The following is a 52634-nucleotide window of genomic DNA, read 5'->3' on the forward strand; positions in this document are numbered from 1 at the left end:
CCCCGGCCCGCCCCTCCCACCCCTCCCCGCTCGCTCAGCCCTGCGGCGGGTCAGGCGGCGGCTGCGGCGCGCCCGGCAGGCTGATCGATGCCTCGGTGCCGCCACCCGGTGCGGGGCGCAGATCGATCGTGCCGCCGGCCTGCTGGACCGTACGCGCGACGATCGACAGGCCCAGGCCGGAGCCGGGGAGCTGACGGGCGGACGGGGAGCGCCAGAAGCGTTCGAAGACGTGGGGGAGTTCGTCGGCGGGGATGCCGGGGCCGTGGTCGCGGACCGTCAGCTCGCCCCGGTGCAGGACCACGTCGATCGTGCCGCCGGCCGGGCTGAACTTCACCGCGTTGTCCAGGACGTTGACGACCGCCCGCTCCAGGGCCGCCGGTTCGGCGCGTACGTACCAGGGGGCCAGCTCCGCCGTGATGGTCAGCTCCGGGCCGCGCAGCCGGGCCCGTTGCAGGGCGGTACGGGTGATGTCGTGCAGGGCGACCACCTGGAGCGGTCCGGGCTGGGCGGCGTCCGGGCGCGCCAGCTCCTGGAGGTCGCCGATGAGCGCGGCCAGCTCGGTCATCTGGGCCTTGACCGAGGACATCAGCGCCTTGCGGTCGTCCGGCGGGATCGCCCTGCCCGTCTCGTCGCTGCGGACGAGGAGCTCCACGTTGGTGCGCAGGGATGTCAGCGGGGTGCGCAGCTCGTGGCCGGCGTCCGCGATCAGCTGGGCCTGGCGGTCCCGGGAGGTGGCGAGCGAGGCCGTCATCGAGTTGAAGGAGCGCGAGAGGCGCGCGATCTCGTCCTCGCCGTCGACCGGGATGCGGACGGTGAGGTCCTCGGTGCGGGCGACGTGTTCGACGGCCTCGGTCAGTTCGTCGACGGGACGCAGGCCGGAGCGGGCGACCCAGAGGCCGGCGGCGCCCGCGCCGATGACGCCGATGCCCGAGACGAGGACGAGGACCCAGGCCAGGGTGGAGAGGGGCTTGTCGATTTCGCTCAGGGGGCGGGCGATGGAGACGCCGAGGTTGGTGACCGCCTGGCCGGGCCCGCGTGACGCCGTCACCGGGTAGGTGACGACGCGCATCTTCACGCCGTCGGCAGCGGTCACCGAGTGCGGTGCGCCGGGCCGCTCGTTGTCGACCACCGCGAGGTCGGCCGAGGTCACGGGGAGCTCGGACGAGTCGGGGGCGATGCACACCGTCCCTGCGTCGTCGATGAGCTGGACGGTGAGGCCCGTGTAGGGCCGGGGCTGCAACTTGCCGGTGCCGTTGCAGTACCGGTAGAGGTTGGACAGGTATTCGTTGTCGACCTTGGAGGCGCGCAACGTCGAGTCGAGCTGGTTCTCCAGCTGCGCCCGCGTGACGAACCAGCACGCCGCGGCAACGGCCGCCACCGCCACCGCCACCGCGGTCGCGACCAGCAGTGCCAGCCGGGACCGGAGCGGCAGGGCGCGGATGCGTTGCAGGGGTCCCGTCATCCGTCCCCACCCCCGGACCGCAGCGCGTACCCCACGCCCCGGACCGTGTGGACCAGGCGCGGTTCGCCGCCCGCCTCGGTCTTGCGGCGCAGGTACATCACGTACACGTCCAGGGAGTTGGAGCTCGGTTCGAAGTCGAAGCCCCATACCGCCTTGAGGATCTGCTCGCGGGTCAGCACCTGGCGCGGGTGCGCGAGGAACATCTCCAGCAGGGTGAACTCGGTGCGGGTCAGTTCCACGCGCCGGTTGCCGCGGGTGACCTCGCGGGTGGCGAGGTCCATCTTCAGGTCGGCGAACGAGAGCACGTTGTCGTCGGGGACGGGGCCGCCCGCCGCGGCCGCGTACGAGCTGCGGCGGAGCAGGGCGCGGATGCGGGCGAACAGCTCGTCCAGTTCGAAGGGCTTGACCAGGTAGTCGTCGGCGCCCGCGTCGAGTCCGGTGACGCGGTCGCCGACGGTGTCGCGGGCGGTGAGCATCAGGATCGGCGTGGTGCTGCCGGTGGAACGGATGCGGCGGGCGGCGGTCAGTCCGTCCATCCGCGGCATCTGGATGTCGAGGACGATGAGGTCGGGGGCGTACGACTCCGCCTTGGTGAGGGCGTCGAGACCGTCGACGGCGACCTCGGTGCCGTATCCCTCGAACGCGAGGCTGCGTTGCAGGGCCTCGCGTACGGCGGGCTCGTCGTCGACGATCAGGATGCGCTGCGGATCGTCTTCGGCGGGGCTCATCGCTGCTTCGTCCTCTTCTCGTTCCGTGCGGGGGAGGGAGCGGTGCTCCCGCCCTCAGCCTCGCACGGCCGTGGCGCGGCGTCGCGCGGCACGGCGTCCGCGGTTGCCGCCGGTGCGGAGCTCCGTGGCGCGCGGCTGCCCGCCGGTGTTCTGCTCGGTGTCCTGGTCCGCGGAGCGCTCGGTGAGGAACGCTACGAGCGCGAGCGGCAGGGCCAGCCCCGCGGGTCCCGCGGGGCTGTCGTCCGGGTGGTGCATGGGTGTCTCCTCAGGAGCTGTTGCCGGCCCGCAGGGTGTCGAGGTCGGCCTTGAGGGTGTTCACCGGGATGGCGAAGCCGAGGCCGACGCTGCCCGCGCTGGAGCTGTTGGAGCTGCTGGCCGAACTGGCCGAGTACATCGCGGAGTTGATGCCGATGATCTCGCCGTTCATGTTGATCAGGGCGCCGCCGGAGTTACCCGGGTTGAGCGAGGCGTCGGTCTGGAGGGCCTTGTACGTGGTGGTGGACTCGCCGGTGTCGCCGTTGAACTGCTGACCGCCGAACTCGAACGGCCACTGCTCCCCGCCGCCCTGGCTCCCCTGCCCCTGCCCCTGCCCCTGGCTCTGTCCCTGGCCCTGGCTCTGGCTGTCGCCGTCTTCCTTGGCGACCGTGACGTCCCGGTCGAGCGCGGACACGATGCCGCTGGTGACGGTGCCGGTCAGGCCCTCGGGCGAGCCGATCGCGACGACCTCGTCGCCGACGGCGACCTTGGAGGAGTCGCCGAGCGTGGCCGTCTTCAGCCCGCTCGCGCCCTGGAGCTTGATCAGGGCGAGGTCCTTGTCGGGGTCGGTGCCGACCACATCGGCCGTGTACGTCTTGCCGGTGCTGAGCGTCACCTTGACCGATGAGGCGCCCGCGACGACGTGGTTGTTGGTGACGATCTCGCCGTCGGACGTGATGACCACGCCGGAACCGGTGGAGTCGCCCGCGGTCGAGGTCGCGCTGATCTCGACGATCGTCGGCGACAGGGCGGCGGCCACACCGGAGACGGTGCCCTTGCTGCTCTGCGAGACGGTCGTGCCGGGGATGACGCTGCTGCCGGTGCCGGCGGTGCCCTGGTCGGTGAGCTGCCCGATCACCGTGGCCGTGCCGCCGCCGACGATGGCCGCCGCGATGGCCACCGCCGCGAGGAGCGCGACGGGGCGGCGGACCCGGCGCCGGGACGCGGGCGGCTCGGGGGCCGGCTGCGGCAGTCCGGGACCCTGGTGCCCGTCACCGCCGCCGTGGCCCTCGCCGCCGGTGTACCCGTCGGTGGTGCCGGGGCCGGGCCACACGGTGGTTCCGTGGCCCGCGCCGACCGGCTGCGCGGGCTGGTATGACGGCGGCGGCGGGTAGGCCGCGTCGCCGTTGCCGTACGAGGGGTACATCGGGTACTCGCCGCTCGGGCGCTGGCTCTCTGTCATGTGTAAGAGCATGTCCAGTCAAGATGAGAGCAACGTGAGTACGCCCTGAGAAGCCCGGCAGAACCGCGTATGCCCGATATAAGGGCCCCTAGTGGGGGCGCGGCCCCCAGCCCCGTCACTCGTGGGGGCGCGGCCCCCGGCCCGGTGCCGGAAGCGGCTCGGGGCCCGCTTACTTGCCGGTGCCGGTGTGGTAGCCGATCGGGTCGACGAAGACGTCGGGGGAGCCGGCGGATGCCGGGACGGTGATCGTCAGGTCGTCGAGGTTCGCGATGGCCGAGATCTTCTCGTTGGGCGGGGTGACGGAGAGCCGGGTGTAGGTCTTGCCGGAGCCGTCGGTGGCCGGGATGTAGCGCAGCAGGAACTGGGTCTCCTCGCCGGTCCCGATGGTGACGGTGGACGCCTTGGAGTCGGTGCGGGCGGCGTCGGGACCGGTGTCGCCGAGGCCGTCGGGGCCCACGAGCTGGACACCCGGGAAGCCGTGCATGCTGCACTTGCCGGAGCCGGTGTTCTTCAGGTTGACGACCAGCTCGTTCTTGACGCCCGCGGCGGCGGTGCTGAGGGCGAGATCGTCGGTCCGGCACATCGCGGCCGAGTTCGGGGTCCCGCTCTTGGCGCTGAGGCCGCTGCCCTTGCCGGAGCCGGTGGAGGCGGCGCCGGACTTGGACGAGGACGATCCCGCGGCCGAGGCCGAGCTCTGCTCCCCGGTGGAGTTGCCCGCGTCGCCGGAGCCGGCGTCCTGGCCGCCGCTGGAGCCGCTCGCCGAGGTGGACGTGCTGGTGTCGGCGGATGCGCTCGATCCGTCGCTGCCGCCGCACGCGGTCAGCGAGAGGCCGGCGGCGACGACCAGGGCGAGAGCGGAGATCTTCTTGACGCGCATCGTGACTCCTGAGAAGCAGTGGGGGGAACGCCCGTTCCGGCTGGGCGGACGTTGTTGCTTCATAGGACATCTATCTTCCGGCGAGGCGTTGCGGCCGGAGTTGGATCAAGACGCCGCTGTGACATACGGGTAGAGGCCCCGTTACGTGAAAGCGGAGGTAGCGGGCCAGACCGCGCCCGCCACCTGGGCTTTCTCAGCCGCGCCGGGCCGCCGGGGGCTCCCCGCAGCCGCAGGAGCGCCGCACCACGAGCGCCGAGGGGAACTGCTTCAGCCGCTCCCGTCGCGAGCCCGACACCCGGAGCGAGTCATCGAGCACCAGGTCCACGGCGGCTCGCGCCATGGCCGGGCGGTCCGAGAAGACCGTCGTGAGCGGTGGGTCGGTCAGCCCGGCTTCCTTCACGTCGTCGAAGCCCGCCACCGCGAGCTCACCCGGCACATCGATCCGCAGCTCGCGCGCTGCCCGCAGTACGCCGATCGCCTGGTCGTCCGTCGCGCAGAAGATGGCCGGGGGCCTGTCCGGGCCCGCGAGGAGCTCCAGCGCCACCCGGTAGGCGTCGTAACGGTTGTACGGGGCCTGGAAGAGCCGGCCCTCGGTCGAGCGCCCCGACTCGTGCATTGCCCGGCGCCAGCCCTCGACGTGGTCGGCCACCGGGTCGCCGACCGCCGGGGTCGACTCCACGCCGCCGAGGCACGCCACGTACTCGTTGCCGTGCTCCAGCAGGTGACGGGTGGCGAGCTGGGCGCCGCCGACGTCATCGGTGACGACAGCGACGTCGTCGATCGCCTCGGGCCGCTCGTGCAGCAGCACGACACGGGCGTCCCACGCCTCAATCTCGGCCGCGGCCCGCTCGCTGGGGCCCTGGCTCACCAGGATCAGCCCGGAGACCCGCATGCCGAGGAAGGCCCGCAGGTAGTGGACCTCGCGCTCGTCCCGGTAGTCCGAGTTGCCGACGAGCACCATTTTTCCGCGTTCGGCCGCGGCCTGTTCGACCGCGTGCGCCATCTCCGCGAAGAACGGCTGCCGCGCGTCCGGCACGATCATCCCTATGAGATCGGTCCGCCGGGACGCCATCGCCTGCGCGACCCGGTCGGGCCGGTAGCCCAGCTCCTTGATCGCGGCGAGCACCCGCTCGCGCGTGGCCGGGGCGACCGGCCTGGGTCCGTTGTTGATGACGTAACTGACCACTGCGGTCGACGTCCCCGCCAGTCTCGCCACATCGTCCCGCGTCACCTTGGCCACGCGCGGCAGTCTACGCGGATATACCTACCTCTTGGCAGGCCGGACCGGGGCTTCTTCCGCCACCTCGGCAACCTTCGGCTGCTCCGAACGGGTGAGGGTTTCGGCCGCGGCCTTCGCTGCGGCGGCCTTGGCCTCCTCGGCGGCGGCCCGCTCGACCTTCTCCGGCGCGACGAAGCGGTAGCCCACGTTGCGGACGGTGCCGATGAGCGACTCGTGCTCGGGGCCGAGCTTGGCGCGCAGCCGCCGGACGTGTACGTCGACCGTCCGAGTGCCGCCGAAGTAGTCGTAGCCCCAGACCTCCTGGAGCAGCTGGGCGCGGGTGAAGACCCGGCCCGGGTGCTGCGCCAGATATTTGAGGAGTTCGAATTCCTTGAAGGTCAGGTCCAGGACCCGGCCCTTGAGCTTGGCGCTGTACGTCGCCTCGTCGACCGACAGATCGCCGTTGCGGATCTCCATCGGGGAGTCGTCGGAGGTGATCTGCTGCCGGCCGGTGGCCAGTCGCAGCCGCGCCTCGACCTCGGCGGGACCCGCCGTGTCCAGCAGCACGTCGTCGATCCCCCAGTCCGCGGTGACGGCCGCGAGGCCGCCCTCCGTGACGACGAGGATCAGCGGACAGCCGGGTCCTGTGGACCGCAGCAGCTGACAGAGGGAGCGCACCTGGGGCAGGTCGCGCCGTCCGTCGATGAGGATGACATCGGCACCGGGGGTGTCGACGAGAGCGGGGCCTTCGGCAGGCGCCACCCGCACGCTGTGCAGCAGGAGGCCGAGGGCGGGGAGCACCTCCGTCGACGGTTGGAGGGCGTTCGTCAGGAGCAGCAGTGAACTCATCGCCGTCCACCTGCCTGGGTCGTCGGTCGATGATCGTGCACGGTTGGCTCGCCCATTACGTCGGTCCTCCTCGTTCCCTGCGAGAGGGGCACTCCCGGGCGGGGCCCGGGGGAGTATGCGGCACTGCTTCGTACGCTTATTGGTGTTGTTCCGTACGACGTTTCGTCATACGGGTTTTACCGGTGCGGCCCCGCGCCCAGGGCTGCTGAGCTTGTCGAAACGTCGTCGTAACAACGTGCGGAAAGCACAAAAGGACCCGGGGGCTGCATTGCCCGGATCCTCTTCCCAGCAGAATAGCCCACATGAGTTCTGTGTCCGAGGGGCGATTTCCGAGTTCCTCTGTTCCCTTGATCACGCGCGCGCCGCTCCGGACCGCATTGCGGGCCGATGACGGGGTCCTGATCGAGGCGGTGTACGACCCGTGTACGGCAGATGACGGTGCCGGCGCGGAAGGCGGCGACGCCGGTACGGCGATCGTCGTCGCGCACGGTTTCACCGGTTCGGCGGACCGCCCGGCGGTGCGGCGCGCCGTGGAGGTGTTCTCCCAGCGTGCGGCGGTGATCACGTTCTCCTTCCGGGGGCACGGTGGCTCCGGCGGGCGGTCCACGGTGGGGGACCGCGAGGTGCTGGACCTGGCGGCCGCGGTGGCCTGGGCGCGGTCGCTCGGGCACCGGCGCGTCGTTACGGTCGGGTTCTCGATGGGGGGTTCCGTGGTGCTCCGGCACGGGGCGCTGTATACGGATCCCGCGACGGAGGGCCGGGGCACCGGACCCGTACCGGCGCGCGAGGGGCGCACAGAAGCGCACAAGGAGGCGCACGCGGACGCGGTGGTGTCCGTGAGCGCTCCGGCGCGTTGGTACTACCGGGGGACGGCCCCGATGCGTCGTCTGCACTGGGTGGTCACCCGCCCCACCGGCCGGCTCGTCGGGCGGTACGGCTTCCGGACCAGGATCGACCGCAACGACTGGAACCCGGTCCCGCTCTCCCCGGTCGCGGCGGTTCCGTCGATCGCCCCGGCGCCGCTGCTGATCGTGCACGGCGACCGCGACCCGTACTTCCCGCTCGACCACCCGCGGATGCTGGCCGAGGCGGCGGACGGCGCCGCCGAGCTGTGGCTGGAGCGCGGCATGGGGCACGCGGAGAACGCGGCGGACGCCCCCCTGCTCGCCCGCATCGCCGACTGGGCGACGGGCCGGTGACGCGGTGAACGATGATGGACAGCCGATGTGTGTGAGCCGACGAGGGACGAGAGGAGCGCCGCGAATGCCAGCGGTAACGATCCGCTACTGGGCGGCAGCCAAGGCCGCTGCCGGGACGGCGGAGGAGCCGTACACGGCTGCGACGCTCAAGGACGCGCTCGACGCGGTGCGCGAGCAGCACCCCGGTGAGCTGGCCCGAGTGCTTCAGAGGTGCTCGTTCCTCATCGACGGTGACCCCGTCGGGACCCGGAGCCATGAGACCGTACGCCTTGCCGAGGGCGGCACGGTCGAGGTGCTCCCGCCGTTCGCAGGAGGGTGAACCGCAGAACATGAGCAGCAGCGATCAGCAGCAGCCGTACGGCCAGGAGCCGCAGCAGCAGCCGTACAGGCAGGAGCCGCAGCCGCAGCAGCCGTACGGGCAGCAGCAGGCTTACGGGGACCAGGCCCACGCGGACCGGAGCCGGCCCGATCCCGCCTCCCGGCAGCAGGACCACGAGGGCTCGCGGTACGGCGAACCGTCCTACGGGCAGCAGACGCCGTACGCGGGCGACCCGGCCCCGTACGCCCAGCAGCAGCCGCAGGCCGCGTACGACCCGCGGCAGGCGGCCCAGCAGCCGTACCAGCCCGCCCAGCAGTCGTACGAGCCCCAGCGGTCGTACGAGCCTCAGCAGCCGTACGAGCCCCAGCAGTCGTACGAGCCCCAGCAACCCCAGCCGACCCACCACGCTGTGCAGCCGCAGTCCGGGGGCGACTGGCCGGCCGGGGAGCAGGTCGTCGCGCAGACCTGGGAGGGCCAGACCTGGGACACCCAGTACCAGCCCACCATCCAGCGGAGGCAGCCGGTGCAGGCCGCGCACGCCGCGCACGCCGCGCAGCCCGCCGAACCCGCGCAGCCGGCCGCCGGCACCGCCTACCCGTCCCCGCAGCTGCCGCCGCAGGGCGCCTCCGGTGCGTACCCACTGCCCCCCGAGGCGCCGTCGGCTCCCGCCGGGCCCGCCGCTGCGGGCGCTTCCGCGGAGGCCGTTCAGGACGACAGCGGGTACAGCGCGCCCACCACCCTGGGCAACAGCCGGATCACCGACGCCCAGCGCGCCCGCGCCGAGGGCCGTTCGCCGATCATCGCGCCCGGGATGCAGCCCGCCGCGATCACCGCCGGGCTCGGGCTGCTGCTCGCGCTCGGGGCGGCCATCGGGTCCTACGCCCTCGTGGTCCCGCTGGTGCTGCTCCAGGCCGTGACCGCGGCCGGGTGGTTCCGGCTGAACGGCATGTGGCCGGCCCGGCAGGGCATCGCGCTCGCGTTCGCCGGTGGCCTCGTCGCCGATGTGGTGCTGCTGGCCACGGGCCGGGAGAACGGTCCGGCCGCGATCCTCGGCACGCTCGGCGTCTGGGTGCTGCTCACCGTCGTCCTCCAGCTGCGCAGCCGGGCGGGCGCCGACGAGCGGATGCAGGGGCTGATGGCCACCGTCGCCTCGGCCGCGCTCGCGGTTCTGGCCGCAGGCCACCTCGCGGCGGTCCCGGACGCGGTGACGGTCGGCGGAGTCGCCGTCGCCCTCGCGGTGCTCGCACGGGCGCTGCCGCTGCCCGGACCGGTCTCGGTCGTCGCGGCGCTGATCGTCGCCGCGGGCGCCGGTGCCGTTGCGGGTGCCGTGACCGATCTGGGCGCGAAGGGCGCGCTGCTCGGTCTCGCGGCCGGTGTCTGTGCGCTGATCGGGCTGCGGGTGGCGAGCTACGACTACCCGTCCCGCTTCGTGCACATGACGGCCGGAGTGGCGCTGCCGCTCACCGCGGCCGCCCCTGCCGTGTATCTGATCGGCCGCGCGATCTCGTAACCCGTCGCACCGCCGTCGCCGCCTCCCTCGCACCTCCCGCCCCGCGGGTCACAGCAGGACGAAGCCCCCCACCGGGAACCGATGGGGGGCTTCCGCTCGTCGATCACCCGGGGGGCGACGTGCGGCCGCGGGTAGGCTCACGGGCGCCAGGGGTCCGAACGGACGTGGTGGGGGAGGACAGGCATGCGTGCACTACGAATACTGCTGGTCATCGTGGTGGTTCTGGCCGGCGTGTTCATCGCCGTCGATCGGGCTGCGGTGTATTTCGCCGAGTCACAGGCCGCGGACCGGGTGAAGGTCTCCGGCGCGGACATCGGTTCGACGGACGTCTCCATCAAGGGCTTCCCGTTCCTGACCCAGGTCGCCGGATCGGAGCTCGACGAGATCGACGTGAAGATCTCCGGGATCGAGACCAGCGCGGGCGGACGCAAGCTCCGGATCAGCAGGATGAACGCCGAACTGCACCAGGTGCGGCTCACCAACGGCTTCTCCGGCGCCACCGCCGAGCGGGCGACCGGCACGGCGCTCGTCTCCTACGCGGACCTCACCAAGGCGGCCAGCGAGGACATCGCCGTCGAGTACGGCGGCAACGGCAAGGTGAAGGTGACCGGCTCGGTCGACATCCTGGGCCGCACGGTCACGCGCAGCGTCCTGTCCACCGTCACCCTGGTCGACGGCCACACGGTCCGGGTGCACGCCGACAAGGTGCCCGGCGAGGGAATCCCCGGCCTGGAGAAGCTGGTGCGTGAGAAGACCGACTTCGACCGCGAGATCGGCGGACTGCCGAACGGCCTGAAGCTGCAGAAGATCCAGCCGACCGCCGCGGGCCTGGAGATCTCGGTGACCGGTACCGAGGTCTCGCTCGCCGGATAACTCCCGTTCCGAACGGGTAGTGGCTCGTCACGCACGGCACGGCGCCCGCGCTTTCCGTCCCCCGCGCCACATACTGAGACGGTCGAGTCCGTTCCGTAGATGACCGACGGGCGCCACGCCCCGGCGGCGGCGCCGGACGCGGGCCGGGTCCGCATCGAATCCCGAATGCTGGACGATCGCGTCTCAGTATGCGACACGGCGGTGACATGTCCGCCCGTACGTCCCTACGATCGGTCCCATGCAGTGCTCTATTAGCGGTCTCCCACAGCGGGGACGGGCGGATCTCACGAAGCGGCGGGCAGTGGACCTGTGCCGCGTCGCCGCCATGCTCTGTCGCACTGTCTGAGCGGGAAGCGTCGATTTCCCGCATTCCCGGCCCTTCGACCGTTCGTCGGGGCCATCCCGATGCCTCTGTGCACGCGCCGAACCTCGCGCCCCGCACCCGCATCCCGCACCATCTCGCATCATCTCGCCGCAGACTGCCCCGGAGGAGAACAGAATGAGCCGCAGTGACGTCCTGGTAGACGCCGACTGGGTCGAGGCCCACATCGACGACCCGAAGGTTGCCATCGTCGAGGTCGACGAGGACACCTCCGCGTACGAGAAGAACCACATCAAGAACGCGATCCGGATCGACTGGACCAAGGATCTCCAGGACCCGGTCCGCCGCGACTTCATCGACCAGGCCGGATTCGAGGAGCTGCTGTCCGGCAAGGGCATCGGCAACGACACGACGGTCGTCCTGTACGGCGGCAACAACAACTGGTTCGCGTCCTACGCGTTCTGGTACTTCAAGCTCTACGGCCACCAGGACGTCCGCCTGCTCGACGGCGGCCGCAAGAAGTGGGAGCTCGACTCCCGCGACCTGGTCGACGGCGACCAGATCCCGTCCCGCCCGGCCACCCAGTACAAGGCCAAGCCGCAGGACGAGTCGATCCGCGCCTACCGCGACGACGTCGTGCAGGCGATCGGCAACCAGAACCTGGTCGACGTGCGCTCGCCCGACGAGTTCAGCGGCAAGCTGCTCGCCCCGGCCCACCTCCCGCAGGAGCAGTCGCAGCGCCCCGGCCACGTGCCGAGCGCCCGCAACATCCCGTGGTCGAAGAACGCCAACGACGACGGCACCTTCAAGTCGGACGACGAGCTCAAGGCCCTCTACGAGGACGAGCAGGTCGACCTGGCGAAGGACACCATCGCCTACTGCCGCATCGGTGAGCGCTCCGCGCTCACCTGGTTCGTGCTGCACCAGCTGCTCGGCCAGGAGAACGTCAAGAACTACGACGGCTCGTGGACCGAGTACGGCTCCCTCGTGGGCGTGCCGATCGAGCTGGGCGCCAACAAGTAGCTCCGCACCACCTGGACCAGCACGACCCCCGACCAGAAGGACAGAACACCATGTGTGGAGCAAAGGCCGGCGGCCCCGACGCTTCGACGATCAAGCCCGGTGAGACCACCATCCAGGGCAGCGTGACCCGTGACGGCGAGCCCGTCACCGGCTACGTGCGTCTGCTGGACTCGACCGGTGAGTTCACCGCCGAGGTCCCGACCTCGGCGACCGGACAGTTCCGCTTCTACGCGGCCGAGGGCACCTGGACGCTGCGCGCCCTCGTCCCCGGCGGCAGCGCCGACCGCACGGTCGTGGCACAGACGGGTGGCCTCTCCGAGGTGGCCATCGCCGTCCAGTAGCTGCCACCTGCTCCGCCGACGACGGCGCGAAGGGCCGTATCCCAGGGGGTTGGACGCCTTCTGAACCGGGGTACGGCCCTTCGCGCCGTCCGGACGGGAAGCGGTACGGCCCTTCGTCCTGCCCGGACGGGAAGCGGTACGGCCCGGGGCTCGGCGGGACGGGAAGCGGTACGGCCCGGGACCGGCCGGACGGGACGGAAGGGCGGTGCGGCCCAGGACCGGCCGGACGGCTCGATCGGGCCTACGCTGGATGCATGTACCGCCGACGCCGGCGCGCCTACTTCCTGATGATGGGCGTATGCCTCGTCCTCTTCGTCTCGGCCTGGGCCTTCGTGAGGCTCTGGTCGGTTCCGGCAGCCATCGCGATGTGCGTGCTCGCGATGGTGATCCCGCCCGTGGCGGCGATAGTCGCCAACCGGAAAGGGCCGGAGGACCGCTGGTGGGACGACCCCGCCCCGCCGCCGGCCAGACCCCAGGCCCCGCCGCGGACACCGCCCCGCGCCCCTCCCCGGACCCGGTCCCGGTCCCGGTCCGGCAAGGACGGACCGACGGGCGATCCCGAGTCCGACGAGTGGTGGGAGGAGCTCGACGGCAGGAAGCGCCGGCCGTGACGAGCGAGCGGCCCGGTCCGGCCGGCGGACGGGACCGGGCGCGTCAGTAGACGTCGCCGACTGACATCAGTAGACGCCGGCAGGGTCAGTAGACGTCGGCAGACGTCAGTAGACGAGTGCCTGGACGCCGTCGGCCATGATCTCGCTGACGAAGACCTGGGCCCCGGCGATCCGTACGCCCTCCAGGACGTCCTGCTCGGTGATGTCGCGACGGGCCGCGCACTGGGTGCAGAGAGTGATCCGGCCGCCAGCCTGGACCGACTCGATCAGATCCGGCAGCGGCGCCGAATGCGGCAGTTCGAACTCGGCGGCCCGCCCCGGCAGGGCGAACCAGGCGGATTCCCCGGTCAGCCAGAGCGAGACCTCCACCCCACTGGCGACGGCCACCGCCGCCACCGTGAACGCCTGCGAGCAGCGCTCGGCGGAATCGGCGCCTGCGGTCACCTTGATCACGAGCTTCTTCGGCATGTTCCGAACTGTAATCCTCGCCGCCGGGGGACGCCCCGGCCCTCTTCCACCGGACGGTGATCCCGCGGAACCGCCCGCCGGGCCGACCCGCTCCGCGGCAAACCCCGGACCGGCGGGCCGGGGCTCCACCCATTAGGCTGGGGCCCGGCCCGTACTGCTGCCATACCGCTCGTTCAAGGAGCTCCCGTGCTTGAGGCATTCTTCACCACCCTGCTGGTCCTGGTCTGTGTCGGCACCCTCGCCTTCGCCGGCGTGACCGTGAAGAAGCTCTACCAGGGCCAGCGCTGACCTTCCGCGCCCCTCGCTTCCCCCGTCCCCCCGCCTCACAGATCGTCTGAGCCGCTCATGATCGAGATTCCGTCCGACCTCCACCCGGACCTCGTCCCGCTGGCCTTCCTCCTGGGAAACTGGGCGGGCGCGGGTGTGTCCGACTTCCCCGGAGCCGAGAAGTGCAACTTCGGCCAGGAGGTCTCCTTCAGCCACGACGGCCGGGACTTCCTGGAGTACGTCTCGCGCTCCTGGGTGCTCGACGCCGAGGGCGAGAAGGTCCGGCCGCTGGAGTCCGAGTCCGGGTACTGGCGCATCGACAAGGACCGCAAGGTCGAGGTCGTGATGGTCCGCGACCAGGGCGTCATCGAGATCTGGTACGGCGAGCTGGCCCACCAGAAGCCGCAGATCGACCTGGTCACCGACGCGGTGGCCCGGACGGCGGCCTCCGGCCCGTACAACGGTGGCAAGCGGCTCTACGGCTATGTGAACAGCGACCTGATGTGGGTCGGCGAGAAGTCCACGCCCGATGTGGAGCTGCGGCCGTACATGTCGGCGCACCTGAAGAAGGTCGTCACCCCCGAAGAGGTCGAGGCGATGGCGAAGAGCCTCGGCGACCTGCCGGACGACGGGATCGCGTTCTTCAAGTAGGCGGGCTCCGGCGGCGGACCCGGACCTACACTGGGGCCTGTGGTGAGCACCGACTGGAAGACCGATCTTCGGCAGCGCGGCTACCGGCTGACGCCGCAGCGGCAGCTTGTCCTGGAAGCCGTCGACACGCTGGAACACGCGACGCCCGACGACATCCTCTCCGAGGTGCGCCGGACCGCGTCCGGTGTGAACATCTCGACCGTCTACCGGACGCTGGAGCTCCTGGAGGAGCTCGAGCTGGTCAGCCACGCCCATCTGGGGCACGGGGCCCCGACGTACCACCTGGCCGACCGCCACCACCACATCCATCTGGTCTGCCGGGACTGCACGAACGTCATCGAGGCCGATGTCGGTGTCGTCGCCGAATTCACCGAGAAGCTGCGCGGCACCTTCGGCTTCGAGACGGACATGAAGCACTTCGCGATCTTCGGCCGCTGCGCCGACTGCGCCGCGAAGGCGTCCGCGACCGCCGCCGACCCGGCTCCCGGGCCCGAGGCCTAGGCCGAGTCGTACGCTGGTCGCATGAAGAGCCCCCTGCTGTCCCTGCCCGGCGCCGTCCCCGCCGAGGGCCGCGACGAAGGCGTCGCCGCGCACTACGGTGACCTGTTCCGCGAGCAGCGTGCCCTCGCCGACGGTTCCGGCCTCGTCGACCTCTCGCACCGCGGCGTCGTCACCGTCACCGGGAGCGACCGGCTGGCGTGGCTGCACCTCCTGATCACCCAGCACGTCAGCGACCTCGCGCCGGGACAGGCCACCGAATCCCTGATCCTCACCGCGAACGGGCACATCGAGCACGCCCTGTACCTCGTGGACGACGGCGAGACCGTGTGGATGCACGTCGAGCCGGACACCCAGGGCGAGCTGATCGCCTATCTGGAGTCGATGAAGTTCTTCTACCGGGTCGAAGTCGCCGACCGCACCGAGGACTTCGCCGTCGTGTACCTGCCGGCCGGTTCCATCGCCGGAGTGCCGGAGGGCGTCGCCGTACGGGAGACGCCGTACGGCCGCGACCTGTTCCTGCCGCGCGCCGGCCTGGAGGCGTACGCGGCGGAGAACGGCCCGGCCGTCGGGGTGCTGGCCTACGAGGCGCTGCGCGTCGAGGGGCACCGTCCCCGCCTCGGTTTCGAGACCGACCACCGCACCATTCCGCACGAGCTGGGCTGGATCGGCACGGCCGTGCACCTCCAGAAGGGCTGCTACCGGGGCCAGGAGACCGTGGCCCGGGTGCAGAACCTGGGCAAGCCGCCCCGGCGCCTGGTCTTCCTGCACCTGGACGGCAGCGAGGTGCTGCTGCCCGGTCACGGCACACCGGTCCGGCTCGCCGCCGACGGGGCCGAGGGCCGTCAGCTGGGCTTCATCACCAGTTCGGCCCGCCACCACGAGCTGGGGCCGATCGCCCTGGCGCTGGTGAAGCGGAACGTGGCGGTGGACGCGGAGCTGATGGCGGGGGACACGGCGGCGGCCCAGGAGACGGTCGTCGAGCCCTGAGGGCTCGGGCCCGGGCCGGGCCTGGGCGAGGGCCCAGGCCCGGATCAGGCCTGGGCGTCCGGTCCGGAACCCGGCCCCCCGACCCCCGGGTCAGACCTCGACGATGACGGTGAACGGGCCGTGGTTCGTGAGCGAGACGCGCATGTCCGCGCCGAACCGGCCCGTCTCCACCTGCGCCCCCAGCGCCCGCAGCTGGGCGACGACCTCGTCGACCAGCGGCTCCGCGATCTCCCCGGGCGCGGCGGCGTTCCAGGTGGGCCGGCGGCCCTTGCGGGCGTCCCCGTAGAGAGTGAACTGCGAAATCACCAGAAGCGGTGCATTCACATCGGAGCAGGACTTCTCGCCCTCCAGGATGCGGACCGACCAGAGCTTGCGGGCGAGCTGCGCCGCCTTCTCCGAGGTGTCCCCGTGGGTGACTCCCACCAGCACACACAGGCCCTCGCCGATGATTTCGCCGACCACGGCGGCTCGGCCGCCCTCGCCTCCGGCGTCGGCCACCGTGACGCTCGCACCGTCCACCCTCTGTATCACTGCACGCATACAGACCAACCTATCTTGGGCTGAACGGGTACAGAGCACCTCCACCGGCACCCTCGGAGTGGCACCATGCTCGGGAGGCGGTGCGCCGACGCACCGGTCGAGGGGATGGACACAAGCATGAGCACCCATGGAACCGGGCATTCCCCGGGCACCGTGCCGGTCACGCGTGCCGGCGTCAACAGCAGTGCGGGTACGAGCACGAGCACCATGCGCCCACCCGTGCAGCGGACCGGACACGGCGCGGACGACGGTCCTGCCGCGCCCCTGCCCGAACTGGGCGCCCTGCGCCTGCCGGAGCTGCGCGCACTGCGCCGCGACTCGCAGAGCGACGAGGCCGATCTCAGCTATGTGCGGCGGCTTGTGCAGGGGCGCATCGACATTCTGCGGGCCGAGCTGGCCCGGCGGCGGGACCCCGAGTCACCGGTGGTGGACCGGCTCTCGGAGATCCTCGCCGACACCCCGTCGCTGCACCGCTCCTCCGCCCGGCACGTCACGCTGAGCACCCCGCGCAGCGACGAGTACCGGCAGCTGGCGGCCGAGACGCTCGCCGAGGTCGAACTCTCCGACCTCGACGCCCGTACGGACGAAGAGCTGCACACGGCGATGGGGCGCCTGGTCCGCTACGAGCAGCAGGTCTCCCGGCGCCGTCACCGGCTCCAGCGCACGGCGGACGACTGCAGTGCGGAGATCGCCTGCAGGTACCGTGACGGGGAAGCACAAGTAGACGACCTGCTCGCCTGAGGCAAACCTTCCGGGGGCGGGTCCCGCCCGTCCCCGGAAGGCCACCATGACCTCCAGCGCAGCCCCGTCCGCCATATCCGATCCGGTGCCCGCCGCCCCGCCCGTGCTGGCCGAGGTCGTACGGTCCGGTTTCGTCGAGGGCCACCATCGGGGGTCGCTGGTCGTCCTGGCCGCCGACGGCAGTGTCGAACTGGCCCTGGGCGATCCGGCGGCGCCGGTCTTCCCGCGGTCCTCGAACAAGCCGATGCAGGCGGCTGCCGTGCTGCGGGCCGGGCTCGACCTGTCCGGGGAGCGGCTGGCGCTGGCCGCCGCGAGCCACTCGGGCGAGGGCTTCCACCTCGATCTCGTACGCAGGATGCTCTCGGAGCACGGGCTGTCTCCCGACGATCTGCAGACCCCGCCGGACCTTCCGCTCGACCCGGTCGAGGCGGAGACGTATCTCGCCGCGGGCCACGTCCGGGAGCGGATCACGATGAACTGCTCGGGCAAGCACACGGCGATGCTCGCGGTGTGCGGGCTCAACGGCTGGGACCCGGCCGGCTATCTCGACCCGGCGCACCCGCTCCAGCGACTGGTTCAGCAGGTGGTCGAGGAGGCGGCGGGCGAACCGGTCGCAGCCGTCGGTACCGACGGCTGCGGAGCGCCGCTGATGGCCCTCTCGCTGGTGGGTCTCGCGCGGGCGTTCCGTACGTTCGTCACGGCGGCGCCGGGCACGGCGGAGCGCCGGGTGGCGGACGCGATGCGCGCACACCCCGAGTACGTGGCGGGGACCCGCCGCCCGGACACCTGGCTGATGAGCGAGGTGCCCGGGACGCTCTCCAAGATGGGTGCGGAGGCGGTCCAGGCGGTGGCGCTCGCGGACGGCAGGGCGCTGGCCTTCAAGATCGACGACGGTGCGACCAGGGCGCTCGGCCCGGTCCTGGCCCGAGTGCTCGGCCTGCTCGGCGTCGACGCACCGGTGGTGTCGCGGATCGGCAGGGCGCCGCTGCTGGGTGGCGGCGCGGAGGTGGGGGAGATCCGCGCGGCGTTCTGACCCGCGCGGGGCAAGCCCCCCCGTTCTCTCTCCGGCCGACGGTCGGCTGCCACTCCCCTCCCCGCCTGCGGGAAATGCGGGCGACATCCCCGACCCGCCGTGTCTAGCGTGGAGCGCATGAACAGCCTTGAGGCCCGTACCGTCACCGAGTCCGAGTTCGCCGACTGGCTGCGCGCCTTGAACACCGGCTTCCTGCGCGCGCCGACCCCGTCGGACGACGAGGTGGCGGGACGGTTGCCCCTGGTGGATCTGAACCGCACCCAGGGGGTGTTCGACGCCGGGCGGTGCGTGGCGACGTTCCGTTCGTTCGCGCAGGAGCTGACGGTGGTCGGCGGGGCGACGGTGCCGGCGGACGCGGTCACCAACGTCACGGTGTCGCCCACGCATCGCCGCCGCGGGCTGCTCACCCGGCTGATGGCCGGGGACCTGGCGGCGGCCAGGGAGCGCGGCGATGTGGCGGCCACGCTGATCGCCGCCGAGTACCCGATCTACGGGCGGTACGGGTTCGGCCCCGCGGCCTGGACCACGGAGTGGGAGATCGACGTCCCCCGGGCGGGCCTCGACCCCCGGCTGTCCGGGACGGCGGCCGAGGACGGCGGCCGGATCGACCTGGTGGACGCGCCGGAGGTGCGCAAGCTGGGCCCGGCGCTCCACGACCGGCTGCGGGCCCGGCAGCACGGCGTGGTGAGCCGCAACGACCGCTGGTGGGACCTGGCGACGGGCCGGTCCCTGTTCGCGCACGACCACTGGACGGAGCCGTTCTACGCCGTCCACCGCGCTGCCGACGGCACCGTCGACGGCCTCCTCGTCTACCGGGCCGACGACCACTGGGGCGACACCAAGCAGCCCCTGAACCGGGCGACGGTGCACAGCATGATCGCGACGACCCCGGCGGCGGAACGGGCGCTGTGGCGCTTCCTCTGCTCGGTCGACTGGGTCACCACCGTCCGCACCGGCAACCGCGCCCCCGACGACCTGCTCCCCCTCCTCCTCCCGGACCCGCGCGCGGCCCGGGTGGTGACGCACGCGGACTTCATGTGGCTGCGCGTCCTGGATGTCGTACGCGCCCTGGAGGCCCGCACCTACGCGGTCCCGGGCTCGCTGGTCCTGGACATCCACGACGCCACGGGCCTCACCACCGGCCGCTTCCACCTGGACGCCTCGCCGGCCGGCGCCACCTGCGCCCCGACGACACGTTCGGCCGATCTGGCCATGGACGTACGCGAGTTGGGGACCCTGTACCTCGGTGACGAGTCGGCCCTGCGGCTGGCCGCCCTGGACCGGGTCGAGGAGTTGACCCCGGGCGCGGCGGCCCGGGCGGACGTGGTGTTCCGGGCGGGGCGGCGGGCCTGGTGCCCGGACGTGTTCTGAGGGGGCGGCCGGGGCCTCAGTGGTGGCCACCGGAGCCGAGGATCAGCGCGAGGCCGGTGCAGCCGATGATCATGCACTTGGTGTTGCCCAGCTTGTAGCCGGCGGCCATGAGTGACGCGCTCACTCCGCCCGCCAGGCCGAACTTCCATTGGACGACTTGTTCGAAGGCAAGGGTGGTCCAGGGCATGGCGGTCCCTCCTCAGGAGGTGGGGGAGCGAGGACGCTCGGGAAATCTGCCGATGCGCGAGCAACACCCGTACGACGGTGGACGGGCGAGCGGGAAGTGCGAGTGCTGGTACGGGGGTCGTATCCGTACAAGGTTGCGACCAACTACCTGAGTTGTTCCCAGTTGGTGCCATCTCATAAACAACTCTTCAACAACTCCCGTAGAATGGTGAGAAGTTGTAGCGTTCTGTTGTGACTCCTGAGCGCACAGCGATGAACGGCGACCGCAAGCCCTCGCCCGAGCACCTGGCCGAGGCGCTGCGGGCGCGTATCCGCACCGGCGAGCTCAAGCCCGGTGACCCACTGCCCACCCAGGCGGTGCTGGCAGGGGAGTTCGGCGTCGACCGGGGCGTCGTCCGGCTGGCGCTGCAACGGCTCCAGGGGGACGGTCTGCTGACCGCGATCACCCGCGGGGCGCCGCCCAGGGTCGCGAGCCTGCCGGACACCGAGGTGCCCCAGCAGACGGCGGCGGTGCTCGGGCACCGGGTGCTGCGCGCCTTCGAGAACGACGAGGTGCGCATCGACGCGCTCTGTCTGACGGCGGAGTCGTTCGTCCCCGCGCTCTCCGAGTCCCTGACGCGCATCAGGGCGGGTGAGCTCAAGCCGCGTTCGGTGAAGGTGCGGGTGCTGCTGCCCGCCCGTGACATCGCGCTGGCCTTTCCCCGGCGCGCCGAACTCCTGGACGGGGACGAGTCGGTGCACGAGCGCTGGCTGAAACTGCGCAACCTCCAGGGGCAGGTGCTGCGGCAGAACCTCGAATCACTGCGCAGCACCAGCGAGCTGGGCACCGAGGTGATCATGAGGGCGCTTCCGTTCACCCCTCCCGTGAAGCTGTACGTGCTGAACGGCTCGGAGGCGTTGTTCGCGTACTACACGGTGGAGGAGCGCGAGGAGCCGATCGAGGGCGTTCCGACACGGCTCTTCGACGTCCTGGGCAGCCGCTCGACGCTCTTCCGTTTCGAGAGTTCCGCCGGGGTGCGGGACCGGCTCTTCGTGACGGAGTCCGCGGAGTGGTTCGAGAGCCTGTGGAACACCATCGCGACCCCGGTGGATCTGGATGCCTGACGCTCTGCCCCAATTGTCTTGACACGTAAGGCGATTGACGGTCCCGGGCCTCTGTGGTCCGCCCCGCCCGAAGGCAGTATGGAGGGTGGAATTCTCCGGCGACTGCCGAACTCCCGACGGACGGAGCGATGTGACCCACCCGCACCCGAGGGAGTTGCAGGCCCTCTTCGCGTCCGCGAAATGCGTGTTCTTCGACTTCGACGGACCCGTTTGCGATCTCTTCTCCGACCACACGTCCGTCCTGATCGCGGGAGTGCTGGCCGGTGAGCTGGCGGCGCACGGGGGCGATCCCGCTCTGGTGCGCGCGCACGAGGGCGGGCGCGACCCGCTGGCCATGCTGAAGGCGGTCGCCGACGCCGGTGCGGGCCGCGCGCTGGTCGCCAGGCTCGAGCGCCGGCTCACGGACGAGGAGGTCAGGGCGGCGGGAAGCGCCGATCCCACACCGGACGCGGACCAGTTGATACGGCTGCTGCACGAGGAGGGATACGGGCTGGCGGTGACGACCAACAACTCGGCCGACGCGGTGGCGCGCTACCTCGGCAGACAGGGCACGGCGGACTGCTTTGGCAGGCACATACATGGCCGGGCGCCCGATCCCCGGCTGCTGAAACCGGATCCGCACTGCCTGGGCCGCGCACTGGAATCGACCGGATCGGCTGCCGCCGACGCGCTGATGATCGGGGATTCACCGGCCGACCTGCTGGCGGCCCGGGCGCTCGGAGTGCCCTTCATCGGATATGCCAAGAACGATCACAAGAGGGGCCAACTGGGCTCCGGGCGGGCCGTGGTCGTGCGGCGGCTGCGCTCGCTGGTGGAGGTGGTGCAGGGCGCTGCCGCCGAGCAGCGCTGAACGAGGCCCGGGGCCGTCCGCCACCTTTGGTACGGGCGGATGACTTCACTGTGAAAAGTGCCCGCGCCCCCGACGGCGCGAGTAACTTTCCCTCAGCACTCCGTACCACCGAAGGCACCGATACATGGAGGCCGGGCTGTCCGCCGCCGACCCTTCGATCGAGGGCCCGCTCAAGGGTCACCACCACGAGACGTACGTCGTCGCGCCACCCGGCAGCCGCACCCGAGTCAAGCTCCGGGAGCCCCGCAAGGGTCTGCTCTGGTTCGACCGGCGGTGCTTCGCGTCGGAGGAGGAGCTGCTCCGTACGCTGCGCGGCCGGGTGACCCGCGTTCCCGAGATCATCGAGATCGACGGAGGCGTGCTGCTGCAGGGCTTCATCGAGGGCCGCACGCTCGGCCAGGGCGTACTGCCCAGCAAGGCCCTGTCGGCGAGGCACCGGACGCAACTCGGGACCCTCTTCGCCGAACTCACCTCCTTCGACGTGCGCGCCATCGACGCCCAGCGGCTCTGTGACGGCGCGGACCGTCCCCACGACGGGGACTCCCGCGGGTTCCTCAACCGGCTGCTGCACTTCACCGAGCAGCGGGTGTACCGGGAGCACGGCGCCCCCTACCGTTCCCTGTTCGACGATCTCGGAGTGCGGGAAGGGGCCCTGGACGGGCTCGCGCGGCAGGCCGAGTCGCTGACCCCCCGCGCCTTCGCCCTCGTCCACGGCGATCTGCACCGGCGCAACTTCATCATCGACGCCCCGGGGGACCTGTGGACCATCGACTGGGAGCTGGCCATGATCGGTGACCCGCTCTACGACCTCGCCACGCATCTGCACCTGATGCGGTACTCGGACAGGGAGGCGGGCAGGGTCGGCCGGCTCTGGCAGCGGGCGGTCGAGGAGCGGCGTCCCGAGTGCGTCAAAGGCTGGGACACCGATCTGGAGGTGCTGATGGCGTACAAGCGGGCGCAGTCGGTGTATACGGACGTGATCCGGGCCGCGCTCGTGCTGCGCGGGCCGGACGGTGAGCCGAACCTCCGCCAACTGCCCCGAGTGGCGTGGCGGATCAGGGCGGCGCTGGGTGCGGCGCACCGGACCCTCGGGCTGACGCGGGAGCCGGTCGTGCGCGAGGTCGCCGCCGCCTACCTCCGGTGGCTCCGCGCCCAGCCGCCGGCCGCTGCGGCATCCTGATCCGCGCGTCGGAAGAAGGCGGGTCCAGGTGACGGAAGGGCGTGGTTCGCCGGGCGGTACGGGCCTGCCGGCCAGTATCGAGGCCGCCTGGGGGCTGCGGGCGCGCCCGGTGAAGGGGCCCAGGCCCGGGCTGAGCCTGGAACGCATCGTGGGCGCCGCGGTGACGGTGGCGGCGTCCGAAGGGCTCGGCGGGGTGTCCATGGGCCGGGTCGCCAAGGATCTCGGTGCCTCCACGATGTCGCTCTACCGGTACGTGGCGGCCAAGGACGAGCTCCATGTGCTCATGCGGGAGGCGGCCATGGGGCCGCCGCCCCCGCTGCCTGCCCCGGAGGAAGGCGCCGGCTGGCGGGAGGCGCTCTCCCGGTGGGCCTGGGCGCAGCGTCGGGTCTTCCACCGCAATCTGTGGATGGTCCGCATTCCGGTCTCCGGGCCGCCCGCGAGCCCGCATGCGGCCGCCTGGTGGGAACAGGGGCTCCAGGCCATCGAAGGCACTGGTCTGGGGCCGGGTGACGCGGTCTCCGTCATTCTTCTGGTCAGTGGTTTCGTGCGGAACGAGGCGCTGCTCATGAGTGATCTGGACGGAGTCGTCGAGGCGCGCGGAGTGCCGGTGCGGGAGGTCGTGGAGGGCTGCTCCCGCACGCTGGACCGGCTCGTCGACCCCGGCCGCCATCCCGCGCTCTCCCGGCTGATGGCAACCGGCGCCATATGGGCCCCGAACGACCCCGAGCACGAGTTCCGGTTCGGCCTCGAACGGCTGCTGGACGGGATCGACGTGCTGATCCGGGAGCGGGAGGGGGAGCGGGGGCGCGGCGGGGCGGAGGCGGATGACGGGGACGGCGCTGAGTAGCGGTGGACGTCAAGTCCGGTTGAGGTCAAGGGCGTACGCTTCATGGTCATGAGCGGAGAGAAGCCCAGGTCCGGTGCGGCGGCGGGCGAGGACGCGCCCCGTGGGCCGAACGCACCGATGAGCCTGCGCGAGCGGAAGAAGCAGCTGACCTACCAGGCCGTCTCCGACGCCGCGATCTCGATGTTCCTGGAGCGCGGCTTCGACAAGGTGTCGGTGGCGGAGGTCGCGGCGGCCGCGGACATCTCCAAGCCGACGCTGTTCCGGTACTTCCCGTCCAAGGAGGACCTCGTCCTGCACCGGTTCGCCGACCACATGGACGAGTCCGCCCGGGTGGTCGCCGCCCGCGCGGACGGCGAATCCCCGCTGGACGCGCTGCGGCGCCACTTCCTGGACGGCCTGGAGCGGCGCGATCCGGTCACCGGTCTCTGCGACGTCCCGGAGGTGCTGGCGTTCCACCGGCTGCTGTACGGGACGCCGTCCCTGGTCGCCAGGATCCACGCGTACCAGAGCCGCTCCGAGGACGCTCTCGCCCGTGCCCTCGGGAACCGGGCGCCCGACCGGCTGGCCGCGGGCCAGATCGTCGCGGTCCTGCGCGTCCTGGCCATCGACAACTGGCGCCTGATCAGCGAGGGACGGACGGCGGACCAGGTGCACGGGGGTGCGGTCGATGCGGCCGAGCTGGGCTTCGTACAACTGCGCTCCGGGCTGGAGCGCTAAGGGCTGTCCTCGGCGTGCTGGACCGCTTCGGCTATCTCGCGGACCCGGTCGAGCGTGATCCCGTTCCGCTGCTCCACGGCCAGCGGGTGGTCGGTCGGCTCCAGCTCGATGAGCGGGCGCCGGCCGATGGGGCGGGTGTGCGCGTTGGTCTTCAGGTTGGTCGTGCGGGGCGAGTAGAGCCCCAGCTCGGTGGTCAGCCAGCCGAAGTACGGCTTCTCGGCCTCCCGGCCCGGGGTCTCCCACACGTCGAGGGCACGGCCGAAGTTCTCCCGGCTCAGCGACACCCAGACGCCCCAGGAGAACGGCTCCTCGCTGCCTGCCACGGGTATCTCGATCAGGCCCTTGATGAAGTAGTGCTCGTGTCTGACGATGCACTGGTCCGTCGAGAGCATGCTGTCCGGGTCGCTCTCCAGACTCGCGTCCCAGACGTCGGGGGCCATGGTCGAGTACCCCATCGGGATTTCCGTGTGGTGTCCGCCGCAGCGGGTGCAGATGTAGCCGGGGTCGGGGGCCATGGGCGGGATCCTAGAGCCTCTCCATCGCGCGCCGGTGCCGCATCGGCCCCTCGCCGCGGGCTCCCGGGGTGCCCGGGGCGACAGCGGTGCCCGGGGCGACAGCGGTGCCCGGGGCGACAGCGGTGCCCGGGGTGTCAGCGGCGACGCGCGGTCAGCAGCCAGACGACGTCGATCAGCGCGATGGCGCCCCAGATCCAGCCGGTGCCCGCGCCACCGCCCGGAGTGACGGCCGTCGCGAGCGCGCCCAGCCCGACCGTGCCCAGAACGACCAGGGCGGTGCGGCCCCGGGTCACGGACGCGCGCAGCGGCCCCGGTTCGGCCAGCCGGTCGGCCAGGTAGGCGTCGAACGCCTCCGCGACCTGGTCGTCGATCTCGTCCCGCATCCGGGTGTCCAGTGACTCGGTTCCGACCAGGTGTTTCCGCACAACGACCCCCGGGAGCAGTCCGGCGGCGTCCGGTGACGCCTCCCCGCCCGCACCAACGTAGCGATTGCAGAGAAATTCTGCAAACATTCTCTGCATTGTGTGATCTGCCGTGCTCGATCGCTGTGATCACTGCAGAGAACCTCTGCAGTACGCTGGCCGACATGGTCGAGCGCCCCGAGAAGAGAGTGCTCACCGGCCCGGACCTCAAGGCCTTCTACAAGGCGCTGTCCAACCCGGTGCGCCGCGACATCCTGAGCTACCTGGGGGAGCACGGCGAGGCCAACTCCACCGGCGTCGCCAAGGCGCTCGGCGAGAGCACCGGCACCACCAGCTACCACCTGCGCAAGCTGGCCGACCTCGAGCTGATCGCGGAGATCGAGGAGCGGTCCGCCGGCCGGGAGCGCTGGTGGCGGTCGCTCATGACTGACATCTTCACCCCGCCCGGCCTGGAGATGACGGCCGACGAACGCGAGGCCGCGGTGAAGATCGGCGCACTGCGGATGACCCATGACCTCGGCCTGGTCGTGAAGGCGTACGCCGGGTACGACGCCTCCGAGGGCTGGAACCGGATCTACCGCTCGGGACTGCGGATGACGAAGGAGCAGGTCGCCTCGTTCGCCGAGGAGTACGAGACGCTCATGCGCAAGTACATGACCGCTCCCGGCGAACACCCGCCCGGTGCCCGGCAGATGGCCGTCCGCCTGGTGATGGTGCCCGACGAGGGCCCCCGGCCCGCCCTGCCGGCGGAGCTGGACGAGGCGTAGCGCAGGGGCCGGCCGCAGGGCCTGCTCCAGGCTGGCTTGCTCACTCCGCGGCGGGCATGTCCAACGCCGTTCCGTACAGCCGCGAGACGCGGAGCCGGATCACGACGCGCCGGTCCGCGACCATCTGGTCCAGGAATGCCGCCTGCTCGGCCGGGTCCGCGAAATCGGGTGCCATGGAGAGCAGTTCGCGGCTCACCGCGTCGCCGGGTTCGGTGGCCGGCGCGGACACCTCGGCCTCGCCCTCGGCGACCGCGAACGAGAACACGTCCGGGCCGTCGACATGCAGCGCCGCATGCGGATCGGTACGCAGTTGGCGGGGCTTGAGACGGTCGGCGGTGCTGGACACGCGCACCACGCGTTCCTCCGGGTCCCAGGTGTAGTGCACGGTGGTCAGATGCGGGTGCCCGGTGCGCCGCACGCTCGCCAGGACCCCGAACCGCTGTTCCTGGAGCAGGCGGGACAGTTCGGCGTCGGTGAGTACCCGCGGGCCGGGACCGGTGCCGGGGCCGTGCCGCGGCTCGTCCTCGGCGGGCGCGGTCCGCAGCTCGTCCTCGGCGGGCGCGACCTGCGGTGCGGTCTGCGGTGCGGGGGTGGGGTGCTGCTCGGTCATTGCGGATCAACCTCTCAACTGGTCTTCGGGCACGGGCGGATGGCCTGAGGGACGTCTGAGTACCGTCAGCGCGATGACGAAGGCGGCCGCGAGCAGCCCGCCGCCGACCGCGAACGCCAGGTGGTAGCCGCCGGTCAGCGCCTCCGCCCGTCCGTGGCCCGCGGCGAGCAGGGTGTCGGTGCGGGAGGCCGCAAGGGTGGAGAGGACGGCGACGCCCATCGCCATGCCGATCTGCTGCGTGGTGTTGAACAGCCCGGAGGCCAGTCCGGCGTCCTCCTCGCCCGCCCCCGACATGCCGAGCGCGGTGAGCGCCGGGAGGGCCAGGCCGAAGCCCGCGGCGAGGAACATCAGCGGCAGCAGATCGGTGGCGTAGTGACCGTGCGCGGGTACCCGGGTGAGGAGGCCGAGCAGGGCGATCAGCAGGGCGAGCCCCAGCAGCAGTACGTTCCGGTCGCCGAACCGTGCGCCGAGCCGGGCCGAGACGCCGAGTGACACGGCCCCGATGACGGCCGCCGCGGGCAGCATGGCCAGGCCGGTCGCCGCCGCGCCGTGGCCGAGTACCCGCTGGAGGTACAGGGCGACCAGGATCTGGAACGAGAACAGCGCGGCCACCATGAGCATCTGGACCAGGTTCGCGCCGGAGACGCTTCGCGACCGCAGGATGCGCAGCGGCAGCAACGGGGCCGGGGCAGTGGCCTGCCGGGCGACGAACCCGGCGAGCAGGACCACCGCGAGGGCCCCGAGGCCGAGCGTGTGCGCCGACAGCCAGCCGTACGTCCCGACCTCGACGACGGAGTAGATCCCGAGCATCAGCCCCGATGTGACCAGGACGGCGCCGAGGACATCCGCCCCGGCGGTGAGGCCGGGACCCCGGTCGGTGGGGAGTACGCGCACCGCGACAAGCAGCGCCGTGACGCCTATCGGCAGGTTGATGAGGAAGATCCAGTGCCAGCCGACGGCGTCGGTGAGGACCCCGCCGAGCACCTGGCCGATCGAAGCCCCCGCCGCTCCGGTGAAGCTGAACACGGCGATGGCCCTCGTGCGTTCGCGGCTCTCGGTGAACAGGGTGACGAGGATGCCCAGACCGACCGCTGAGGCCATGGCGCTGCCCGCGCCCTGGAGGAAGCGTGCGGTGATCAGCAGGGCGGGGGAACCGGCAGCGCCGGCCAGTACCGACGCGGCAGTGAAGACCGCGGTCCCGGCCAGGAACATCCGCTTGCGGCCGATGAGGTCGCCGAGCCGGCCGGCCAACAGCAGCAGGCCGCCGAAGGCGATCAGGTAGGCGTTCACCACCCAGCTGAGGCCGGCCGGTGAGAGCCCGAGGTCGCTCTGGATGGCGGGCATGGCCACGGTCACGATCGAGCCGTCGAGCACGGTCATCAACAGGCCGGTGGCGATCACCCCGAGCGCGAGCCGCCGCGCACGGGCGGTGGACGGACCGGTCGTGGGGGTGGCGGCGGGTGCCCCGGTATGCGCGTGTGGAGGCGTGTGTGCGGGCGCGTCGGCAGGCGCGTCGGCAGGCAAGGGAGCGGACATCGGACTCTCCTGTCGGTTGGGACGACAAGAGAGACGCTAACAGATGGTTTTGTTGCGGACTATTTCTTTCGGTTCCATTCTCTGCGGATGCCGGCCATGCGGGGTGCTGGGTAGGTCGGTGCGGGCCGGGTGCGTTTACTTCTGGCTCTGGCGGGCCCGGCGGGCCGTCCCGGGGGTCTCGGCCGGGGTGGACAGGCGGCCCTCGGTCAGCCCGGCCAGAGCGCGCAGGAGGGTCTCCCGGTCCCCGCGGCCCAGGCCGGCCAGGGCCTCCGTGTGCACCCGGTCCACGATCTCCTGGCTCCTCGCGGCGACCTCCGCGCCCTTCTCGGTGACGGCGATGATCCGCGCCCGCCGGTCCCGGCTGGACGGCCGTCGCTCGGCGAGGCCCGCGCTCTCCAGGGCGTCCACGGTCACCACCATCGTGGTCTTGTCCATGTCGCCGATCTCCGCGAGCTGGATCTGGGTCCGCTCCTCCTCTAGGGCGTGGACCAGTACGCAGTGCATCCGTGCCGTGAGTCCGATCTCGGCGAGTGCCGCCGACATCTGGGTCCGCAGGACGTGACTGGTGTGGTCCAGGAGGTAGGAGAGGTCCGGTGCGGTGCGCGTGGGTGCCATGGCGGTCATGTTCACCAGCCTAACAATTCGTTCTGTGGCGGATCGTCCGCAAAAGAACTGCCCCTGCCGGGCCCGGACAATTTCGCTCGCCGATCCGCACCCGCCCCGGCAGAGTGTCCGTATGACGCCGCCCACCGAAGCCGACTTCCTGCCCGGTCTGGAGCTCTCCCGGATCCTGTACGAGGAAGCGGTGCGGCCGGTCCTGGAAGACGCGTTCCCCGGACTCGCCCACGCTGCCGCCAGGATCGGGTCGGGCTCGGAAGTGCTCGGCTTCGACACGGCCCGGTCGGCCGACCACGACTGGGGCCCCCGGCTGGACCTCTTCCTCGCGCCGGAGGACCTCGCGGCGCACGGTGACGCGATCCGTCGTCTCCTGGCGGACCGGCTGCCGAAGGAGATCCGCGGCTGGCCCACCCACTTCCGTCCCGCCGACGATCCGCTCGACCCCGTCGGGCACATGGAACTGACCGCTGGACCCGTCAACCACCGCGTGCTCACGTACGGCGTCGGCGAGTGGCTGACCCGGGAGGCGGGCTTCGACGCTTCGGTCGCCGAGCCTTCAGTGCGGGACTGGCTCGCGATGCCGCAGCAGAGGCTCGCCGGGATCACCGGCGGCGCGGTGTTCCACGACGGCCCCGGCCTTCTCACCACCGCCCGGCGGCGGCTGGCCCGGTACCCCGAACAGGTGTGGCGCTATCTCCTGGCCTGCCAGTGGCAGCGGATCTCCCGGGAGGAGGCCTTCGTGGGGCGCTGCGCCGAGGTCGGCGACGAACTGGGCTCGGCCGTCGTCGCGGCCCGGCTGGTGCGCGACCTCATGCGGCTGGGCCTGCTGCTGGAGCGGCGTTACGCGCCGTACAGCAAGTGGCTGGGCAGCGCGTTCGCCCAACTGGACGTGGCCGAATCCTTGTTGCCGTCCCTGCGCGGGGCGCTCGCGGCGACGGGGTACCCGGAGCGGGAGCGCCATCTCTGCGCCGCGTACGAGGTGGTGGCGATCCGGCAGAACGAGAGCGGCCTGGTCGACCCGGTGGACCCGTCGCCCCGCCCGTACCACGGCAGACCGTTCCTGGTCCTGCACGCGGAACGCTTCGCCCGCCCGCTGGCCGCCTCGGTCACGGACCCGGAGCTGCGTGACCGCTCGCTGGTCGGGAGCGTGGACCAATGGGTGGACAGCACCGACCTGTTGATGGGGGCGGGTGGGGACGTGCTCCGGGCGGCGGGGGCGGCGTCCGCCCGTCACTGAGGAGGACGTCTCCGGACGAGGTCCTGGCTCATCGCGCGGTCAGGCGTCGTCCCGGAGTCGGTCGCGCTGGATCCGGTGGGCGAGGGTGCGGCGTACGGAGGCCGAACCGGCGGGGGCTGTTACCGGGCGGGGTGGCACGTCGAGGCCTCGGGCGATCTCGTCGTACGCCTCGCGATGGACGGCCAACTCCTCTCCGTACCGCAGGAGATCGTCCTCGACGAGGCGCCGGAGCGCGTCCACGTTCTGCGGGGTGAAATGCTTCCTGCCCCGCGCGAGGGCGAGGACGTGGCGTGCGCAGCGGGCGGTGTCGGCGTACGTCTCGGCGATGTCCTCGGCCACTCCCCACAGGCGGCCTTCGAGCCACGGCGCGTCCCGCTGGCCGAGGGAGAGGTCCATCGGGGGTTCCCGGTCGGCGGAGTGGTACTTCGTCACCTGCTTGGACACGGCGGGCTGGCTCATGTCGGCGAGCCGGGCGATGCGGTCCTGGGTCCAGCCGAAGCCGATGAACAGCTTGATCATTTCGGAGCGAAGTTTCCGCATCTCCTCGCCCGCGCGGATGACGTCGTTCATCCCGGCGAGCATGCGGGCGGCCTGGTCCTCGGTCAGCGTCACGGTGCCCGGTGTCCCGGGGCTCCCCTTCGTGTCCTTCTCGCCGTCTCCCACAACCAAGTTATACACCCTGGGCGCGGGGGTGGAGGCGTCAGCCATAACCAGGTTGTAGAACCTGGTTATGGCTGACAGCGTCGATCCCATGACCACTTTCCACGCGTCCGACGGCACCAGGCTCGCCTACCGCACGTACGGGCAGGGCGAACCGCTCGTCTGTGTCCCGGGAGGCCCTGCGGACTCCCGCTACCTGGGCGGACTCGGCGGTCTGTCCCGACACCGCAGGCTGATCGTCCCGGACCTGCGCGGCACCGGGCTGTCCGCCGTGCCCGAGGACGCCTCGTCCTACCGCTGCGACCGTCTCGTCGACGACATCGAGGCGCTGCGCGAACACCTCGGCCTGTCGCGGGCGGATCTGCTCGCACACTCGGCCGGTGCGAACATCGCGACGCAGTACGCGGCCCGGTTCCCGAGGCGCGTCGGCAGGCTCGCCCTGATCACCCCGGGCACCCGGGCCGTCGGCATCGAGATCACCGGAGAGACCCGTCGCGAACTCGCGGCGCTCCGGGACGGCGAGCCGTGGTACCCGGCCGCGTCCGCCGCGCTGGAGGCGATCACCCGGGGAGCGGGTGGCGACTGGGAGGCCGTGAATCCGTTCTTCTACGGCCGGTGGGACGCCGCCGCCCGCGAGCACTGCGCGGCGAGCCGGCCGGACAACCCCGCTGCCGTCACCGGCTTCGGAGCCGACGGCGCCTTCGACCCGGACGCCACCCGTGCGGCGATCGCGGCCTTCGGCGCCCCCGTGCTGCTGCTGGCCGGGGAGTTCGACCTGAACAGCCCGCCCGGGTCGGTGGCCGAGTTCGCCGCCCTGTTCCCCGACGCCGAGCTCGTCGTGCAGCCGGGGGCGGGGCACTACCCGTGGATCGACGACGCCGGCCGCTTCAGGGCTGCCGTATCGGCGTTCCTGGCGTAGCCGCACGGACCCACTTCCCTCCGCCCGCAAGACCCGGCGTGCAGGCGGAGTGCGGTCGGAAGGCATGGCTGGCACGTGTGGAGTGCGGTCTGAAGGTCCGGCTGGCATGTGGAGTGCGGCCTGACGCCCCGGCGTGCACGCCGAGTGCGGCCTCGAATCCCCTGCCAGCAAGCGCAGTTCACCGATGCCCGAGCAGTTCCGCGATCCTGATGAAACCGTCGGCGCCATGGCCCTCGTCGATGGCCCGCCGGGCCAGGCGCTCGGCCGCGCGCATGACGCCCGAGTCGATGCCATGGGCCTCCGAGGTGTCGGCGATATGGGCCATGGAGGACGCCGCAGAGGTGAGCGGGTTGTCCCTGCCGGTGAAGTCCCCGTCGTCCAGCGCCTGTGCGTAACCCTCGAAGAGCGGCGGCAGGATGGCGCCGATTCCCATGGCGAACGGGGCCAGTTCGCGCGCCGTGATGCCTTCCGCCCGCGCCAGGGCCAGTGCGTGCGCGAAGCCGTTCATCGCGGTCCAGAAGATGTCCAGCAGCGCGATGTCGTGCGCCGCCGCCCGGCCGATCTCCTCGCCCAGATGCGTATGGGCGCCGCCCAGCGCGTCCAGGACCGGCCGCACCTCCCGGTACAGCTCTGCCGGTCCGCTGTGGATGAAGACGGCCGCCGGTGTCCCGATGGTGGTGGTCGGCGTCATGATCGCGCCGTCCAGGTAACGGATGCCGTGCCCGGCGGCCCAGTCCGCGGTGGAGCGGGCCCGGTCCGGGGTGTCCGCGGTGAGGTTCACGACCGTGCGCCCCTTGGCGGCCTCCGTGGCCGGGTCGCTCCGCAGGACGGCGTCGGCCGCGTCGTAGTTCACGACGCACACGACGGTCAGTGGGCTCGCGGCGATGGCTTCCGCGACCGACTGGGCCCCGGTGGCGCCGCGTTCGACCAGCTCGCGGTCCCGGCCCGGTGTCCGGTTCCAGACCGTGGTGCGCAGACCCGCGTCCAGGAACGCATGGGCCAGGGAACGGCCCATCGGGCCCAGGCCGAGCACGGTGACGGCAGACTGTTCGGAGTGTGTGGACATGGTTCGACTCCATTGAGGACGTTGACGAGAGTGGTGGACAGACCGAGATGACGCGCAGCCGTGCACAGGACCCGAATGTCTGCGGAGTGACGGCCGCGATCGCGGTGATCGACGGCAAGTGGAAGACCGCCCTGCTCTGGCTCCTGGAGGAGGGGCCCTGCCGCCCCGGAGAACTGCGGCGCCGGCTGCCGGGCCTCAGCGAGAAGGTGCTGACGCAGGGGCTGCGCGAGATGGAGCACGACGGGCTGGTGCACCGGGAGGTGTACGACGTACTGCCGCTCAGGACCGAGTACTCCCTGACGCCGTTCGGGCGGGAGCTCTCCGAGGCGCTGGCGCCCCTGTCCGACTGGGGCCACCGCCGCCTGGAGCGGCTGACCGGGACGTCATCGCCGTCCTGACGCGGGCGGCGCGGAACGGCATGACCCCCTTCCTCCGGCCGGTTGCGGCGCCCCGCCGTCTTCCGTAACCAGGTTCGCCCGGGTCGGTGCGACTGCCAAGTACCCACAAAAAGGTGGGTGGGTGGGCGCCGGGGCGAGACCGGTGAGGGGCCGTCACATCAGGAAGGCCGCTGCTGCTCCCGCAGTCCTCGCAGGAGCAGGTCCACCAGGCGGCGGGGGTCGTAGCGGGGGTCGCTGTCCCGGCCCACGCAGAGGTTGCCGATACCGCGCATCAGCTCATGGGGCCGCGTCCCCGGCCTGATCTCGCCGGCTTCCACCGCGGCGTCGAGCAACTGCGCGCAGGCGGGCGTCAAACGGTCGAGGAAGTACGTGTGCAACGACTCGAAGCCGCTGCTGTCCGACTGCATCGCGTTGGCGAGCCCGTGCTTCGTGACCAGGAAGTCGACGAAGAGGTCGACCCACTGGCGGAGAGCGGCGAACGGGGAACCGGTACTCGCCAGCAGGCTGGGTCCGGCCTCGGCGCAGGCCTCCACCTGGTGGCGGTAGACGGCGACGACGAGGTCCGCCCGGGTGGGGAAGTGACGGTAGATCGTCCCCATCCCGACGCCCGCCTTCGCCGCGATCTGCCGGATCGGCGCGTCGACGCCGGAGGTCACGAACACCTCGGCGGCGGCGGCGAGCAGCGTCTGCTGGTTGCGCAGCGCGTCGGCGCGCTTGCTCCGGGCCGGAACCTCTCCGGACCCGGCCGGCCGGCCCGGCCCGCTTGTGGTGGGCACCCTGCTCCCCTTTCCACGTTCGACGGTCGTTGACAAAGCGGAACGGTGTTCCGTATCGTTCTTAATCGGAACGGTGCTCCGCTTCTAGTCTAGCGGAGGCCGGACACTCCTCACCGTCTCACCGCCTCACCGTCTCACCGCCCGCTGCCCGCCACCGCCACGGTCGCCCGTGCGGAGGGCGGTCGATGAAGCCCGCCGAAGAAGAAGCCCGGCGACAGCGGTCGCACAGGGCGCACGGGACGCAGAGGTCGCAGAGGTCACTGAAGGGAACGCACATCATGACTGACTCCACCTACACGTCCGCGACGTCCGGCACATCCGGCACGTCCGGCACGCCAGCCACGTCCGCGACGCCTGCCACCTTCGGTAGCTCCGGCAGCTCCGGCTCGGCCGCTCAGGTCCTCTCGGTCGCGCCGGTGGTGCTGCCGGCCCCCGGCCGGGCCGTGGACCTGGAGCTCCGGGTCTCCGCGCCCGTGACCGGCGACGAGCTGCCGATCATCCTCCTCTCGCACGGCCAGGGTCACTCGGACCACCTCTCCTCGCTGAACGGCTACGCCCCCCTCGTCAACTTCTGGGCGGCGCACGGGTTCGTCGTCATCCAGCCCACCCATCTGAGCTCCTCGACCCTGAGCCTGGACCCCGAAACCCCCGGGGCGCCGCTGTACTGGCGCTCGCGGGCCGAGGACATCACGCTCGTCCTCGACCGCCTCGACGAGATCGAGGCCGCCGTTCCGCAGCTCCGCGGGCGCCTGGACCACGGCAAGGCAGCCGTGGCCGGGCACTCGATGGGCGGGCAGACCGCGAGCCTGCTGCTGGGCGCCCGGCTCACCGATCCGCAGGACGGGAAGGTGGCGGAACTGGCCGATCCCCGGATCAGGGCCGGCGTTCTGCTGGCCGCGCCCGGCAGGGGCGGCGACGCCCTCAGCGAGTTCGCGGCCACGAACTACCCCGTCTTCCTGACCATGGACTTCACCGAAATGCGCACGCCCGCGCTGGTGGTCGCGGGCGACGAGGACGCCTCGCCCCACCTGACGGTCCGTGGCCCCGGCTGGCACGCCGACCCGTACACCCTCTCCCCGGGCCGCAAGTCCCTGCTGACCCTGTTCGGCGCGGAACACGGGCTGGGCGGAGTGTCCGGATACGACGTCGCCGAGACCACGGACCAGGACCCGGCCCGGGTCGCCGCCGTCCAGCGGCTCACCTGGGCCTACCTCCGTACGGAGCTCTACCCCGGGGACACCGCATGGCAGGCGGAGTGCGCTGCGCTGGCGGCCGGATCGGAGCCGCTCGGGCGGGTGGAGTCCAAGTAGGTCGCCGGATGAGGGCGGCCGCCGTCCCTGCGGTGTGTCAGCGGTCCGCGAGGGCCGCCAGCAGTTCGGCGGCGGGCTTCGGGTGGACCAGCCAGTGCAGGTGGCTCCCGTCGAGCGTCCGGACGTCGAAGGGGTTGTCGGGGGTGAGTACGTCGGCCTCGCGGATCATGCGGTCCTGCACGGCGGGCGGAACGCTGGCGTCGGCGGCCAGACGCACGTAGGTCCGGGGGATCCGGCCCCAGGTCGTGGCCTGTGCCCGGTCGGCGGACGTACCGGCGTCGAGGTTCTCGTCGGGCTGGAAGGTGTTCAGGAAGGTGCGGAACTCGTCGTCGGTGAGGTCGGCGGCGAACGCCTGCTTGAACGCGCCGAGCGCCACCGGGTCGGAGGTACGGAAGTTGGTCCGGAGCAGGCCGAGTTCGGCCGGGTTCCCGACGAGCGTGCCGGCGAAGGCCCCCGTGTCGACGTCCGCCATCTCCGGCTGGGCGTAGTAGCCGCCCACCTCCAGATCGACGGGACACCAGGCGGATACGTAGACGATCCGGTCGATCAGCTCGGGCCGGGCGTTGGCGACGGCGGTGGCCGTGATGCCGCCCCTGCTGTGGGCGACGAGAACGGTGGGCCCGTTCCGCCCGGCCCGCTCCAGGACCTCGATCACGCGGGCGGCGTTGTCGGCGAGTGTGACTCCCTTGATGCCTCCGGGTTCGGCCGCGAGGGCGTCGAGGTCCTGGGGAGCCTGGTAGGAGGCGGGGAAGGTCGCCTCGAATCCGTGCCCCGGAAGATCGACCGCGACCGAGCGGTGCCCGAGCAGGGCGAGTTCGGCCTGCAGCGGTGCGAACGAGAACGAATTCGCGAAGGACCCGTGGACAAGTACGTAGGTCGGTGGATTCTGCATGCCTCAGCCTCCAACAGGCCGATCTTCGGAAACAAGACGCAGGGGGCAGATCAAGGTCCTGGGCAACCGGTAGCGGCTCAGGGGAGCGACAGCCGCAACGGACCCGCCATCACGCCGACCGCAGGGTGAGCAGTGTGATCTCGCTGGGCGCGAAGATCCGGAACGGAGGACCCCAGTAGCCGGACCCCCGGCTCGTGTAGAGCTGGGTCCGCTCGCCGTGCCGGCTCAGCCCGTGCACCACCGGCTGGTCGATCCGGACGAGGTAGTGGAACGGCCAGATCTGCCCGCCGTGGGTGTGCCCCGAGACTTGCAGGTCGATTCCGGCGCTCGCGGCCTCCCGGACGTACTTGGGCTGGTGCGCGACGAGCAGGACCGGCAGATCCGGGTCGGCTCCCGCCAGCGCGCCGTCCAGGTTGGCCCGGTGTCCGGCCAGCCCGGAGGAGGCCGCGGTCATGTCGTCCACACCGGCGAGCACGAGGCTGTCCCCGCCCCGTTCGACGACGACATGGCGGTTGTGCAGCGTCTCCCACCCCAGACCCTCCATGAGGTCGAGCCAGCCCTGCGCCTCGCTGCCGTACTCGTGGTTCCCGGTGACGTACACCTTCGCCAGCCGGGACCGCATCGTCCCGAGCGGGGCGGCCTGCTCCCGGCGCTGGTCCGGGGTGCCGTCGGCGATATCGCCCGCGTGGCAGACGACGTCGGCGTCCAGTTCGTTGACCGCGTCGGCGACCCGCCCCGACCAGCCGGCCCGGTCGAACGGTCCGTAGTGGGTGTCGGCCACCACGACGACCCGTGTCCCGTCCAGCCCCGAGCCGAGCCGCGGGACGGTGACGTCCAGCCGCACGATCCGGGGCAGGCGCATGGCCTCGCGGTATCCCCAGGCCAGCAGCCCGGCCCCGACCACCGCGACGGCGATGGCCACGATCCTGGACCGGACCGGGTCGCCGACGCCGGACGCCATCAGGACGAGCCGAAGCAGGGCGCCCAGCGCCGACCAGGCGAACAGCACCCAGATCACCCCGAGGGTGGTGTCGGCGACGCGTGCCGCCGGGTCCGACCGGCGGCGCCCGTGCCCCATGACCATGAGCACCGGGAAGGCGAGCAGAGCGGCGGCGAAGAGGACCGTGCCGACCAGGACCACCGGGAGGGGCCAGTCCGTGTGGGAGGAGAACAGCGTCCACCAGGGCAGGAAGAACAGGGAGACGAGTACGACGACGAGTATCAGCACCCGGCGCACGATCCGTCCCGCACCTCCCCTCGGGGCCTGCGGCGCCCCGGCGGCGGCCTGCATCGCGGCCTCGGGCGAGGACCCGAGCGCACCGCCGTCCGGTGCTCCGCCGTGTGCCGCTGGTGCGGCCGCCTCTGAAGAGTGGGTTTCGTGGTCTGTCACTGCGCTGCCCCTCGCATCCGTGAGTCCGGCCGGTCCACATCATCCGGCATGCGGGATCGTCGTCCGAAGGGGGCCCGCACCGCTTCGGTTGGGCGTGGCCCCGGCGGCAGGTGCGGTCCGCATTCCTTCCGGCGCGGGCCGCACACCTTCCGGCGTGGGGCGCATTCCCTCCGATGTGGGCCGGCCGACGGAAGCGCCGTGGCCGGCCGGCCGGGCGGGCGCCGCCGTCGAGGAGAAGGCCGAGAGACCCGCCCCCCTCGACGGCGGCACCCGGGCCGAAGCCGCCTACGGTCCGCTGCCGGCCCGACGGCCGGGCGGCCTCACTTCAGATGCCGCCCGAAGAACCGGTTCCCGTCCTCCAGCTCGAACCACGGGGTACCGAGGTGGCCGCCCGGGTTGGCGTGCAGCGTCTTCTCCTCGGCGCCGAACGCGTCGAACAGGTCCAGGGCCCTCTGCCGGGGGTTCCCTTCGTCGTCCCACTGCAACAGCATCAGCAGCGGAACGGTGATCTGCCGGGCCTCCTCGCACTGGGCGCGGGGCACGAAACCCCCGGCGAAGAAACCGGCGGCCGCGATGCGCGGCTCGACCGCCGCCAGCCGAATGCCGAGGGCCATCCACCCGGAGTACCCGACCCGGCCGTCGATCTCGGGCAGCGAGAGGAGGGCGTCCAGGGCGGTCCGCCACTCCGGGACCGCGTTCTCGACCAGTGGACCGATGAAGGACTCGAAGATCTCGTCGACCGGCTCGCCGGCCCGCATCGCCCGGCGAAGGTCGGCCCTGGCCTGCTCGTCGGCGGTCGAACGGGGCCGGTCACCGCACCCGGCGGCATCGATGGTGGCCACCGCGTAGCCGGACGCCGCGGAGCGCCGGGCCCTGGCCACCAGCCGGGGTTCCCTCATGGACAGGCCGTTGTTGTGGGCCATCAGGATCAGCGGGGCCGGTGCGGCGGACTCGGGCGTCCACAGGGTGCCGGGGGTCTCGCCGAGGGTGAACCCGCGCTCGGTGACGCCGTCGTCGAGGCGCTGTTCGGAAGTGAACTGCATGGTCGTGCCTTTCGGGAGTGCTCAGAAACGGCGCTCCCGGACGACCTTTCGCCCGACCGTGACCCCGGAGGGGAGCACCCATGTCGATTCTGCGTTCACGGGTACCACCTCCTGCTTCTCTCGCACGGCCTCCGGGAAAGTAGCAGTGGCCGCCGCGGCCCGCCAACGGGTTTTCGCTCGGGCTCCGCGGCCGGACGGCATGGAGCCGCCGGCCGACGGGCAGGCGCCCCCCGGGCACCGTTCGAGTGGTTCGGAACACTTTTGCAAGCGCCTGCTTGCAAAAGTTAGCGGTGAGGGTCCACCATCGAGGCATGGCATCACTCAACGTCGGCAATCTCGGCGAGTACCTCCGCGAGCAGCGGCGTACCGCGCAGCTGTCGCTGCGGCAGCTCGCCGATGCCGCCGGGGTGTCCAATCCCTATCTGAGCCAGATCGAGCGCGGGCTGCGCAAGCCCAGTGCCGAGGTGCTGCAGCAGGTCGCCAAGGCCCTGCGGATCTCCGCCGAGACCCTTTACGTACGGGCCGGGATTCTGGACGAGCGGGAGCGGGACGAGTTGGAGACGCGGGCGGTGATTCTGGCCGATCCGTCGATCAACGAGCGGCAGAAGAGCGTGCTGCTGCAGATCTACGACTCCTTCCGCAAGGAGAACGGGTTCGAGGACGGGCCCGGGGCAGACGAGGGGAGTGCGTCCGGTGCGGATGCGCCCTTCAATGCCGACGGCAGTGCTGCCGATACATCCTCAAAGCCTTCGAAACCCTCACACTGAGTCTGATGATCCGGGAGGACCACAGTCATGGCCATCACCGATGACCTGCGCAAGACCCTCACCGACCCGACCCCCCTCTACTTCGCCGCCGGTACGGCCGATCTCGCCGTGCAGCAGGCGCGCAAGGTCCCGGCGCTGATCGACCAGCTGCGGGCCGAGGCGCCGGAGCGCATCGAGGCCGTGCGCAACACCGACCCCAAGGTCGTGCAGGAGAAGGTGACCGCGCAGGCCAAGGAGGCGCAGTCCACCGTGCAGGCCCGGGTCGCCGAGGTGATCGGGGCGTTCGACACCGATCTGAAGAAGCTGGGCGAGAGCGCGCAGGACCTGGCGCTGCGCGGCGTGGGTGTGGCCGCGGAGTACGCGGTCAGGGCCCGGGAGACGTACGAGAAGGTCGCCGAGCGCGGCGAGCAGACCGTGCGGACGTGGCGGGGCGAGACCGCCGAGGAGATCGTCGAGATCGCCGTCGTCGTCGAGCCGCGCAAGGAGTCCGAGCCGGAGGGCAGGACTCGGCCCAAGCCGCAGGCGGCGCCGCAGTCCAAGGCCGCGCCGAAGCCGGTGGCCAAGCCCGCGCCCGCGGCGAAGCCCACGCCCGCGGCGAAGCCCGCGCCTGCCGCCAAGACCGTGAAGGCCGAGGCCAAGCCGTCGCCCGCCGCTGCGAAGAAGGCGCCCGCGCGCAAGCCCGCCGCCAAGAAGACCACGCCGCCCAGCGCCAAGTAGCGCGATGGCCGGCAGGTGTGCCGGGAGGGCGGGCGGGCACCTTTCGGGGTGTTCCGGTCGTTGTCCCGGTACCTTGGCCGCGAGGCGCTCACTCACTTATTAGGCGGTGCACATCATGTTGCTCGAAGGCTTCAACTCAATCCTCGGGCTGATCTTCACGGCCATGCTCGTCCTCGCCGTGGTGGCCTTCATCATGGCCGCGATGGCCCGTGAGGACGCCTACCGTGCCGCGGACAAGCAGAAGAAGTCCTTCTGGCTGATCATCCTCGGCATCGCGGTGGTGGTGAACCTCTGGGTGCCCATGCTCTTCATCCAGATCGCCGGGCTGGTCGCGACCATCGTGTTCTTCGTGGACGTGCGGCCCGCTCTCAAGGCCGTCACCGGTGGCAGGAACCGCCGTGGCGGTTCCAGCAGCGACGGGCCGTACGGCCCCTACAACGGCGGGCGTTGAGCGCCGGCGGGTGATACCTGCCCGGGGCGGGGGCGCGGAATGCTCCGGCCCCGGTCGCCGCTCGGCACCCGGCGGCGCACGACCTCCTGGTCGCGGTCGAGCAGCAGGACCGCGACGTCGTCGGTCAGTTCGCCGCCGTTCAGCTCGCGGGCATGGGTGACCGCCGCATCGAGCAGGTCCTCGCCCGCCAGCCCCTCGGCCAGCTGGCGGTTGATCATCGCGACCATCCCGTCCTGCCCGAGGCGCTGGGTCCCCTTGCCGATCCGGCCCTCGATCAGCCCGTCGGTGTACATCATCAGGCTCCAGGAGCCGCCCAGTTCCACCTGCCGACGCGGCCAACGGGCGCGCGGCAGCAGGCCGAGGGCCGGTCCGCCGTCCTCGTACGGAAGCAGATGAGCCGCCCGCCCGTGGCGGGCGATCAGCGGTGCGGGGTGGCCCGCCAGGCAGAGGCCCGCACGGCGTCCGTCCGGGGCGATGTCGACCGTGCAGAGGGTCGCGAAGATCTCCTCGCTCTCCCTTTCGTGCTCCAGGACCTGCTGGAGCGTGGAGAGCAGCTCGTCGCCGCAGAGCCCGGCCAGTGTCAACGCCCGCCACGCGATGCGCAGTTCCACGCCGAGCGCCGCCTCGTCCGGGCCGTGGCCGCAGACGTCGCCGATCATCGCGTGGACCGTGCCGTCGGGTGTGCGGACCGTGTCGTAGAAGTCCCCGCCGAGCAGTGCGCGGCTGCGGCCGGGGCGGTAGCGGGCGGCGAAGCGCAGATCGGAGCCGTCGAGCAGTGGTGTGGGCAGCAGACCGCGTTCCAGGCGGGCGTTCTCCTGCGCCCGCAGCCGGGACTCGGTGAGCTGGTGATGCGCGACGTCGGCGCGCTTGCGTTCGACGGCGTAGCGGATGGCGCGGCTGAGCAGCCTGCCGTCGAGCTCGTCCCGGAAGAGGTAGTCCTGCGCCCCCACCCGTACCGCCTCGGCGGCCAGCTCGGCGTCGTCCTGTGCCGTGAGCGCGAGTACGGCGTGCCTGGGCGCGATCCGCAGGACGTGTTTGAGGGGGCCGAGACCGTCCGCCTCCTCGCCCTGGGCGGGACGCGCCTCGCCGCCGGACGGCAGGGCCAGGTCCAGCAGGATGCAGTCCACGTCGTCGGTGAGGAGCCGGCCCGCCTCGGTCAGATTGCGGGCGGTACGGATACGGACCCGGGTGCCGGCCACGGCCGGGAGCTCCGGGACGGTGAAGGTGCCCGCCGGGTCGTCCTCGATCACCAGGAGGGTGAGGCCGGTGCCATAGCTGGTCTCCGCAGCGGGAACGGCACGTTGCTGCGGTACGGGTACGGGCATCGAAATCGGGTTTCCTTCCCTCCCCCCGAGGGCGCGGCGGAGCGACGATCGACGACCCGCCAGCGGGGACGATAGCGGTACGGGATGCGGGAATGGAATGGCGCTCGGTGCGTGGCGGCCGTTCCGGTTGGGGCCTTAAGCCGCGCAAGGGCGCAGATCCGGCGGCATATGCCGGGTGCGTGGCCGTTTCCTTCGCATGACAAAGGTCACGTGGCCCGGCGGCCCCGGGTGGCACGGGTCACGGCTGTGGGGCGCGGGGCCCGGCGCCCGGTGGGTGCGGACGGGGGGAGGGGCCGGAGGACGCGCGGTGCGGGAGGCCGGTGAGGGAGGCAGGATCCGCGCGGCGCCGGGCCTCCGCTCGCTCCCGGGGCAGCCTTAAGAGTCCCTTGAGTTTCACTTAAGGAGACTCCGGGGAGAGGGCGGGGCGGCCGGACGGGACAGCCGGGCGGGGTCGGCATCTGGTGCCGGTGGCCGGAAGCCCCGTGCGACGTCACTTGTCCGGGCGTACGACCCCGAGGATCTCCATCGAGCCCGCTCCCGTGATCGTCACGTTGCGGCCCGGTCGCGGGGCGTGCACGATCGCGCCGTCGCCGATGTACATCCCGACGTGCGTGGCGTCGTTGAAGTAGATGACCAGGTCGCCGGGGCGCATGTCCTTGATCGCGATGTGCTGGAGCTGCCGCCACTGTTCCTGCGAGGTGCGCGGGATCGGCTGTCCGGCCGCGGCCCATGCCTGCGACGTCAGCCCGGAGCAGTCGTACGACTTGGGTCCCACGGCACCCCATACGTACGGCTTGCCGATCTGGGAGGTCGCGAAGGCCACCGCCTTCTTGCCGCTCGGGCTCGCCTCGCGGTTGATCTCCTTCAGGGCGCCGGAACTCAGCCAGGCGGTCTGTGACTTGTACTCCGCCTGCTGTTCCAGTTCGAGGAGCCGGGCCTTCTCCTTCTTCTCCAGCTGGGACTCGAGCTTCTTCGCCGCCGCTATCTGCGCGTTGATCTTCTTCTTGGCCTTGGCCTGCTTGACGCGATTGGCTTCGAGCTTCGTCCAGTTGGTGCTCGCGTCCTGTGTGTACGTCTTCAGGTCCTCCTGGGTCCTGTTCAGTTCACCCAGGACGCCCTTGGCGGCCTGCTGGCCCTGGCGGGCCCGGCTGACCCCGTCGAGGAAGAGCTGCGGGTCCCCGCTGAGCATCAGCTGGGCGCCCGGCGGCAGTCCGGCGTTGCGGTACTGCTCGCGGGCCTGGGCGCCCGCCCTGCTCTTGAGGTCGGCGATCTTCGCCTGGCCCTCGACTATGGCCTGCGCCAGCTTGACGATCTCGCCGGACTGCTTCTTGGCCTTCTCCTCGGCGAGGTTGTACGCGTCCGTGGCCGACCCGGCCTTGCGGTACAGGGCGTCGATCTCCTCGCGCACCTCTTCGAGGTTCTTCTTCCCCGGCGGGTCCGTCGGGTCCGGTTGCTCCGGTGCGGGGGAGGGGGCCGCCGGTGCGGCGAAGGCCTGGACCGGCGCGGCCAGTACGGCCAGCGCGCAGACCAGCGTGATGGCAGCGGCGGCACTGTGGCGTCGGTTCACGAGCTCCCCCTCCGGACAGATCCAGCGGATCTGATTTACCGTCAGTAACTTATGGCACCGACGAGATCGTGCCATGCCGTACCGAAAAGCAACAGAGGCTCACACATCTCCAGCAACTTCCGGCCGGTGGCCGGGCCTCGGACGCGCTCCCCCCGAACTGCTCCCCGCCTTCTGGGACGAACGGTGCCCGGCCGGTGTTCCCGACGGAGGGGGAGTTGCTGACGAAATTCCCGGGAAGCCCCCGGATGTCCACGAGATGTCCCCGGGAGGCCTCCGGAACGGCCCCCGGAGTCCGCTTCCTGTTTACGCCGGGTCGGGGCTACCGCTCGGGCCTCAGCGCGGCCCAGCTCACGGTGACTTCGCCCTGCCGCCACCGCCGTACGCCGTCCGTCAGCGGCCAGTCGCCCGACAGCGCCCGTACCGCCGTGATCCAGCGCTGCCGGGCGCCCAGCGATGCGTAGGGTGCCGCGGCGGCCCAGGCGCGGTCGAAGTCGCGGAGGAACGCGTGGACGGGTTCGCCCGGCACATTGCGGTGGATGAGCGCCTTGGGCAGCCGCTCCGCGAGGTCGGACGGCCGGTCGAGGGAGCCGAGCCGGGTCGCGAACGTGACCGTGCGCGGTCCCTCAGGGCCCAGCGCCACCCAGACATGGCGGCGCCCGATCTCGTCGCAGGTGCCCTCCACCAGCAGCCCGCCGGGCGCCAGCCGTTCGCAGAGCCGCCGCCAGACCGCGGCGACCTCGCCCTCGTCGTACTGGCGCAGCACGTTCGCCGCCCGGATCAGCACCGGCCGCTCGGGCAGCGGGATCTCGAAGCCGCCGTGCCGGAAGGTGAGCCCCTCGCGCTCGTACGGCTTCGCGGCGGCGACCCGCTCCGGGGAGATCTCGATGCCGGCCACCTCGGTGCGCGGCTCGGCGGTGCGCAGCCGTTCCAGCAGTTCGACGGCGGTCCAGGGGGCGGCGCCGTAACCCAGGTCGACCGCGACGGGGGTCTCGGCGCGGCGCAGGGCGGGGCCGTGGGTGGCGGCGATCCAGCGGTCCATGCGGCGCAGCCGGTTCGGGTTGGTGGTCCCGCGGGTCGCGGTGCCGATCGGGCGCATGACACAGAGCGTAACGAGCGGGGTGGAGCGGACGGCAGCCGTGGGGCGGATCGCGGCAGTCCGGGCGGAGCGGACGGCCGCCGTGGTGGCGGATCGCGGCCGTGGGGCGGATGGCGCAGTGGAGTCGCGGCGACGCGCCGGGCACGTACCGTAATTATTTGGTAAAGCGGAAATGAAAGGAGGGGTTCCGCTGTTCCAGCCCTTCGAAGGGACCGTGTGCCCCTTCGGTGCCATGCCCTGAACGAGTCGGTACCAGTGCCCTGAACGAGGAGGACCGGACGACGTGAGTCAGTACGTCTCTCGGCTCGGCAACAGCCGTGTCTCACCGCGTCTCAGGTTCCCCGGCGGATTCTCCGGCTCCTTCGCGGGCGGCCACCGCAAGCCCCGCCGGATCGCGATGCTCTCCGTGCACACCTCCCCGCTGCACCAGCCGGGGACGGGCGACGCGGGCGGTATGAACGTCTACATCGTGGAGCTGGCCGAACGCCTCGCCGCGATCAACATCGAGGTCGAGATCTTCACCCGCTCCACCACCGGCGGGCTGCCGCCGGAGGTCGAGCTGTCGCCCGGCGTCCTGGTCCGCCACGTCGACGCGGGCCCGTACGAGGGTCTGGCCAAGGAGGAGCTGCCCGCCCAGCTCTGCGCCTTCACGCACGGCGTGATGCAGGCGTGGGCCGGTCAGCGCCCCGGCTACTACGACCTGGTGCACTCCCACTACTGGCTCTCCGGCCATGTCGGCTGGCTGGCCGCCCAGCGCTGGGGCGTCCCGCTCGTCCACGCCATGCACACCATGGCGAAGGTCAAGAACGCCTCGCTCGCCGAGGGCGACACCCCCGAACCCGCCGCCCGGGTCATCGGCGAGACCCAGATCGTCAGCGCCGCCGACCGGCTGATCGCGAACACCGCGGAGGAGGCGGACGAGCTCGTCCGCTTCTACGAGGCCGATCCGCGGGCCGTGGCCGTCGTCCACCCCGGCGTCAACCTGGACCGCTTCCGCCCGGCCGACGGGCGGGCCGCGGCACGGGCCCGCCTCGGGCTCCCGCAGGACGCCCTGATCCCGCTCTTCGCGGGCCGCATCCAGCCGCTGAAGGCCCCGGACGTGCTGCTGCGCGCCGTCGCCGTCCTGCTGGACCGCGACCCCTCGCTGCGCTCCCGCATCGTCGTGCCGATCGTCGGCGGCCCGAGCGGCAGTGGGCTCGCCAAGCCGGAGGGGCTGCACAAGCTGGCCGCCCGGCTCGGCATCGCGGATGTCGTACGGTTCCACCCGCCGGTCGGGCAGGACCAGCTCGCCGACTGGTTCCGGGCCGCGTCCGTGCTGGTCATGCCCTCGTACAGCGAGTCCTTCGGCCTGGTCGCCATAGAGGCCCAGGCGGCGGGCACCCCCGTCGTCGCGGCGGCCGTGGGCGGCCTTCCGGTGGCTGTGCAGGACGGGGTGAGCGGCTTCCTGATCCCCGGGCACGATCCGCAGGCGTACGCGGAGGCGCTGGAGCGGTTCGACCTCGCGCCGGAGCTGGTCGCCCGGATGGGCGGCGCGGCGGCGGAGCACGCGCAGCGGTTCGGCTGGGACACGGCCGCGGCGGCGACGGCGGACGTGTACACGGAGGCGATGCAGGAACACCGGCGGCGGGTGCGGTCGCACCAGGTGTGAGGTGCGTTCCGGACGTCGGGCGGGCGCCCGGTCCGGCGCGACGTACGCGATGTGGTGCCGGGTTCCCGGCGACGTACGCTCGGACCATGGCTGACGCACCCGACGAAGCGGCAACGACTCCCCAGGCCGCGCAGGTCACCCGGGTCATCGAGACGACGCTCACCGATGCCGGGCTCGACTGGGAGAACCCCGCGCCCGGCAGCTACGTCGTCCAGCTGCCCGGCACCCGCAAGCTCTCCACCACCTGCTCGCTGCTCGTCGGCAAGCACTCGCTCTCCCTCAACGCCTTCGTCATCCGGCACCCCGACGAGAACGACGCGGCCGTGCACCGCTGGCTGCTGGAGCGCAACCTCCGCCTCTTCGGCGTGGGTTACGCGATCGATTCGCTCGGGGACGTCTACCTCGTCGGCAAGCTGCCGCTCTCCGTGGTCACACCGCAGGAGCTGGACCGGTTGCTGGGCGTGGTCCTGGAGGCCGCCGACGGCGCCTTCAACCCCCTCCTCGAGCTGGGATTCGCGAGCGCGATCCGCAAGGAGTACGAGTGGCGGGTGTCGCGCGGCGAGTCCACGCGGAACCTCGACGCGTTCACGCACCTGACGAAGCGCCCCGCCGACTGACCTCCGTCGCCCCACGGCTCCCCACCTCGTCGAGCGCCGCTTCGAGCCGGGGAGCCACCGCGTTCCACGTCCCCTCCAACTGCTCCCCGCTCGTCCCGCGGGGCACGGTCTCCACCAGCATGATCAGGTAGAGGTACGAGCGGTAGAGCGCCAGCCGCAGCCGCAGCGAGTCATCGAACCCCACCGGCCCGCCCGGCGCCGACTCCCCGTAACCGCGCAGGAAGTCCGCGTCCTCCTCGATGTTCCCGAACAGGGCGAGCGAGACGAAGTCGGCGGCCGGGTCGCCCCAGAACATCCGCTCCCCGTCGATGATCCCGCCGATCCGCCGTGCCCCAGGCTCCCCGGTGACGAGGATGTTGCCCTGCCACAGGTCGAAGTGGACGAGCGCGGGACGCGTGACGTCGTCCAGCACGGACGAGGCGGCGTCGAGCAGCCGGCGGATCTCCGCGACCGCGCGCGGCAGCCGTGCCGCGTACGTCAGCGCGTCGTCCAGCACGGCGTCGGTCATGGCGGTGAACGCCTGCCGCCAGGTGGGCGCCAGTGGGCCGAGGGCCCCGGACGGATAGCCGAACCCGTCCGGCCCGGACACGGTGTGCAGCCGGCCGACGGTCCGCCCGAGTTCCGCGCGCAGCCGGGGCTCCTCGCCGTCGGCCATCGCGCCGGCGAGCTCGTGCCAGGGCTGCCCCGGACACGCCGTCATGATCACGTAGGCGCCCTCGGGGGCGGCCGGGTCGAGACCGCTGTGCACGACGCGGGGGACCGCGGCCATCTCGGGGAGCGTGGCGGCCGCGGTGTAGAAGGTGACCTCGCCGACCAACAGGTCGCGCTCGTAGGCGAGATGGGCGCCGGCCTTCACCGGCGGAGGTATCTTCACCACCCACTCCCGGCCGTCGGCGAACGAGACCCGGGTGACGGCGTTGTAGGTCCCGCCGGTGAGCGGTTGGTGCGAGGCGATCCGCTCAGGCGGCATCCCCACGGAACCGAGCACGGCGGACAGGGCGGAATCGACAGGCATCAGCGAGGTCCCTTCAGGCGGTCACCCTGTGACGCACACGGCCGACCGGGGCGAACGCCCAGCTCAGGGCGGTCTCGTGGGTGATCACGACGTCGTCACGATCAGAGGCGATGCCCGGTTTGACGGGTTGCCAAACCACGGGCGGCTCATAGAGTTGGCACACCCCCACGATCCCCACGGTCTCCCACCGGCCGCGCCGAACCCGGCGCCGGCTGATCTCGTGCGGGCGGAACAACCTGAACAGAAGGATGGGCCATGCGACCCACTGCCATACGCCGGACCGCTGTTGCCGCCACCGTGATGTCCCTGACCCTGTTCACCGCGGCCTGTGGTTCGAACGCGGCGGACAAGGACGACGCCAAGTCGGCGGACTCCACGTCCGCCAAGCCCTCGAACGGGTCCGCCGCGAAGGTGCTCACGGCGGCGGAGCTGGAGAAGGCCGCGCTGGCCCAGGGCGACGTCAAGGCCCACAAGATAACCAAGGCCGGCCCCGCAGACATCGTCTCCGCCGAGGACGTCACCGCGGACAAGGCGGCCTGCGACGTCTTCGGGGACGCCCTGATGGGCGCCGGGACCGGCTCGCCCGCGGCCTCCGCCGAGCGCAAGGTGGTCAGCGAGCCGAAGAAGGGCGCCGACGACGACACCGCCGACCCCGAGGAGGCGTTCAAGGCCGCCTTCGACATCACGACGACGCTGACCACGCTCGCCTCGTACGAGGGCAAGGGCGCCGAGGAGACCCTGGCGTCCCTGCGTACCGCCGCGACCGATTGCGCGTCCGGCTTCACGCTCAAGGCGGCCGGGACGAAGCAGAAGATCGTCAAGATCGCCGAGGAGAAGATCAAGGGCGGCGAGGACGCCGTCGCCTGGACGGTGACGATCGAGTCGGACGGCGACAAGAGCGCGATGAAGCTCGTGGAGATCCGTCAGGGCTCGACGGTCGCCTCGTTCACCTCGCTCAACCTGGCCTCGGCCGGTGGCGGCGGCGACTTCGACCTGCCGACCGCGGTGGTCGACGCCCAGGTCGCCAAGTTGGCCTGAAACACTGGCGTACGAGGAACTGTGGCCGCCGGCCACGTCCGGTCAGGGCAGCGGAACGAGCCGCACCACGGTGACGGTCAGGACGGACCCGGAGACGTAATAGAGCACGATCGCCCCGGCGACCGTCGCCTCGCGGCGATCGTGCTCACCCTTCACGGCGGACGACCCGTGCCCGTACGGGATGCGCCCGAGCGTCCCCGCCATCTCGTCCCGGAAGGCGTCGCCGTCCCGCATCTTGGCCAGGGTGTCGTCGGCAGGTGGCGCGTAGGAGATCCGGAAGCTCAAGCGACGCTCCGCCTCTCGGCCTCGTCGCGCGCCAGCCGGTCCAGGATCCGTTCCGCCTCCGGATCGGGTACGGCCTCCAGCATCCAATGCCGCATCACGGCCTGGATGTCGTGCACCCCGGCCTCGTTGATCGCGTCGTCGAACTCTTCGCGTCTCGCCTCGGGCAGGGCGGCGCGGATGGCCGGGATGCTGTTCGGCACCTCGACCTCGGCGCCGTCGACAAAGGTCTTCAGGGGCTCACCCATGGCTGCTCTCCCGATCTCCCCGCATGCGCCACAGCGTACGACGACGGGCACGGGGCGTCACCTGCGGCCTTGCCACCAACATGACTTGACGGCCGTCGCGGCCACCCCGTCGGTGACCTCATCCGTAGCCGGGCCCGCCTCTTCCGGCGCGCGAGGGCATGCAACACGGAGGTGGGCACGACCGAACACCGTTTGCGGCGGCCGCTGTTACCGAACACCGTTTGCTGCGGCCGCTGTTACCGAACACCGTTTGCTGCGGCCGCTGTTACTGACGGTGGCATCGACGATCGAGCCGTGACGGCAGCAGGGCCCGGACCGTGTGTCGGTCCGGGCCCTGCTCGTCGTTCGGTGTGCCGCCCCGCGGCGGCGGTGCGTCAGCTCTGGGCGCTGTCGTCGCCCGTCTGCCCGGTGCTCTCGGCCGCACCTGACTTCTCACGCATCTTGCGCACCAGCTCCGCCTTCTGCTCGGCCGCACCCCGGCGGTCGAGGTTGCGGTGCGGGCCGTTGTTCTGCCGTTCGGCGCGGGACAGCCGCTTGCGCTGGCCGCCGCCCATGCCCACGGGGTTGTTGATGTTCTTGCTCACGGTCACGGGTTCTCCAGGTAATGATGTGTACACCACACGGAGAACCCGCAGGTGGGGGGCTTGAAGTCAGTTGCCTACTTCTTCTTGCCCTGGTTCTTGACCGCCTCGATGGCCGCCTTCGCCGCGTCCGGGTCGAGGTACGTGCCGCCCGGGTTCAACGGGCGGAAGTCCGCGTCCAGTTCGTAGGAGAGCGGGATGCCCGTCGGGATGTTCAGGCCCGCGATGTCGGCGTCGGAGACTCCGTCGAGGTGCTTGACCAGGGCGCGCAGGCTGTTGCCGTGGGCGGCGACCAGGACCGTGCGGCCGGTCAGCAGGTCCGGGACGATGCCGTCGTACCAGTACGGGAGCATGCGGACGACGACGTCCTTGAGGCACTCGGTGCGCGGGCGCAGCTCCGGGGGGATCGTCGCGTAGCGCGCGTCGTTGCTCTGCGAGTACTCGGCGTCGTCGGCGAGCTCCGGGGGCGGGGTGTCGTACGAGCGGCGCCAGAGCATGAACTGCTCCTCGCCGAACTCGGCGAGCGTCTGCGCCTTGTCCTTGCCCTGGAGGGCGCCGTAGTGGCGCTCGTTCAGCCGCCAGGAGCGGTGCACGGGGATCCAGTGGCGGTCCGCCGCCTCCAGCGAGAGCTGGGCGGTGCGGATCGCGCGCTTCTGGAGGGAGGTGTGTACGACGTCGGGAAGCAGGCCGGCCTCCGTGAGCAGCTCACCGCCGCGGACCGCCTCCTTCTCGCCCTTCTGGGTCAGGTTGACGTCCACCCAACCGGTGAACTGATTCGTCGCGTTCCATTCGCTCTCGCCGTGGCGGAGGAGGATCAGCTTGTACGGTGCGTCGGCCATGAGTCCGAGCCTAATCGAACCCGTGCGGGCCGCGCGCGCCCGGTCACAGGGCGGACAGGGGGCGGGGAAGGGCGGGGACGGCCATCGGGTCGGGGCGGCCGATTGACGGCGGGCGTCAATTGGGTGGCAGCGCGTGATCCGGGGTTCGTAATGTTCGGATCGGCGGCGGGCCACTTACCGCCGCCATCCGTTCACGTACCTCCCGGGGGGAACCCGCATGTCTGTCGCCGGTCTGAGGCGGGCCACCCGTGAAACCGTCTCCGGTCTCCCCAGGGAGTTCTGGTGGCTGTGGACCAGCACCCTGGTCAACCGGCTCGGGGCGTTCGTCGCCACCTTCATGGCCCTGTACCTGACCCTGGACCGGGGCTACTCCGCCTCGTACGCCGGTCTGGTCGCCGCCCTGCACGGGCTCGGCGGGGTCGTGTCCTCGCTCGGGGCCGGGGTGATGACGGACCGGCTGGGGCGGCGGCCCACGATGCTCGTCGCGCAGGTCTCCACCGCCCTTTCGGTGGCGGTGCTCGGCTTCATGGTCGATCCGGTGGCGATCGCCGGGGTCGCCTTCGTGGTCGGTATGGCCAGCAACGCCTCGCGCCCCGCCGTGCAGGCGATGATCGCCGACATCGTCCGGCCCGAGGACCGGGTACGGGCCTTCTCGCTCAACTACTGGGCCATCAACCTGGGGTTCGCGGTCTCGTCGGCCGGGGCCGGGTTCATCGCCGAGTACAGCTATCTCGCGGGCTTCGTCGGCGAGGCGGCCATGACGTTGGTCTGCGCGGTCGTCGTCTTCATGAAGGTGCCGGAGTCCCGGCCGGGGAAGGCCGCGTCCACGGTCCCGGGCGCCTCCGCCGCCTACCGCGCCGACGACGGCGTGCGGCTCGGCACGGTACTTCGCGACGGGCGGTTCATGGGGGTCGTCGGCCTGTCGTTCGTGATCGCCCTGATCTTCCAGCAGGGGTACGTGGGGCTGCCGGTGGCGATGGGGACGGACGGGTTCAGCAGCTCGGACTTCGGCACCGCGATCGCCGTCAACGGCGTCCTGATCGTGGTGCTCCAGATCCCGGTCACCCGGTTCATCCAGAGCCGTGACCCGCGCCGGCTGCTCATCGTGTCGTCGGTGCTGGCGGGGTACGGATTCGGGCTGACCGCGTTCGCCGGATCGGTCGCCGTGTACGCGCTGACGATCTGTGTGTGGACCGTCGGCGAGATGGTCAACGCGCCGGTGCAGAACGGCCTGGTCGTCCAGCTCTCACCGGCCCACGGCCGGGGCCGCTACCAGGGCGTGTACTCGCTCTCCTGGGCCGCCGCGGCGCTCGTCGCCCCGCTGATGTCCGGTGTGGTGATCGACCGCTTCGGGGCTCAGTGGCTGTGGGGGACGTGCGCGGCCCTCGGTACCGTCGCCGCGTTCGGGTACTGGCTGCTGATGCGGAACCCGGCGCGGCCCGGGACGCGGTCGCAGCCGCACCCGGGCGGGACGGCCGAGGCCGGCACCGATCAGGCGCCCGCCGTGGAGCGTACGGCCTGACCTGCGGCATCACGCCGGACGCGCCCCGCACGGAGACTCTCCGTGCGGGGCGCGTCCCGTTGCTCCCGGGCCCGTCAGCCCGAGCAGCCGCCGCACTGGCACGGGGCACCGGACTGGCAGCCGCACCCGCAGCCCGAGCCGCAGCCGCAGGCGCCCAGGACGGCTCCGTGCGCCACTTCGGCGGATGTCTCCTGCTGGGGTTCGGTCGTGGGGGAATCGGCCATGGTTCCTCCTCAAGGCGTACGACAGGGCCGTACGCCCGCACACGGGGCCCACGACCGGGGCGTACGGACAAGTCGTGCCGCCCCACCCCATTGCATGCCCACCCGGGCGGGCGCATCAACGGCGCACACGCGCAGGAACCTATGTGCGAGCCGCTGCGCGGTCGTGCGCCCCGCGCCGGACCGGCTTGCGCACCGCTGGCGCGGGTCCCGGCGGGTCTCCGTCCGGATCCCCGGATCGCCGGGCCCCGGGCCCCCGCCCGGTTCATCCGGGGCCTCCGCCCGGATCCCCCCTCCGGGCCTCCGCCCAGGATCTCCGGCCTGCGC

At 71.6% G+C, this 52634-nt stretch carries 61 protein-coding genes; 31 read left to right on the forward strand and 30 right to left on the reverse strand.

All coding sequences use genetic code 11. The features are described 5' to 3' along the window. Window positions 1–34: 34 nt before the first annotated feature. The 7 genes from ACFVJX_RS19330 to ACFVJX_RS19360 all read right to left on the reverse strand — a co-directional run bounded on the left by ACFVJX_RS19330 (window position 35) and on the right by ACFVJX_RS19360 (window position 6573). On the reverse strand, window positions 35–1462 hold the full coding sequence (locus ACFVJX_RS19330; RefSeq protein WP_384132297.1) for a sensor histidine kinase: 1428 nt from the start codon (window positions 1460–1462) through the stop codon (window positions 35–37). Next, window positions 1459–2190, reverse strand: coding sequence for a response regulator transcription factor (locus ACFVJX_RS19335; RefSeq protein WP_384132294.1), 732 nt, complete (start codon window positions 2188–2190; stop codon window positions 1459–1461). The genes ACFVJX_RS19330 and ACFVJX_RS19335 overlap by 4 nt, the downstream gene beginning before the upstream one ends. Window positions 2191–2244: 54 nt before the next feature. Then, window positions 2245–2445: a hypothetical protein gene (locus ACFVJX_RS19340; protein WP_384132292.1), complete on the reverse strand. Its 201-nt coding sequence runs from the start codon at window positions 2443–2445 to the stop codon at window positions 2245–2247. Window positions 2446–2455: 10 nt separating this feature from the next. Next, window positions 2456–3628, reverse strand: coding sequence for a S1C family serine protease (locus ACFVJX_RS19345; RefSeq protein WP_384132289.1), 1173 nt, complete (start codon window positions 3626–3628; stop codon window positions 2456–2458). Between the two features lie 169 nt (window positions 3629–3797). Beyond that, window positions 3798–4505, reverse strand: coding sequence for a DUF4232 domain-containing protein (locus ACFVJX_RS19350; RefSeq protein ID WP_384132286.1), 708 nt, complete (start codon window positions 4503–4505; stop codon window positions 3798–3800). A gap of 193 nt (window positions 4506–4698) precedes the next feature. Next, the gene (locus tag ACFVJX_RS19355) at window positions 4699–5745 is read right to left on the reverse strand and encodes a LacI family DNA-binding transcriptional regulator (protein WP_123524618.1); all 1047 of its coding nucleotides are present in this window, start codon (window positions 5743–5745) and stop codon (window positions 4699–4701) included. Between the two features lie 24 nt (window positions 5746–5769). Then, complete coding sequence (locus ACFVJX_RS19360) at window positions 5770–6573, reverse strand: response regulator transcription factor (RefSeq protein WP_384132282.1); 804 nt, start codon at window positions 6571–6573, stop codon at window positions 5770–5772. 302 nt (window positions 6574–6875) lie between these two features. Here ACFVJX_RS19360 and ACFVJX_RS19365 point away from each other — a divergent pair, with 302 nt between their 5' ends. From ACFVJX_RS19365 to ACFVJX_RS19400, 8 genes are all read left to right on the forward strand, one after another. Next, window positions 6876–7772, forward strand: a complete 897-nt coding sequence (locus ACFVJX_RS19365) for an alpha/beta hydrolase family protein (RefSeq protein ID WP_384132279.1) — start codon at window positions 6876–6878, stop codon at window positions 7770–7772. A 64-nt stretch (window positions 7773–7836) separates the two neighbouring features. Continuing rightward, on the forward strand, window positions 7837–8091 hold the full coding sequence (locus ACFVJX_RS19370) for a MoaD/ThiS family protein (protein WP_384132276.1): 255 nt from the start codon (window positions 7837–7839) through the stop codon (window positions 8089–8091). Window positions 8092–8101: 10 nt separating this feature from the next. Then, window positions 8102–9601: a hypothetical protein gene (locus tag ACFVJX_RS19375; RefSeq protein ID WP_384132273.1), complete on the forward strand. Its 1500-nt coding sequence runs from the start codon at window positions 8102–8104 to the stop codon at window positions 9599–9601. Between the two features lie 183 nt (window positions 9602–9784). After that, the gene (locus tag ACFVJX_RS19380; RefSeq protein ID WP_384132271.1) at window positions 9785–10474 is read left to right on the forward strand and encodes a DUF2993 domain-containing protein; all 690 of its coding nucleotides are present in this window, start codon (window positions 9785–9787) and stop codon (window positions 10472–10474) included. Window positions 10475–10712: 238 nt separating this feature from the next. Beyond that, window positions 10713–10820: a putative leader peptide gene (locus ACFVJX_RS19385; RefSeq protein ID WP_353962123.1), complete on the forward strand. Its 108-nt coding sequence runs from the start codon at window positions 10713–10715 to the stop codon at window positions 10818–10820. 153 nt (window positions 10821–10973) lie between these two features. Beyond that, on the forward strand, window positions 10974–11819 hold the full coding sequence (locus ACFVJX_RS19390) for a sulfurtransferase (protein WP_384132267.1): 846 nt from the start codon (window positions 10974–10976) through the stop codon (window positions 11817–11819). A 50-nt stretch (window positions 11820–11869) separates the two neighbouring features. Continuing rightward, on the forward strand, window positions 11870–12160 hold the full coding sequence (locus ACFVJX_RS19395) for a DUF1416 domain-containing protein (protein WP_384132264.1): 291 nt from the start codon (window positions 11870–11872) through the stop codon (window positions 12158–12160). Window positions 12161–12414: 254 nt separating this feature from the next. Beyond that, window positions 12415–12771, forward strand: a complete 357-nt coding sequence (locus ACFVJX_RS19400) for a DUF3099 domain-containing protein (RefSeq protein WP_384132261.1) — start codon at window positions 12415–12417, stop codon at window positions 12769–12771. Window positions 12772–12876: 105 nt separating this feature from the next. On the opposite strand, the gene ACFVJX_RS19405 is transcribed toward ACFVJX_RS19400, so the two are convergent. Continuing rightward, a complete protein-coding gene (locus tag ACFVJX_RS19405; RefSeq protein ID WP_384132259.1) occupies window positions 12877–13239 on the reverse strand; it encodes a DsrE family protein in 363 nt (120 codons plus the stop codon). Between the two features lie 345 nt (window positions 13240–13584). Here ACFVJX_RS19405 and ACFVJX_RS19410 point away from each other — a divergent pair, with 345 nt between their 5' ends. The 3 genes from ACFVJX_RS19410 to ACFVJX_RS19420 are packed head-to-tail and all read left to right on the forward strand — an operon-like array spanning window position 13585 to window position 15645. Further along, complete coding sequence (locus tag ACFVJX_RS19410) at window positions 13585–14157, forward strand: FABP family protein (RefSeq protein ID WP_384132256.1); 573 nt, start codon at window positions 13585–13587, stop codon at window positions 14155–14157. Between the two features lie 39 nt (window positions 14158–14196). Then, complete coding sequence (locus ACFVJX_RS19415) at window positions 14197–14658, forward strand: Fur family transcriptional regulator (protein WP_384132253.1); 462 nt, start codon at window positions 14197–14199, stop codon at window positions 14656–14658. Between the two features lie 21 nt (window positions 14659–14679). Next, complete coding sequence (locus ACFVJX_RS19420) at window positions 14680–15645, forward strand: YgfZ/GcvT domain-containing protein (RefSeq protein ID WP_384132250.1); 966 nt, start codon at window positions 14680–14682, stop codon at window positions 15643–15645. A gap of 90 nt (window positions 15646–15735) precedes the next feature. On the opposite strand, the gene dtd is transcribed toward ACFVJX_RS19420, so the two are convergent. After that, window positions 15736–16185 carry a D-aminoacyl-tRNA deacylase gene (gene dtd, locus ACFVJX_RS19425; protein WP_384132248.1) on the reverse strand — a complete coding sequence of 150 codons (450 nt, stop codon included), beginning with the start codon at window positions 16183–16185 and terminating at the stop codon, window positions 15736–15738. Between the two features lie 117 nt (window positions 16186–16302). Here dtd and ACFVJX_RS19430 point away from each other — a divergent pair, with 117 nt between their 5' ends. The 3 genes from ACFVJX_RS19430 to ACFVJX_RS19440 all read left to right on the forward strand — a co-directional run bounded on the left by ACFVJX_RS19430 (window position 16303) and on the right by ACFVJX_RS19440 (window position 19330). Further along, window positions 16303–16926, forward strand: a complete 624-nt coding sequence (locus ACFVJX_RS19430; protein WP_384132245.1) for an ABC transporter substrate-binding protein — start codon at window positions 16303–16305, stop codon at window positions 16924–16926. Window positions 16927–16972: 46 nt separating this feature from the next. Beyond that, a complete protein-coding gene (locus ACFVJX_RS19435) occupies window positions 16973–17959 on the forward strand; it encodes an asparaginase (RefSeq protein WP_384132242.1) in 987 nt (328 codons plus the stop codon). A gap of 117 nt (window positions 17960–18076) precedes the next feature. Next, window positions 18077–19330 (forward strand): GNAT family N-acetyltransferase, encoded by a 1254-nt coding sequence (locus ACFVJX_RS19440; RefSeq protein ID WP_384132239.1) that lies wholly within the window; start codon window positions 18077–18079, stop codon window positions 19328–19330. 16 nt (window positions 19331–19346) lie between these two features. Here ACFVJX_RS19440 and ACFVJX_RS19445 read toward each other — a convergent pair whose 3' ends face one another. Further along, on the reverse strand, window positions 19347–19517 hold the full coding sequence (locus tag ACFVJX_RS19445) for a hypothetical protein (protein ID WP_384132236.1): 171 nt from the start codon (window positions 19515–19517) through the stop codon (window positions 19347–19349). A 230-nt stretch (window positions 19518–19747) separates the two neighbouring features. Here ACFVJX_RS19445 and ACFVJX_RS19450 point away from each other — a divergent pair, with 230 nt between their 5' ends. From ACFVJX_RS19450 to ACFVJX_RS19470, 5 genes are all read left to right on the forward strand, one after another. Next, window positions 19748–20620, forward strand: a complete 873-nt coding sequence (locus tag ACFVJX_RS19450) for a GntR family transcriptional regulator (RefSeq protein WP_384132233.1) — start codon at window positions 19748–19750, stop codon at window positions 20618–20620. 130 nt (window positions 20621–20750) lie between these two features. Next, window positions 20751–21470: an HAD family hydrolase gene (locus tag ACFVJX_RS19455; RefSeq protein WP_384132230.1), complete on the forward strand. Its 720-nt coding sequence runs from the start codon at window positions 20751–20753 to the stop codon at window positions 21468–21470. A 124-nt stretch (window positions 21471–21594) separates the two neighbouring features. Continuing rightward, window positions 21595–22650 (forward strand): phosphotransferase, encoded by a 1056-nt coding sequence (locus ACFVJX_RS19460; protein ID WP_384132228.1) that lies wholly within the window; start codon window positions 21595–21597, stop codon window positions 22648–22650. 28 nt (window positions 22651–22678) lie between these two features. Beyond that, window positions 22679–23497: a TetR/AcrR family transcriptional regulator gene (locus tag ACFVJX_RS19465; protein WP_384132225.1), complete on the forward strand. Its 819-nt coding sequence runs from the start codon at window positions 22679–22681 to the stop codon at window positions 23495–23497. Between the two features lie 42 nt (window positions 23498–23539). Then, window positions 23540–24214, forward strand: coding sequence for a TetR/AcrR family transcriptional regulator (locus tag ACFVJX_RS19470; RefSeq protein WP_384132222.1), 675 nt, complete (start codon window positions 23540–23542; stop codon window positions 24212–24214). Here ACFVJX_RS19470 and ACFVJX_RS19475 read toward each other — a convergent pair. Together ACFVJX_RS19475 and ACFVJX_RS19480 are read right to left on the reverse strand one after the other, a co-directional pair. After that, window positions 24211–24669 carry a DUF2199 domain-containing protein gene (locus tag ACFVJX_RS19475; RefSeq protein ID WP_384132306.1) on the reverse strand — a complete coding sequence of 153 codons (459 nt, stop codon included), beginning with the start codon at window positions 24667–24669 and terminating at the stop codon, window positions 24211–24213. The genes ACFVJX_RS19470 and ACFVJX_RS19475 overlap by 4 nt on opposite strands. Before the next feature lie 194 nt (window positions 24670–24863). Then, complete coding sequence (locus tag ACFVJX_RS19480) at window positions 24864–25241, reverse strand: hypothetical protein (RefSeq protein WP_384132219.1); 378 nt, start codon at window positions 25239–25241, stop codon at window positions 24864–24866. A gap of 74 nt (window positions 25242–25315) precedes the next feature. On the opposite strand from ACFVJX_RS19480, the gene ACFVJX_RS19485 reads away from it, so the two are divergent. Next, window positions 25316–25918 (forward strand): helix-turn-helix domain-containing protein, encoded by a 603-nt coding sequence (locus tag ACFVJX_RS19485; RefSeq protein WP_384132216.1) that lies wholly within the window; start codon window positions 25316–25318, stop codon window positions 25916–25918. 40 nt (window positions 25919–25958) lie between these two features. On the opposite strand, the gene ACFVJX_RS19490 is transcribed toward ACFVJX_RS19485, so the two are convergent. The 3 genes from ACFVJX_RS19490 to ACFVJX_RS19500 form a co-directional block, all read right to left on the reverse strand. Continuing rightward, window positions 25959–26528, reverse strand: coding sequence for a TIGR03618 family F420-dependent PPOX class oxidoreductase (locus ACFVJX_RS19490; RefSeq protein ID WP_384132214.1), 570 nt, complete (start codon window positions 26526–26528; stop codon window positions 25959–25961). Window positions 26529–26534: 6 nt separating this feature from the next. Beyond that, entirely contained in the window at window positions 26535–28064 is a 1530-nt protein-coding gene (locus tag ACFVJX_RS19495) for an MFS transporter (RefSeq protein WP_384132212.1), read from the reverse strand. Window positions 28065–28199: 135 nt separating this feature from the next. After that, window positions 28200–28688 carry a MarR family winged helix-turn-helix transcriptional regulator gene (locus ACFVJX_RS19500; protein ID WP_384132209.1) on the reverse strand — a complete coding sequence of 163 codons (489 nt, stop codon included), beginning with the start codon at window positions 28686–28688 and terminating at the stop codon, window positions 28200–28202. Between the two features lie 112 nt (window positions 28689–28800). Here ACFVJX_RS19500 and ACFVJX_RS19505 point away from each other — a divergent pair, with 112 nt between their 5' ends. Next, a complete protein-coding gene (locus ACFVJX_RS19505) occupies window positions 28801–29919 on the forward strand; it encodes a DUF4037 domain-containing protein (protein ID WP_384132206.1) in 1119 nt (372 codons plus the stop codon). A 39-nt stretch (window positions 29920–29958) separates the two neighbouring features. Here the strand turns inward: ACFVJX_RS19505 and ACFVJX_RS19510 are convergent, their stop codons facing one another. Continuing rightward, entirely contained in the window at window positions 29959–30582 is a 624-nt protein-coding gene (locus ACFVJX_RS19510) for a sigma-70 family RNA polymerase sigma factor (protein ID WP_384132303.1), read from the reverse strand. Window positions 30583–30670: 88 nt separating this feature from the next. Here ACFVJX_RS19510 and ACFVJX_RS19515 point away from each other — a divergent pair, with 88 nt between their 5' ends. Further along, entirely contained in the window at window positions 30671–31498 is an 828-nt protein-coding gene (locus ACFVJX_RS19515; RefSeq protein WP_384132203.1) for an alpha/beta fold hydrolase, read from the forward strand. Window positions 31499–31676: 178 nt separating this feature from the next. Here ACFVJX_RS19515 and ACFVJX_RS19520 read toward each other — a convergent pair whose 3' ends face one another. After that, on the reverse strand, window positions 31677–32564 hold the full coding sequence (locus tag ACFVJX_RS19520; protein ID WP_384132200.1) for an NAD(P)-dependent oxidoreductase: 888 nt from the start codon (window positions 32562–32564) through the stop codon (window positions 31677–31679). Between the two features lie 47 nt (window positions 32565–32611). On the opposite strand from ACFVJX_RS19520, the gene ACFVJX_RS19525 reads away from it, so the two are divergent. Next, window positions 32612–32962, forward strand: coding sequence for a winged helix-turn-helix transcriptional regulator (locus tag ACFVJX_RS19525; RefSeq protein WP_384132197.1), 351 nt, complete (start codon window positions 32612–32614; stop codon window positions 32960–32962). Window positions 32963–33120: 158 nt separating this feature from the next. Here ACFVJX_RS19525 and ACFVJX_RS19530 read toward each other — a convergent pair whose 3' ends face one another. Further along, complete coding sequence (locus tag ACFVJX_RS19530) at window positions 33121–33738, reverse strand: TetR/AcrR family transcriptional regulator (RefSeq protein ID WP_384132194.1); 618 nt, start codon at window positions 33736–33738, stop codon at window positions 33121–33123. Window positions 33739–34016: 278 nt separating this feature from the next. On the opposite strand from ACFVJX_RS19530, the gene ACFVJX_RS19535 reads away from it, so the two are divergent. Next, entirely contained in the window at window positions 34017–35048 is a 1032-nt protein-coding gene (locus ACFVJX_RS19535; protein WP_384132191.1) for an alpha/beta hydrolase family protein, read from the forward strand. Between the two features lie 37 nt (window positions 35049–35085). On the opposite strand, the gene ACFVJX_RS19540 is transcribed toward ACFVJX_RS19535, so the two are convergent. The 3 genes from ACFVJX_RS19540 to ACFVJX_RS19550 all read right to left on the reverse strand — a co-directional run bounded on the left by ACFVJX_RS19540 (window position 35086) and on the right by ACFVJX_RS19550 (window position 38373). After that, window positions 35086–35940: an alpha/beta hydrolase gene (locus ACFVJX_RS19540; protein WP_384132189.1), complete on the reverse strand. Its 855-nt coding sequence runs from the start codon at window positions 35938–35940 to the stop codon at window positions 35086–35088. Window positions 35941–36049: 109 nt separating this feature from the next. After that, on the reverse strand, window positions 36050–37231 hold the full coding sequence (locus ACFVJX_RS19545; RefSeq protein ID WP_384132300.1) for a metallophosphoesterase: 1182 nt from the start codon (window positions 37229–37231) through the stop codon (window positions 36050–36052). Between the two features lie 419 nt (window positions 37232–37650). Then, window positions 37651–38373, reverse strand: a complete 723-nt coding sequence (locus ACFVJX_RS19550) for a dienelactone hydrolase family protein (protein ID WP_384132186.1) — start codon at window positions 38371–38373, stop codon at window positions 37651–37653. A gap of 311 nt (window positions 38374–38684) precedes the next feature. On the opposite strand from ACFVJX_RS19550, the gene ACFVJX_RS19555 reads away from it, so the two are divergent. The 3 genes from ACFVJX_RS19555 (at window position 38685) to ACFVJX_RS19565 (ending at window position 40308) form a co-directional block, all read left to right on the forward strand. Further along, window positions 38685–39140, forward strand: coding sequence for a helix-turn-helix domain-containing protein (locus ACFVJX_RS19555; protein ID WP_384132183.1), 456 nt, complete (start codon window positions 38685–38687; stop codon window positions 39138–39140). 27 nt (window positions 39141–39167) lie between these two features. Continuing rightward, window positions 39168–39857: a hypothetical protein gene (locus tag ACFVJX_RS19560; protein ID WP_384132180.1), complete on the forward strand. Its 690-nt coding sequence runs from the start codon at window positions 39168–39170 to the stop codon at window positions 39855–39857. A gap of 115 nt (window positions 39858–39972) precedes the next feature. Next, window positions 39973–40308, forward strand: a complete 336-nt coding sequence (locus ACFVJX_RS19565) for a DUF2516 family protein (protein ID WP_384132177.1) — start codon at window positions 39973–39975, stop codon at window positions 40306–40308. Here ACFVJX_RS19565 and ACFVJX_RS19570 read toward each other — a convergent pair. The 3 genes from ACFVJX_RS19570 to ACFVJX_RS19580 form a co-directional block, all read right to left on the reverse strand. Further along, on the reverse strand, window positions 40290–41633 hold the full coding sequence (locus ACFVJX_RS19570; protein ID WP_384132174.1) for a PP2C family protein-serine/threonine phosphatase: 1344 nt from the start codon (window positions 41631–41633) through the stop codon (window positions 40290–40292). The two genes, ACFVJX_RS19565 and ACFVJX_RS19570, sit on opposite strands and share 19 nt — an antisense overlap. Before the next feature lie 490 nt (window positions 41634–42123). Further along, window positions 42124–43200, reverse strand: coding sequence for a C40 family peptidase (locus tag ACFVJX_RS19575; protein WP_384132171.1), 1077 nt, complete (start codon window positions 43198–43200; stop codon window positions 42124–42126). Window positions 43201–43519: 319 nt separating this feature from the next. Continuing rightward, window positions 43520–44296 (reverse strand): class I SAM-dependent methyltransferase, encoded by a 777-nt coding sequence (locus ACFVJX_RS19580; RefSeq protein ID WP_384132168.1) that lies wholly within the window; start codon window positions 44294–44296, stop codon window positions 43520–43522. Between the two features lie 283 nt (window positions 44297–44579). Here ACFVJX_RS19580 and mshA point away from each other — a divergent pair, with 283 nt between their 5' ends. Next, window positions 44580–45944: a D-inositol-3-phosphate glycosyltransferase gene (gene mshA, locus ACFVJX_RS19585; RefSeq protein ID WP_384132165.1), complete on the forward strand. Its 1365-nt coding sequence runs from the start codon at window positions 44580–44582 to the stop codon at window positions 45942–45944. Window positions 45945–46030: 86 nt separating this feature from the next. Then, a complete protein-coding gene (locus ACFVJX_RS19590; protein ID WP_384132162.1) occupies window positions 46031–46561 on the forward strand; it encodes a YbjN domain-containing protein in 531 nt (176 codons plus the stop codon). Here the strand turns inward: ACFVJX_RS19590 and ACFVJX_RS19595 are convergent. Next, the gene (locus ACFVJX_RS19595) at window positions 46530–47576 is read right to left on the reverse strand and encodes a phosphotransferase family protein (RefSeq protein ID WP_384132159.1); all 1047 of its coding nucleotides are present in this window, start codon (window positions 47574–47576) and stop codon (window positions 46530–46532) included. The genes ACFVJX_RS19590 and ACFVJX_RS19595 overlap by 32 nt on opposite strands. A 255-nt stretch (window positions 47577–47831) precedes the next feature. On the opposite strand from ACFVJX_RS19595, the gene ACFVJX_RS19600 reads away from it, so the two are divergent. Continuing rightward, window positions 47832–48614, forward strand: coding sequence for a hypothetical protein (locus ACFVJX_RS19600; protein WP_384132157.1), 783 nt, complete (start codon window positions 47832–47834; stop codon window positions 48612–48614). A gap of 42 nt (window positions 48615–48656) precedes the next feature. Here ACFVJX_RS19600 and ACFVJX_RS19605 read toward each other — a convergent pair whose 3' ends face one another. From ACFVJX_RS19605 to ACFVJX_RS19620, 4 genes are all read right to left on the reverse strand, one after another. Continuing rightward, window positions 48657–48899, reverse strand: a complete 243-nt coding sequence (locus ACFVJX_RS19605) for a hypothetical protein (RefSeq protein WP_384132154.1) — start codon at window positions 48897–48899, stop codon at window positions 48657–48659. Next, complete coding sequence (locus ACFVJX_RS19610; RefSeq protein ID WP_384132151.1) at window positions 48896–49144, reverse strand: hypothetical protein; 249 nt, start codon at window positions 49142–49144, stop codon at window positions 48896–48898. Before ACFVJX_RS19610 ends, ACFVJX_RS19605 begins: the two co-directional genes overlap by 4 nt. A 374-nt stretch (window positions 49145–49518) precedes the next feature. Continuing rightward, on the reverse strand, window positions 49519–49734 hold the full coding sequence (locus tag ACFVJX_RS19615; RefSeq protein ID WP_384132148.1) for a DUF6243 family protein: 216 nt from the start codon (window positions 49732–49734) through the stop codon (window positions 49519–49521). Window positions 49735–49802: 68 nt separating this feature from the next. Continuing rightward, window positions 49803–50564, reverse strand: a complete 762-nt coding sequence (locus ACFVJX_RS19620) for a phosphoglyceromutase (protein WP_384132146.1) — start codon at window positions 50562–50564, stop codon at window positions 49803–49805. A gap of 217 nt (window positions 50565–50781) precedes the next feature. Between ACFVJX_RS19620 and ACFVJX_RS19625 the strand changes: the two genes are divergently transcribed. After that, on the forward strand, window positions 50782–52086 hold the full coding sequence (locus ACFVJX_RS19625) for an MDR family MFS transporter (RefSeq protein ID WP_384132143.1): 1305 nt from the start codon (window positions 50782–50784) through the stop codon (window positions 52084–52086). A 74-nt stretch (window positions 52087–52160) separates the two neighbouring features. Here the strand turns inward: ACFVJX_RS19625 and ACFVJX_RS19630 are convergent, their stop codons facing one another. Further along, window positions 52161–52310 carry a hypothetical protein gene (locus tag ACFVJX_RS19630; RefSeq protein ID WP_384132140.1) on the reverse strand — a complete coding sequence of 50 codons (150 nt, stop codon included), beginning with the start codon at window positions 52308–52310 and terminating at the stop codon, window positions 52161–52163. Window positions 52311–52634 lie beyond the last annotated feature (324 nt).

Origin of the sequence: Streptomyces sp. NPDC127177 (assembly GCF_042672475.1) — a bacterium.
GTDB lineage: Bacteria > Actinomycetota > Actinomycetes > Streptomycetales > Streptomycetaceae > Streptomyces.

Excerpts from the sequence above, each read along its gene's own strand:
- ACFVJX_RS19505 (WP_384132206.1), top strand. The coding sequence starts at position 28,801 with ATGACGCCGCCCACCGAAGCCGACTTCCTGCCCGGTCTGGAGCTCTCC.
- ACFVJX_RS19340 (WP_384132292.1), bottom strand. The coding sequence starts at position 2,445 with ATGCACCACCCGGACGACAGCCCCGCGGGACCCGCGGGGCTGGCCCTG.
- ACFVJX_RS19360 (WP_384132282.1), bottom strand. The coding sequence starts at position 6,573 with ATGAGTTCACTGCTGCTCCTGACGAACGCCCTCCAACCGTCGACGGAG.
- ACFVJX_RS19435 (WP_384132242.1), top strand. The coding sequence starts at position 16,973 with ATGACCTCCAGCGCAGCCCCGTCCGCCATATCCGATCCGGTGCCCGCC.
- ACFVJX_RS19525 (WP_384132197.1), top strand. The coding sequence starts at position 32,612 with ATGACGCGCAGCCGTGCACAGGACCCGAATGTCTGCGGAGTGACGGCC.
- ACFVJX_RS19535 (WP_384132191.1), top strand. The coding sequence starts at position 34,017 with ATGACTGACTCCACCTACACGTCCGCGACGTCCGGCACATCCGGCACG.
- ACFVJX_RS19495 (WP_384132212.1), bottom strand. The coding sequence starts at position 28,064 with ATGTCCGCTCCCTTGCCTGCCGACGCGCCTGCCGACGCGCCCGCACAC.
- ACFVJX_RS19405 (WP_384132259.1), bottom strand. The coding sequence starts at position 13,239 with ATGCCGAAGAAGCTCGTGATCAAGGTGACCGCAGGCGCCGATTCCGCC.
- ACFVJX_RS19380 (WP_384132271.1), top strand. The coding sequence starts at position 9,785 with ATGCGTGCACTACGAATACTGCTGGTCATCGTGGTGGTTCTGGCCGGC.
- ACFVJX_RS19620 (WP_384132146.1), bottom strand. The coding sequence starts at position 50,564 with ATGGCCGACGCACCGTACAAGCTGATCCTCCTCCGCCACGGCGAGAGC.
- ACFVJX_RS19475 (WP_384132306.1), bottom strand. The coding sequence starts at position 24,669 with ATGGGGTACTCGACCATGGCCCCCGACGTCTGGGACGCGAGTCTGGAG.
- ACFVJX_RS19420 (WP_384132250.1), top strand. The coding sequence starts at position 14,680 with ATGAAGAGCCCCCTGCTGTCCCTGCCCGGCGCCGTCCCCGCCGAGGGC.
- ACFVJX_RS19370 (WP_384132276.1), top strand. The coding sequence starts at position 7,837 with ATGCCAGCGGTAACGATCCGCTACTGGGCGGCAGCCAAGGCCGCTGCC.
- ACFVJX_RS19480 (WP_384132219.1), bottom strand. The coding sequence starts at position 25,241 with ATGTTTGCAGAATTTCTCTGCAATCGCTACGTTGGTGCGGGCGGGGAG.
- ACFVJX_RS19445 (WP_384132236.1), bottom strand. The coding sequence starts at position 19,517 with ATGCCCTGGACCACCCTTGCCTTCGAACAAGTCGTCCAATGGAAGTTC.
- ACFVJX_RS19375 (WP_384132273.1), top strand. The coding sequence starts at position 8,102 with ATGAGCAGCAGCGATCAGCAGCAGCCGTACGGCCAGGAGCCGCAGCAG.
- ACFVJX_RS19365 (WP_384132279.1), top strand. The coding sequence starts at position 6,876 with ATGAGTTCTGTGTCCGAGGGGCGATTTCCGAGTTCCTCTGTTCCCTTG.
- ACFVJX_RS19470 (WP_384132222.1), top strand. The coding sequence starts at position 23,540 with ATGGTCATGAGCGGAGAGAAGCCCAGGTCCGGTGCGGCGGCGGGCGAG.
- ACFVJX_RS19330 (WP_384132297.1), bottom strand. The coding sequence starts at position 1,462 with ATGACGGGACCCCTGCAACGCATCCGCGCCCTGCCGCTCCGGTCCCGG.
- ACFVJX_RS19500 (WP_384132209.1), bottom strand. The coding sequence starts at position 28,688 with ATGACCGCCATGGCACCCACGCGCACCGCACCGGACCTCTCCTACCTC.
- ACFVJX_RS19550 (WP_384132186.1), bottom strand. The coding sequence starts at position 38,373 with ATGCAGTTCACTTCCGAACAGCGCCTCGACGACGGCGTCACCGAGCGC.
- ACFVJX_RS19460 (WP_384132228.1), top strand. The coding sequence starts at position 21,595 with ATGGAGGCCGGGCTGTCCGCCGCCGACCCTTCGATCGAGGGCCCGCTC.
- ACFVJX_RS19345 (WP_384132289.1), bottom strand. The coding sequence starts at position 3,628 with ATGACAGAGAGCCAGCGCCCGAGCGGCGAGTACCCGATGTACCCCTCG.
- ACFVJX_RS19390 (WP_384132267.1), top strand. The coding sequence starts at position 10,974 with ATGAGCCGCAGTGACGTCCTGGTAGACGCCGACTGGGTCGAGGCCCAC.
- ACFVJX_RS19565 (WP_384132177.1), top strand. The coding sequence starts at position 39,973 with ATGTTGCTCGAAGGCTTCAACTCAATCCTCGGGCTGATCTTCACGGCC.
- ACFVJX_RS19555 (WP_384132183.1), top strand. The coding sequence starts at position 38,685 with ATGGCATCACTCAACGTCGGCAATCTCGGCGAGTACCTCCGCGAGCAG.
- ACFVJX_RS19485 (WP_384132216.1), top strand. The coding sequence starts at position 25,316 with ATGGTCGAGCGCCCCGAGAAGAGAGTGCTCACCGGCCCGGACCTCAAG.
- ACFVJX_RS19335 (WP_384132294.1), bottom strand. The coding sequence starts at position 2,190 with ATGAGCCCCGCCGAAGACGATCCGCAGCGCATCCTGATCGTCGACGAC.
- ACFVJX_RS19395 (WP_384132264.1), top strand. The coding sequence starts at position 11,870 with ATGTGTGGAGCAAAGGCCGGCGGCCCCGACGCTTCGACGATCAAGCCC.
- ACFVJX_RS19520 (WP_384132200.1), bottom strand. The coding sequence starts at position 32,564 with ATGTCCACACACTCCGAACAGTCTGCCGTCACCGTGCTCGGCCTGGGC.
- ACFVJX_RS19590 (WP_384132162.1), top strand. The coding sequence starts at position 46,031 with ATGGCTGACGCACCCGACGAAGCGGCAACGACTCCCCAGGCCGCGCAG.
- ACFVJX_RS19560 (WP_384132180.1), top strand. The coding sequence starts at position 39,168 with ATGGCCATCACCGATGACCTGCGCAAGACCCTCACCGACCCGACCCCC.
- ACFVJX_RS19410 (WP_384132256.1), top strand. The coding sequence starts at position 13,585 with ATGATCGAGATTCCGTCCGACCTCCACCCGGACCTCGTCCCGCTGGCC.
- ACFVJX_RS19570 (WP_384132174.1), bottom strand. The coding sequence starts at position 41,633 with ATGCCCGTACCCGTACCGCAGCAACGTGCCGTTCCCGCTGCGGAGACC.
- dtd (WP_384132248.1), bottom strand. The coding sequence starts at position 16,185 with ATGCGTGCAGTGATACAGAGGGTGGACGGTGCGAGCGTCACGGTGGCC.
- ACFVJX_RS19515 (WP_384132203.1), top strand. The coding sequence starts at position 30,671 with ATGACCACTTTCCACGCGTCCGACGGCACCAGGCTCGCCTACCGCACG.
- ACFVJX_RS19580 (WP_384132168.1), bottom strand. The coding sequence starts at position 44,296 with ATGCGCCCGATCGGCACCGCGACCCGCGGGACCACCAACCCGAACCGG.
- ACFVJX_RS19595 (WP_384132159.1), bottom strand. The coding sequence starts at position 47,576 with ATGCCTGTCGATTCCGCCCTGTCCGCCGTGCTCGGTTCCGTGGGGATG.
- ACFVJX_RS19430 (WP_384132245.1), top strand. The coding sequence starts at position 16,303 with ATGAGCACCCATGGAACCGGGCATTCCCCGGGCACCGTGCCGGTCACG.
- ACFVJX_RS19540 (WP_384132189.1), bottom strand. The coding sequence starts at position 35,940 with ATGCAGAATCCACCGACCTACGTACTTGTCCACGGGTCCTTCGCGAAT.
- ACFVJX_RS19385 (WP_353962123.1), top strand. The coding sequence starts at position 10,713 with ATGCAGTGCTCTATTAGCGGTCTCCCACAGCGGGGACGGGCGGATCTC.
- ACFVJX_RS19490 (WP_384132214.1), bottom strand. The coding sequence starts at position 26,528 with ATGACCGAGCAGCACCCCACCCCCGCACCGCAGACCGCACCGCAGGTC.
- ACFVJX_RS19600 (WP_384132157.1), top strand. The coding sequence starts at position 47,832 with ATGCGACCCACTGCCATACGCCGGACCGCTGTTGCCGCCACCGTGATG.
- ACFVJX_RS19400 (WP_384132261.1), top strand. The coding sequence starts at position 12,415 with ATGTACCGCCGACGCCGGCGCGCCTACTTCCTGATGATGGGCGTATGC.
- ACFVJX_RS19350 (WP_384132286.1), bottom strand. The coding sequence starts at position 4,505 with ATGCGCGTCAAGAAGATCTCCGCTCTCGCCCTGGTCGTCGCCGCCGGC.
- ACFVJX_RS19545 (WP_384132300.1), bottom strand. The coding sequence starts at position 37,231 with ATGCAGGCCGCCGCCGGGGCGCCGCAGGCCCCGAGGGGAGGTGCGGGA.
- ACFVJX_RS19625 (WP_384132143.1), top strand. The coding sequence starts at position 50,782 with ATGTCTGTCGCCGGTCTGAGGCGGGCCACCCGTGAAACCGTCTCCGGT.
- ACFVJX_RS19630 (WP_384132140.1), bottom strand. The coding sequence starts at position 52,310 with ATGGCCGATTCCCCCACGACCGAACCCCAGCAGGAGACATCCGCCGAA.
- ACFVJX_RS19440 (WP_384132239.1), top strand. The coding sequence starts at position 18,077 with ATGAACAGCCTTGAGGCCCGTACCGTCACCGAGTCCGAGTTCGCCGAC.
- ACFVJX_RS19610 (WP_384132151.1), bottom strand. The coding sequence starts at position 49,144 with ATGGGTGAGCCCCTGAAGACCTTTGTCGACGGCGCCGAGGTCGAGGTG.